Source organism: uncultured Roseibium sp., assembly GCF_963675095.2.
Lineage (GTDB): Bacteria > Pseudomonadota > Alphaproteobacteria > Rhizobiales > Stappiaceae > Roseibium.
The window spans coordinates 1-54,318 of record NZ_CAXXSJ010000013.1 but is presented as its reverse complement, the minus strand read 5'-3'; the positions used below and the strand labels follow the sequence as shown (position 1 = coordinate 54,318).

The window sequence follows — 54,318 nt, the reverse complement described above, 5'->3', positions numbered from 1 at the left end:
AGTCATGGGATGACGGCAGCGAGAGGCGAAGACCTGCCTCCGGCACAGTTGTCGTCCCGGACGGAGCGCAAGCAGAGATCCGGGACCCAGTACGCCGTGTGGCTTGCGAGTGGAAAGAAAAGCGAATTCAGTAGTTTACTGGATCCCGCCTTCGCAGGGATGACGAAGGAGAGGTCCGGTCAGGACTCCATCTCCTCCTTCAGCATCTCCAGTTCCAGCCACTGTTCTTCCGCGGAGTCCTTTTCCGCAGTCAGTTCGGTGATTTGTGCCGAAAGCTTCGCGAATTTGTCCGGGTTCTTCGTGTAGAGCGCCGGGTCGTTCATCTCCTGCTGCAACTGGCCAAGTTTTGACTCAAGGGCCTCAATGGTTTGCGGCAGGGTCTTCAATAGGTGCTGCTGGGTGAAGCTGAGCTTCGACTTTCCGGCGGGCTTGGCCGCCTTTTCCGCTGGTGCGGGCTCTTCCCTGGTCTTCTTCGGCGCCGCCTTTTCCACCTTGCGCGCGGTCACGCCTTCGCCGCGCTGGGCCAGCATGTCGGAGTAGCCGCCGGCATATTCCTGCCATTTGCCGCCTCCTTCCGAAACGATGACGGAGGTCGCCACCCGGTCGAGGAAGTCACGGTCGTGGGAGACGATCAGCGCGGTGCCCTCATAGTCGGAGAGCAGTTCCTGCAGCAGGTCGAGGGTTTCCAGGTCGAGGGTCGTTGGTCGGCTCGTCGAGCACCATCAGGTTGGATTTTGCCGCCAGCGCGCGGGCAAGCATGGCCCGTGCCCGTTCACCGCCGGAGAGCACGCCGACGGGCGTGCGCGCCTGTTCCGGCGAGAACAGGAAGTCCTTCATGTAGCCGATGACGTGCTTGGTCTCGTTGCCGACGACCACCGTGTCGCCGCGCCCGCCGGTCAGAACGGAGGAGAGCGTGTCGTTCGGGTTCAGATGTTCCCGCTTCTGGTCGAGGGTGACCATCTCCAGGTTGGTGCCGAGACGGACGGAGCCGGTGTCGGGTGTGAGTTCCCCGGTAAGCATCTTCAAAAGCGTCGTCTTGCCGGCGCCGTTCGGGGCCGACGAAGCCGATCCGGTCGCCGCGCTGGATGCGGGTGGAGAAGTCCGTGACGATCGCCCGGTCGCCGTAGCTCTTGGAAATCGCCTTCGCCTCGATCACCAGCTTGCCGGAGACTTCGGCGTCCGTGGCGGCGAGCTTGGCGGTGCCCTGCGGCCCGCGATGATCGCGCTTCTGCTGGCGCAGGTCGGCGAGTTCGCGCACCCGGCGCATGTTGCGCTTGCGCCGGGCGGTGACGCCATAGGTCATCCAGTGCTCTTCGCGCTTGATCTTCTGGGCAAGCTTCTGCTGGTCGATCTCTTCCTGTTCGAACACCTCTTCGCGCCAGGCCTCGAAATGGGCAAAGCCCTTGTCGAGTCGGCGGGACGTGCCCCGGTCGATCCACACGGTGGCCCGCGACAGGTTTTCCAGGAAGCGCCGGTCGTGGGAAATCAGCACGATGGCTGATTTCAGACCTTTGAGTTCCTCTTCCAGCCATTCGATGGCCGGCAGGTCCAGGTGGTTGGTCGGCTCGTCAAGCAGGAGCACGTCCGGCTCAGGCGCCAGCGTGCGCGCAAGCGCTGCCCGGCGGGCTTCGCCCCCGGAGAGCGCTTTGGGGTCTTCCTTGCCCGTGAGGCCGAGCACGTCGAGCAGATACTGGCCGCGATAGGGATCGTCGCCGGGTGCCAACCCTTCGTTCACATAGTCGAGCACGGACTTGTAGGCGGAAAGGTCCGGTTCCTGCGGCAGGTAGCGGATGGTGCGACCCGGCTGGAAGAAGCGCTCGCCGCCATCCGCCTCGATCTGGCCGGCGGCGATCTTCAGCAGCGTCGACTTGCCCGAGCCGTTGCGCCCGACCAGGCAGATCCGGTCGCCTTCGGAAACGGAAAGCTCCGCGCCGGTCAGGAGCGGCGTGCCGCCGAAGGTCAGGTGAATGTCGCGCAGGGTGAGGAGAGGAGGGGCCATGAAAATCGATTGCGTGTCTGGAGGGGTGTCCGGAAGACCGGTTGCCGTCAGGAATACGATCCGCGCGAGAGTTTCAAGTGAATTCCTTATTCGCGCCCTGATTTCGGTGTCTTGTGGTAACCTTCGGAATGTGGGTCGGGGCTTTGGAAGTGTCCATGCTGTGGAGGATGGAGATGATACCGTCTGTGTTTTCTCTCAAGGCCAATCGACGGGTTGGCAATGTCTGCCTGGCCGCGATCGCCACGATCGGTCTTGTCGCCGTTACTCTTTCCTCGGCCGAGGCGGGTGGCCGCCATCATGGCCACTACTATCGCGGCGGAAACTACTGGGGTGGCGCGGCAGCGGCCGGTGTCATCGGTCTGGCGACAGGAGCCATCATCGGCTCGGCCTTGTCCAGCCCGGGTTATTATGCCGGACCAAGCTATTATGGCGGGCCGATCTACTACGATCCGCCGCCCTACCGGTATCTTCCGCCCGCGCCTTATCCCTACCGGTCCCGGGCCTATGTCAACCCGCCGCGCTATTATCAGCCGCCGGCCTATCGCCCTGTCCAGTGGTCGCCGGAATGGGTCGCCTACTGCGCGCGCAAATACAAGTCCTTCAATCCGCGCACAGGAACCTACCGCACTTACAGCGGCCGGGTCCGGATGTGCCGTTGAAGCGAAAGATCAGAGTGCATTCGACACGGAAAGCGCCGGATTCCAAAGTTGTTTCGGTGTCATCTGCGGCTCGCCCTCCGGGTCTTTCTCGAAAACGATCGCGTAGATCTCTGGTGCGAGATTGTGGACCGACTGGGCGATATGACGCTTCATCCGCCGTTTGGCGGAGGCTGCGTCGCGGCGTTCGAAAGCGTCCAGGATGTCGATGTGCCGCGACCCCTCGTTTCGGTTCCACACAATATTACCCTGATGGCCGGAGACCATGTAGCGGTGCAGCTGTAAATGCGCCCGGTTCAGGAACGGTTCGAGCATGGGCATGTCCGCCAGATCGAAAATGAAGCAATGCAGGCGCCGGTCGATTTCCGAGCAGGCAAAGACGTCGCGCTTCTCCCGGCTTTCTTCGTAGAGGTCAATAAGCTCCCTGAGGTCGGCGATCTTGGCATCATCAGCTGCCGCAACCGCGCGTTCGACGCCGGTGCATTCCAGATGCACGCGCATGCGGGTCAGGATGACGGCTTCGTCCTGGGTCGTTCGGGTGACGAAGGTTCCCTGGTAGCCGCGCCGGTCGACGAGCCCGCATTCCTGCAGCCGGAGAAGCGCTTCACGCACAGTGCCCTGCGAACAGCAAAACTCCTGCGCCAGAGCCTGTTCGGTAATTGGTGAATCGTCCGTGAGATACCCCAGCAAGATCCGGCGTTTCAGGATTTGATGCACCGTCTCGGACTTGCTTGTGTTTTTCCCGGCAAACAGCGGATTGGCGGCTATGTCGGCCAATGTCATTGGTCGGTCTGTCTCCCTCTAGATCCAGACTGCCATCCCCAAAACCGCACAAGCCGTACTTCCGGTCGAATGCCGGATTTTATTCGGTCGCTTCGGTTTAATCCGGTCGATAATTCCTGATCGACGGATCGATGGGGCCGTGCAGATCCTTTTAAACGTCCGGTGCACTCAGGTTCCGAAGGCTATTGTTTTGGTGAGCTCCATTCCGGCTTTTGTCCGGTAACGCAGCTTCTTGTTGAAATCGTTTGCCCACGACACTTGACTGCACCCGCCCGGAACGGACCTTCCAGAAGGTCTGATCCCGGCATTTGTTGCATGTTTTATCCATTGTTATTTTGGCTGAGAATTCGGACAATTACTATATTTGACTATTCGATCACAAATTCGCGACTTTTTGAACGATCAGTCAATTCTGCGTGTGAGATAATACGCGCAGCCAGTTTTTGTAGGACAGTTTTTCAATGAGCTTTTCATCGAAACCGGCATCCCGAAACGCATGAACCAGCTTTTGCAGGCCGGAAGAATCACCAAGCTCCGCCGGCACCATGCAGCCGTCGAAGTCTGATCCAAAGCCGACACGATCCTCGCCGAGCCGTTCCACGAGATAGGCAAAGTGGCGAACGATGGTCTCCAGCGGTGTGCTTCGGTCGTAGCGTCCGTCCTCGCGCAGGAACGCAATATGAAAATTGACACCTACAAGGCCATCGCTCTCCCGAATGGCGTCGAGCTGGCGGTCGGTCAGATTGCGGGCGCTCTGACACAGCGCATGGGCATTGGAGTGGCTCGCGACGAGGGGATGGCGGCTCGTTTCGGCCACGTCCCAAAACCCTTTTTCCGTCAAATGCGACAGGTCGATCAGGATCTTGAGGTCGTTGCAGGCGGTCACCAGGGCCCGGCCGGCATCGGTCAGCCCCGGCCCGGTGTCCGGAGATGAGGGAAAGGCCATCGGCACCCCGTCGGCAAAGGCGTTCTTGCGGCTCCAGACCGGACCGAGCGAGCGCAGGCCGGCCGCGTGCAGAACTTCCAGCGCGTTGAAATCGGTATCGATCGCCTCCGCGCCCTCGATATGCAAAACGGCGGCGATGCTGTCTTCCGCCATGGCCTTTTCGATGTCGGCAACACTGCGGCAAAGGGTGAAGCCGCCTTCGGAGTCCCGCTCCAACCGTCGCGCGCGGGCCGCCATACGCATCGTGAAACCCAGAGCTTCCGGCTGGGATATCTCGGCGTAATTGGCCGGATCTCTCGGATTGAAGGGCTTGGTGAAGTCCTGGTGGATGTTCGAAGGCACGAACATGGCGAACAGCCCGCCGGCAAATCCGCCTTCACGCGCGCGCGGCAGGTCGATATGTCCCTGTTGGGTACGGTCGAAAAAGCTGCGCTCCTTCGCCGTGCCCGCCTCGATTTCCAGTTTCAAAAGGGTGTCGTTGTGACCGTCGAAGACGGGGATCTTGTTCGAAGACAAAAGCGGAAACCTCGGGCTGACGGGAGGAGGGGAGGGAGAGACAAAATTAAAGCCTGTCTCATATTTGTCGATACCTGTCCGAAATTTCCAGTGCCGACCGGGTCCGCCCCAGAAAGCGCTTGCCAATGGACGTCAAACTGCGCATGAAAATGCGAGGAAAACAGCGGAGCCATCATGCCGAGCGAATTTGACCCGACGAAAACGTCCCCTGCGGAATCTGTGAGCAATTCGTTCAGCCGTCGCGCCCTATTGGGTGGCGGGCTGGTGATGATGGCAGTCCCGCTTTCGGGCGGCTACTCGGTCGGTCTGCACGACCAGCCGGACCTGCCTGACGAAACCTTCGATTACGCCTCCGCCTATGCGGCATGGCCGGATGGCGACTACACCTGGCCGGCGATCAACTACAAGTCGTTCGACCAGAAGTTCTGGCGCCAGGTGGTGGACTACAAGTCTCATGAACAGCCGGGCACGATCATCGTCGACCCGTACAACAATTTCCTCTACTGGACCCTGTCCCGCAAGAAGGCCCTGCGCTACGGCATCGGCGTCGGCCGCTCCGGCTTCGCGTGGTCCGGCGAGGCTCTGATCCGCGTCAAGCGCGAACACCCGCTCTGGCGGCCTCCGCAGGAAATGATCGCGCGCAAGCCGTCGCTCGGTCGTTACTGGGAAAAGGGCATGGAGCCGGGGCTGAAAAATCCGCTCGGCGCCCGCGCGATGGATCTCTGGCAAGGCTCCACGGACACGCTGTTCCGCATCCACGGCACCAACAAGCCCTCCAGCATCGGGACGAAAGCGTCCTCCGGCTGCATCCGCATGTGGCAGCAGGACGTGATCGACCTGTTCAGCCGCGTTCCCCTGCGTACCAAGGTCATCGTTCTGACCAAGGAACAGGCGGAACAGCATCAGGTCGTCTGACCGGGTTTCGGAATATCGACGAGACAGAGCGGCCTCCAAGAGGGCCGCTCTTTTCGTTTTAACTCGCCGTCACCGGCATAAGCGCCACGTCATAAAGCACTGCGCTGAAATGGCAGATGGCGGCCGCCAGCACGAAGGCGTGCCAGATGGCGTTCTGAAACGGCAGTCGTTTCCAGGCATAAAACGCCGTGCCGACCGTATAAAGCAGGCCCCCCAGAAGGATCATGCTGAAGCCGAAGCCCGAAGCCTTGTCGAGCAGGGGCTTGAAGGCAAAGACCACCACCCAGCCCAGAGCCAGGCACAGGGGCACGGTGATCCGTTCAACGCCCTTCAGATTGACGAGTTTCAGCATCGCGCCGGCGAGTGCCCCCGTCCAGACGACGGCAAGCAGGATGCCGCCGGTCCAGCCGCCGATGATCATCGAGGCCAGCGGGGTGTAGGTGCCCGCGATCATCAGGAAGATCGCCGCGTGATCGAGCTTGCGCAGCAGTCCCTGCTTCTTTTCCTTGGCAAAGATGTTGTACAGCGCGGAGCAGATCAGCATGGCCATCAGGCAGCCGGTATAGACGAACACGCTCACCTGCCGTCCGGTGTCGGGCGAATTCCACAAGATCGCGATCAGGGTGATGGTCGCCGCAAGGCCGAGGCCGATGCCGATCACATGGACGGTTCCGTCGGCGATCTTTTCCGCAAGCGTTTCAATGCGCATGGCTGCTCCCGCTGTGTGCGTTCAAGACACGGGTGAGCGTGATGGAAACTCAGGGCGCTTTCAAGGCGGGATATTGGGCAGACGGGACAATTATCCGGCAGCACTGCGGAGCGGCTGCTCGGCTTCCGCCTCTTCCTGGTGCGAGGCGACCGAGGCGACGAAATCGTTGAAGCGCTCGCCCTGGATCAGGACATGCTGGCGCAGGAGGTCACCGGCTGCTTCCGCATCGCCGCGGGCGATGGCATCGACGATCTTCTGGTGTTCGGCCAGAGACATCTCGACACGATTGCGCACGCGCAATTGCAGGCGCCGGTAGACCTTGAGCCGGTTCTGCAGGGTCCGGGCCTGATCGGCCAGGAAGCCGTTGTGGCTTGCCTTGTAGATCGCCTCGTGAAAGGTCTGGTTCGCGTGGTAATAGGCGTCCGGGTCCCCGTCCTCGCAGGCGAGATTGCAGGCCTCGTGGGCCGCCTGGAGACTGGCGAGTTCCTTGGAGGAAATCCGCCGTGCGGCAAGTCGGCCACACATGGCCTCCAGCTCCGCCATCACCTCGAACATCTCGATCAGCCGGGGAATGCCGATTTCCCGCACGAAAGCGCCCCGCCGCGGCCGGATTTCGACCAGGCCGGAGACGGAAAGTTCGATCAGGGCTTCCCGGATCGGCGTGCGCGAGACGTTGAAACGGGTGGCAAGCGTGACTTCGTCGAGGCGGGTACCCGCGGGATAGCGTCCGGTCGCGATGTCGCCTTCGAGGGCTTCGCGTAGGGTTTCGGCACGCCGGGCTTTGCTGCGGGATTTGGTCATGGGCTCAATTTATGCAAAAAGCCAATTCTTGTATACAAAAAAGATTGACTCGCATGCGAGAGCTATGTTTGCCTTGGACTTGGCGGGTAACCGCCCGCGCGCAGACTTCCGTAAAAATTGGATGGCGCGCTAACGGGAGGAAATTATGAAGACATTTATCAAGACGGCGCTCGTCCTGAGCGCTGCCGTATGTGCCGCCATGCCTGTGGCGAATGCTGCCGATGTTACCTTGAAGGCGTCGCACCAGTGGCCGGGCGGCAAAGGTGACGTTCGCGACGAAATGGTCCAGATCCTGGCGCGCGAAATGGAAAAGGCTAATGTCGGCGTCAAGATCCAGGTCTACCCGGGTGGTTCGCTGTTCAAGCCCAAGGAACAGTGGGGCGCCATGGTCAAGGGTCAGCTCGATGTTTCGGCCTTCCCACTGGACTACGCCTCCGGCCGCCATCCGGAATTCTCCGCCACCCTGATGCCGGGTCTGGTGCGCAACCACGAGCGTGCGGCGCGCCTGAACACGTCGCCGTTCATGGACGACATCAAGCAGGTCATCACTGACGCCGGCGTCGTGGTTCTGGCGGATGCATGGCTCGCCGGCGCATTTGCGTCCAAGAAGCAGTGCATCACCAGCCCGGACTCCATGAAGGGGCAGGTAACTCGCGCGGCCGGTCCGGCCTTCGAGCAGATGCTCGTCGGCGCCGGCGGTTCGATTGCCTCCATGCCGTCTTCGGAAATCTACACCGGCCTGCAGACCGGCGTTCTGGACGCTGCCAACACCTCGTCCGGTTCGTTCGTGTCCTATCGCCTCTATGAGCAGGTGACCTGCCTGACCAAGCCGGGCGCCAATGCGCTTTGGTTCATGTATGAGCCGATCCTGATGTCCAAGCGCAGCTGGGACAAGCTCTCCAAGGAGCAGCAGGACGCCCTGATGGCGGCGGCCAAGGTGGCCGAAGACTATTTCGCCGGTCAGGCCAAGGGGCTCGATGACAAGCTGGTCAAGGCCTATGAGGATGCCGGTGTCGAGGTCGTCGAAATGTCCGCCGACGATTACAACGCATGGCTCGCGATCGCAAAGGAGACCTCCTACAAGAACTTCGCCGAAAAGGTCGAGGGCGGTCAGCAGCTGATCGACAAGGCTCTGGCGGTCGAATAAGCCGGTAGATACTTTCCTCCGGCCCGGCGCGCATCAGCGCCGGGCCGGCAGACCTTCATGACAACCAGTAACTGGCAGCTTGCTGCGTGCGGATGACGTGCGCGCAAGGTTGGCTGCCGCGACCTCGGACGTCTCGCATGACCGCCTATATCCGTTGGGTTTCAGCTCTCTCGCGTGGGGCCGCCGTCATCTCGCTTCTGCTTCTGGCAGCGGCCATTCTGGTTGTGACCCAGATGGTGGTGATCCGGTATTTCCTGAACGCCTCGACCGTCTGGCAGACGGAATTCGTCATTTATGCCCTGGTCGCCATGACCTTTCTCGCAAGCCCTTATGTCCTCATGGAAAAAGGGCATGTGAATGTCGACCTGCTGCAAATGGCGCTGAAGCGGCCCTGGAAGGAATTCATGCAGTCACTTGCCGGCCTGATCGGCCTGGCGTTCGCGGCCATGCTTGCCTGGTCCGGATGGACCTATTTCGAGGAAGCCTGGAGCTATGACTGGACGACGGATACGGTCTGGGCGCTGCCGCTTTGGATCCCGCTCCTGCCGTTGCCGGTGGGCATCGGACTGATGACGCTGCAATACATCGCCGAACTGGCCAAGATCTGGGGAGCGCACGAATGAGCCCGCTTGTTTCCGGCCTGCTGGTGCTGATTGCGCTCCTGGCGCTGCTCGGTATCGGAACACCGATCGCCTTCGCTCTGGGGTTTGTCTCGGTCATGGCGCTCCTGATCGTCGACGGCCCCGGCAGCCTGTCCATTCTGGGCGAGACCTTTTTCGGCGGACTGGCGTCCTTCGGTCTCGTCTCGATCCCCATGTTCATCCTGATGGGGGCGGCGGTCGCGTCCTCGCCCGCGGGCAAGGATCTTTACGAGGCGCTTGACCGCTGGCTGAACCGGGTCCCGGGTGGGCTGGTCCTGTCGAACCTCGGCGCCTGTTCGATCTTCGCCGCCCTTTCCGGATCGTCCCCGGCGACCTGCGCGGCCATCGGCAAGATGGGCATTCCGGAAATGACCAAGCGCGGCTATCCGAACGGGATCGCCGCCGGGTCCATTGCCGCGGGCGGGACGCTCGGCATCCTGATTCCGCCGTCGATCACCATGATCGTCTATGGCATCGCCACGGAAAGCTCGATCGGCCGCCTGTTCATTGCGGGCCTCCTGCCGGGGTTCATGCTGACCGCACTTTTCATGGCGTGGACGGTATACGACTGCAAACGCCGGGGCGTTGGGCTATCCGACCTGACGGAAAGCTTCACCATGAAGGAACGCTTCGCGGCATTGCCGCGGGTGCTGCCGTTCCTGACCATCATCGTGGCCATTCTCTACGTGCTTTATGGCGGGGTGGCCACGCCGTCGGAGGCGGCCGGCGTCGGCGCGCTCTTCTGTATCGTGCTCGTGGTGGTGATCTACAGGATGTGGGATTTTTCCAAGGTGACGCGCATGTTCCGCGACACCTTGAAGGAAAGCGTGATGATCATGATGATCATCGGCGCGTCGGAACTGTTTTCCTACACCTTGTCGTCCATGTTCGTCACCCAGTCGATCGCCAGCTGGATTGCGGATCTCGACGTCAATCGCTGGGTCCTGATGGCGATCATCAACCTGTTTCTGCTGGTCGCGGGCTTCTTTCTGCCGCCGGTCGCCGTCATCCTGATGACCGCGCCGATCCTGCTGCCGATCATCCTCCAGGCAGGTTTCGATCCCTACTGGTTCGCGGTAATTCTCACGATCAACATGGAAATAGGTTTGATTACACCTCCGGTGGGTTTGAACCTATATGTGATTAACGGGATCGCTCCGAACATCACGCTGGCCGAAATCCTGCGTGGGTCGATCCCTTACGTGCTGTGTATGGTGGTCGGGATCGTGATCCTCTGTCTCTTCCCGGGGATCGCCACATGGCTGCCGGAACTCATGCTGGGCAGGGCCTTATGAACACAAGTTTCTTCGGAGAATTGCTGTCTTCCATAACCGAACAGGGACGCGCGCTGCTCGATTCCCGGCGGAACCGGAATTCCGGTATCCCCGTGGTCGAATTGTGCGAACAGCTGTTGTCAGGGCGCGGCGAAGCCTCCGGAGTTGCCATCGCCCAGGATGTCCTGTCGACCTACGCCGGACTTGGCAGGGAAGACAAACAGGCGTTTTTCCTTGCTCTGCTGGAGCGCTTCGGCCCCGATCTTGACCTTGTCCAGCAGGCGGCCGCGAAGCTTCAGGAGGCGCCGGACGATCCTGCGGTGCTGAGGCAGCTGCACGCGGTTTCCGAGCCGCGCCGGCAGGAGTTGATCCGTCGTCTGAACCTGTCACCGGGCGGAACCCGCGCCCTTGTCGATATGCGTGCCGAACTCCTGAACTACCTGGCGGACCACCCGGAATTACGGGAGGTGGACCGGGATTTCGAGCACCTGTTTTCGTCCTGGTTCAACCGGGGCTTCCTGGTGATGCGCCGGATCGACTGGTCGACCCCGGCCTCGATCCTGGAAAAGATCATCGAGTACGAAGCCGTGCACGAGATCTCTGGCTGGGACGATCTGCGTCGGCGCATCGGTCTGGAGGACCGAAGGCTCTACGCCTTCTTCCATCCCGCGCTGGTCGATGATCTTCTGATCTTTGTTGAAGTCGCGCTCACCCGGGAAATCCCGGGCGCGATCGCCCCGATCCTGGCCGAGGAGCGGGCGGAGATCGGAGCGGAAGAGGCGAATACCGCCGTCTTCTATTCCATTTCCAACTGCCAGAAGGGCCTGCGCGGCATTTCCTTCGGCAACTTCCTGATCAAGCAGGTCGTCGAGGAACTGCGCCGGGAGCTTCCCGGCCTGAAGTCCTTCGTCACCCTGTCGCCGGTGCCGGGCTTTGCCCGCTGGCTCGCCCGGGATCTGAAGGACGAGGCGGGACGTGCCCGGTCGGCCCTTGGGGACGACCTGTACGAGGAATTACAGACGGGCGACTGGTATCTCAACCAGGAGACCTGCAAACGCCTGGAGCCGGCCCTGACGGGCCTTTGCGCGCATTATCTGACCCGCGAAAAGGACCGGAAGGGCAGGCCGCTCGATCCGGTCGCCCGGTTCCATATCGGTAACGGCGCGCGCCTGGAAAAGGTCAACTGGCTCGGAGACGTTTCCCCCAACGGTCTCGCCCAGGCACACGGCTTCATGGTGAATTACCTCTATGATCTGAGATATATAGAGCGGAATCACGAATCCTACGCCGAAACCGGGGCGGTCGCCTCCAGTTCCCAGGTCCAGAAACTGATCAAAGCCGTTCCCCAAAACAAATCCTTGACGCCGGTGAGTTAAGCCCATGAACCATCTCTTTTCCGAAATCCGCGCCAACATGCCGGACACCGGCAAGGTTTTTCTGGAAACCCATGACGGGCGTCAGATCACCTACGGAGATGTGCTGACCCTGTCGGCGCGTTATGCCAATGCGTTGACCGATATCGGTGTCGCGCCAGGCGACCGGGTCGCGGTGCAGGTGGAAAAGACGGCGGAAGCCTTGATGCTTTACCTGGCGACGGTCCGCGCGGGCGGTGTCTTCCTGCCGCTGAACACCGCCTATACGCCGGCCGAGATCGATTATTTCGTCACCGACGCGGAACCGGCCGTTCTCGTCTGCGATCCGGCGAAGGCCGAAGCGCTCGCGGCGACGGCGAAGAAGGTCGGCGCCAGCCTGCAGACGCTCGATGCGAACGGCGAGGGGACCTTGCGCACGCTCGCGGACGGCGCCGCCGAACAATTCGAGGATGTGGCGCGTGAGGACAGCGATCTCGCCGCGATCCTTTACACCTCCGGCACCACGGGCCGTTCAAAGGGCGCCATGCTGTCCCATGAGAACCTGGCGTCCAACGCGCGCACGCTGGTGAACTACTGGCAGTTTACCGGCGACGATGTCCTGCTGCATGCTTTGCCGATCTTCCATACCCACGGCCTGTTTGTCGCCACCAACACCCTGCTTCTGGCCGGGGGCTCCATGCTGTTCCTGCCGAAGTTCGATCTGGACACGGTCCTGAAGCTTTTGCCCAAGGCGACTTCGATGATGGGCGTGCCGACGTTCTACATCCGCCTTCTGGGATCGCAGGCGTTCACGAAAGAACTGGTGTCCCACATGCGGCTCTTCATTTCCGGGTCCGCGCCGCTTTCGGCCGAAGTGCACAAGGAGTTCAGCGAGCGCACGGGTCTTGCGATCCTGGAGCGCTACGGCATGACCGAAACCAATATGAACACCTCCAATCCTTACGACGGCGAGCGCCGGGCCGGGACCGTCGGCTTCCCGCTGCCGGGCGTGGGGTTGCGGATCTCCGACCCGACGACGGGCAGGGAACTGCCCCAGGGCGAGGTCGGTGTGATCGAGGTCAAGGGACCGAACGTGTTCCAGGGCTACTGGCGCATGCCGGAAAAGACTGCGGAAGAATTCCGCACCGACGGCTTTTTCGTCACCGGCGACATGGGCCGGATCGATGAGCGCGGCTATGTCTCCATCGTCGGCCGGTCCAAGGATCTGATCATTTCCGGAGGTTTCAACGTCTATCCGGCCGAGGTCGAGGCGCTGCTCGACGAAATCCCGGGCGTCGCCGAAAGCGCCGTCATCGGCGTGCCCCATCCGGATTTCGGCGAGGGCGTGGTCGCGGTCGTCGCCGCCCGTCCGGGCGCCAATCTCGATGCCACTGGTATCACCGCCGCCCTGTCCGACAAGCTCGCCCGCTTCAAGCAGCCCAAGGAAGTCCACATCGTGGAGGCGCTTCCGCGCAACACCATGGGCAAGATCCAGAAAAACGTTTTGCGGGACACCTATAAAGGCGATTTCGGATAGGCGATTTCTGCCGTCGCCACCCGCACCTTAACCTGCCGCTACGCCTCATTCCGAAGGTCCGGATGAATGCTTAGAACTCTGGATCCGGGCTGATAATTACCTATGTCCGGACAGGTCGTTCTCTGTCGCCAGTCTCTGTCTGAAAACGGAGGCTTTGACGGAATGCCCGAAAATGGCCGTTTTTTGGTGTTCTTCGGTCAAACATGGTGATTTCGTAATCTTCGATTGCGATCGTTTTCGTAAACGTCTTGGTTACCAAGTTTCTTCATAGTCGGAGATTGCTGGGGACCTCGACAGGCAGGGGCAGGGTTGCTGCCTTTAAGTGTCGATTTGTCGAACACGCGGTTCGTAATCCGCGGGTAAAGCAACGTTTGGGCGCATATGTATCGTAGTAAACAGCCTTCCGAACCTCAGGGTCAGGCAGCGACGAAGTCTGGTGTCCGCGCAACACGCGTGGCATTTTTCGGCGGGGCCATCGCTCTTTCCGCTCTGGTTCTATCCGTAACCCTTTCGCAATCTTCCGTTGGGCCGATTGAAGAGACCCTGTCGCGGATCTTTTCGGACCCGGAAACCCAGGCCTTTGTTCCTCCTTTGCCGGAGAACAAGCCAGACAACATCATTACCGGCAGCATTCCGCCGGCGCATGCCAGCGCTGTGGCGGGAACCGTTGATCGCCTGACGACGACCGGGCAGGAGCTGACTTCCGAGCCGTCTCGCCCGCGTGCCTATTCGTCCGAAGAAACGCTCGCGCTGGTTCTGGCCAAGCGGCAGCAGGAAAAGGACGAGGCGGCGGCGAAGGTAGTTCTTGTGGCCGAACTGGCCAAGGGCCTGCTGCGGCGCAGGCTGATTGCCGCTCGGGAAACCGGCAACGAGGCCGGTTCCGGAGTTGAGGAAACCATCACGGTCGCGGCGCTGGAACCCGACACGAATGAGACGGAAACCGGCGAAGTGATCGCCGAAACCGAAGTCGCGGTTGCGGAAACGCTGTCCGAAGCGCCTCCGGTGCCCTCCAAGCGACCGGAAGTGCCCGAGTGGGCGCGGTCCAAGGCTGCCGAGAAGGCCAAGGAACGTAAAAGCTATCCCCAACTTGCCTATGCGGCGCCGGAAGACCCCACGACCACCGACGACAGCGGCCGGGGCGGTCTCTTCAGCGGCCTGTCCAAGGTGTTCAGCGGTGGCAGCGCCAAGGGCGGGCTTCCCGGGCATGGCAGCGGTATCGCGGTCTATGACATCAAGTCCGCCACGGTCTACATGCCTGACGGCCAGAAGCTCGAAGCCCATTCGGGTCTGGGACATATGAAGGACAATCCCGATTACGTTCATCGGAAAAACCGGGGTCCGACGCCGCCGAATGTCTACAATCTCGTCATGCGGGAACGCCGCTACCACGGGGTCGAGGCCGTGCGCATGCTGCCGACCGATCGGGCGGCAATGAAAGGCCGTGACGGCATGCTTGCCCACACGTCGCTGGTTCGCGGCACCAACGGATCCCATGGCTGCGTTGCCTTCAAGAACTATTCCCGCTTCCTGAAAGCCTTCAAGGAAGGCAAGGTGAAGAAGATGATCGTCGTGCCGGACCTGAGCGAACTGCCGGTCTATATGGCGTCGCTGTAATCGCTCCGGCTGGCGGACAAGTGCCGCCAGCCTGTCGGATGGGTTTTCGAGACACGGGGGACAAAGCAAGTCTCCCGTTGTCCAGACCGCTTCAGGCCGGGAGACGCCGGTCATATTCCTCTTTCAGTCGCAGCCAACCCTCCCAGAACGGATCCGGTTTCCGGCCGCGGGCCTTGGCGACCAGAATATCGAGATGCATGTGCCAGCCGGCGCCGACCATGAGCATGTTGGCGCGGTCGGAAATACGCCGGTGGATCACCGTCAGCAGCACCTCGTCGCCCTCAGGTTCCAGCTCAAAGGTAACTTCGCCGCTGTCTCCCCAGGCGAAGGACAACTTGTAGGGCGCGTGCAACTCCGTGATCCGGCTTTCCATGCTGTGTTCCTCGGAAAAGCCTTCGGGTCGGTTGCCTGGAGGTTCGCTCAGCTCATCGTTGCGCCAGGTGAAGGTGAACGGTGCGCCGACCTTCAACTCCATCTCGCCGGATGCAAGCCATTGGCGGCGTTGATCGCTTTCGGTGAGATAGGCCCAGATGCGCTCGACAGGGCCGGGTAAGCGGCGCTGGATCTTCAAGGTGGCTGGTTCGGTCAGGACGCCATAGGCATCGACGGTGTCTACATCGGTCATTTGTCCTCTCCTTTGTTTGGGTCCCCACTGTTCGGGGTCTTTTCCGGCTCCCCTTGCCGGAGAATGTGTTCGAGCGCATCCAGACGGCCGGTCCAGAACTGCCGGTAGAAGCCGAGCCATTCGTCGGCGCTGGCAAGCGGTCCGGGGTCGAGGCGGCAGTAGTGGGTGCGGCCGCGCACCTCGCGGCGGATCAGCCCCGCGTTCTCCAGGGCCTTGATGTGTTTGGAGGCGGCCGCCAGCGAAATGTCGAAAGGTTCGGCAAGCTGGCTCACGGTTCTTTCGCCGTGGGTCAGGTCACGCAGCATCTGCCGCCGTGTGGCGTCGCCGAGAGCGTGAAAGACAGTGTCGAGCTGGGATGTATTTAATTCAACCATGTGGTTGAATATATCGGCATGCCGATCAATAGTCAACCAAGTGGTTGAATGAGGCGCTGCCGATCCGATTGGAACCTGGTGGCCTTACACCCGCTCAAGCTTCGGCAGAAACACCGTCAGAATGCCGAAAAAGGGCAGGAAGGCGCACAGGTGATAGACATAGTCGATCCCCTTCACGTCGGCGACTTCGCCGAGGACCGCAGCGCCGAGCCCTGCAATCCCGAAGGCAAAGCCGAAGAACAGGCCCGCGATCAGCCCGACCTTGCCCGGCACCAGTTCCTGGGCGAAGACGATGATCGCCGAGAAGGCCGAGGCCAGCACCACGCCGATGATCACGCTCAGCACTCCCGTCCAGAACAGGTTGGCATAGGGCAGCATCAGGGTGAACGGCAGCACGCCGAGGATGGAAATCCAGATCACCACCTTGCGGCCGATCCGGTCGCCGACCGGGCCTCCTATGACGGTGCCGGCCGCGACAGCTCCCAGAAACAGGAACAAGAGCAACTGGGACTCGCGGATGCTGACGTCGAATTTATGCATCAGGTAGAACGTGTAGTAGTTCGTCAGGCTGGTCATGTAGATGTATTTGGAAAAGACCAACATTCCGAGAATGGCAATTGCCAGGATGATCCGTGACCGGGGCAGATCCGGGCGGGCATGGGCGATCGCATGTCTCGCTGTGGACCTTCTCTTTCCCGCGTACCAGCTGCCGACCTGCCACAGCACGAGCATGGCCAAAAGGGCTGCGGCTGAGAACCAGGCAACGCTTTTCTGGCCGTGGGGCAGGACGATGAAGGCGGCGAGCAATGGCCCGAGTGCCGTACCGAAATTGCCGCCGACCTGGAACAGCGACTGGGCAAGACCATGCCGCCCGCCCGAGGCCATGCGGGCAATGCGCGAGGATTCGGGGTGAAACACAGCCGAGCCCAGGCCGATCAGCGCACAGGCGATCAGCATCAGTTCAAACCGATGGGCATTGGCAAGTAGGATCAGCCCGGCAAAGGTCGAACCCATGCCCACGGTCAGGGAATAGGGTTGCGGGCGCTTGTCGGTATAGATCCCGATCAGCGGCTGCAGCAGGGATGCGGTGACCTGGAACGTGAGTGTCATCAGGCCGATCTGTCCGAAATCGAGCGCATAGCCGTCCTTCAGGATCGGATAAATCCCGGCCAGCAGCGATTGCATCATGTCGTTCAGCATGTGGCAGAAGCTGAGCGCGGCGATGATCGCAAAAGCCGTCGTTGGGGCTGATGGTTGGTCGGCGGTCGTTGTGGCGGTTGTCACGAAAATCTCCATCGAGCGCCCGCTGACACGAGGCCGGACAGGCAGATTAGCAGGTGTGGATGGACACCTCCATCGCCTTGCCGCCAGCGAGTGCAGCTTGGAAACGGGAGACTTCCTTTGCTACCATTGCCGTCTGTCGCACGCATCAATCGGGTGATGCTGGTAGTTATATTATTCCGCTCACCGTGCGAATGATGGCGGATGAAGATTTATTATAAAAATAACGAATTAATACTTATCGACACTTGCGTCGCATCTATGCAAAAATATTACGTTAATAGCTATTAATCGCGCTATCTAAAATAGATTCAATTTCGAATGTATCGATATCGATGGGAAATATTCGGGAGGCGTCGATGAAAACGCGTATTGCCGCCAGTGATAGGGTTTTGGCACATTATGTTCCCGTGATTGCATTCTGTCGGGTGGGATAGCCCCGCCCCGGGACATCCGGACGTAGAGGGATAGCGCTTACACGCCCCGCATCACCTGCCGTAGGGCCGAAGTGAAAGGGGCATTCAGAGGAGACGCATCGAAATGACGAATAGACGCAACTTCGCACCTACGATCATCGCATCCCTGATTGCCTCCCTTTGTGTCGCCAGCCCAGCGACGGCGCAAATCATCCCGTCCAAGGAATCCCTCTCCGGGCTTTATCCGGGGAAGGCCTATTCGCCCTATGCGCAGCGCAGCTTCCCGTCCCAGGTGTTCTGGGGCGACACCCATCTGCATACCCGCCTGTCGGCCGACGCCGGGCTCTTCGGCAACACGCTGGGCCTCGAGGAGGCCTATCGTTTTGCACGCGGCGAAGAGGTCACCGCGTCGACGAACCAGCCTGCGAAACTTTCGCGGCCGCTGGACTGGCTGGTGATCGCCGATCATTCGGATGCCATGGGCTTTGCGGAAGACATCGCCAGGGGCGCACCCAATATCCTCAAATACCCGGACGGAAAGTTCTGGTACGAAGGCATGCAGGCCGGCGGCCAGAAAGCCGCCGACGCGGCGGTCGATCTGATCACCAAATTCTCGCAGCAGAAACTGCCGGACGGACTGCTGGATGACTATTCGCCGGGCGCGAAAATCTACGCCTCGGTCTGGGAGCGGGTCGTTAACGCAGCGGAAAAATACAACGATCCGGGCCGGTTCACGACGATCATCGGTTATGAATGGACTTCGCTGGTCAAGGGCAACAATCTCCATCGCAATGTTCTGCTGCGCGACGGCGCCCAGAAGGCCTTGCAGGTGGAGCCGATGATCACCCAGCCTCCGATCGGGTCCACCGATCCGCTGGACCTTTATAAATGGCTGGAGCAGTACGAGGCAAAGACCGGCGGGGCAGCGCTCGCGATCGCCCATAACGGCAATCTCTCAAACGGGCTGATGTTCCCGGTCGATGTCCAGTACACCGGGCACAAGATCGACAAGTCCTACGTGGAAAAGCGCAGCAAATGGGAACCGCTCTACGAGTGGACCCAGATCAAGGGCGACGGCGAGACCCATCCGAAGCTCTCGCCCAACGACGAATTCGCCGACTACGAAACCTGGGATGTCGGCAATCTCGACCTGACCGAGAAGAAGACCGATGCCATGCTGCCGTATGAATATGCGCGCGAGGCGCTGAAGAACGGCCTCCTGCTGGAATCCAGGCTCGGCACCAATCCCTACAAGTTCGGCTCCATTGGCTCGACGGATTCCCACACCTCCCTCAGCACCGCCGAGGAAGACAACTACTTCGGCAAGGCCACCAGCGCGGAACCGTCGCCGAAACGCATGGCCCATCCGTTCGTCAAGACCGAACTGGGCGAGTATCGGGGCGACCAGCTCGTCGCGTCGGGCTGGACCGGCGTCTGGGCGACGGAGAACACCCGCGAGGCGATCTGGGATGCCCTGGCGCGCAAGGAAGTCTACGCGACCACCGGTCCGCGCATGGCGGTGCGTTTCTTCGGTGGCTGGGACTATACCGACCAGGACCTGAACAGCCGGCAGCCGGCGTTCCGCGGCTACGAAAAGGGAGTGCCCATGGGGGGCGATCTTCCCGGACGGGACGGTAACGGCGCACCGACCTTCATGGTCTACGCCCTGCGCGACCCGATCGGCGCCAATCTCGACCGCATCCAGATCGTCAAGGGCTGGCTGGATGCTGAGGGCAAAACCCACGAAAAGGTCTACGATGTCACATGGTCCGGCGACCGCACGCCCGGCGCGAACGGTAAGTTGCCGTCGGTCGGCAATACGGTCGACATCAAGAACGCCAACTGGACAAACACCATCGGCGCCTCGGAACTGGGGACGGTCTGGACCGACCCGGAGTTCGATCCCGGCCAGAGTGCATTCTACTACGCGCGCGTCATAGAAATCCCGACACCGCGCTGGGTTGTCTACGATGCCTTCCGCTATGGCATCGAGATCCCCAAGCAAGCGCAAACGATCCACCAGGAACGCGCCTATACCTCGCCGATCTGGTACGCGCCCAAAGGGTGAGGCAAATGGTCAGACTGATCCCGCAGGCAACTGAAAACTGGTGAGCCTCTCTCGAAAGATTTGGCATGTCTTTAGGGGTGATCGAAACATGCCTTCCGAAGGGAACACGCTCCGCCGGTTGCTCTTTGATGACCTTTCTTCACGACATCGTTTAAGGTGAGGATCTTGGGCCTTTTCCGCGAACCTCACTCGACAGTTCACAGTGTGCCGTTGCCCGGAGTTCGATGAAGTCCTCATGTCCATCCGAACCATCCTGAAGTCGCCGCTTCTGCATTTCTTTGCGCTCGCAGGTCTTATCTTCGCGCTCTACGCGGTGCTCGATGACACTGTGCCGGCTCCCCCGCCTGACGCGATCACGCTGAACCCGGAAGAGGCCGGACGGCTCATCACCCGGTTCACGAAGACTTGGAGCCGCCCGCCGTCAAAGGAGGAGGTGAACGGATTGATCCGCTCCTGGGCTCTGGAAGAGGCCTACGTACGCGATGCGCTGGCGCTCGGTCTGGACCGGGACGACCCGGTGATCCGGCAGCGGCTGATGCTGAAGATGCAGTTTCTGGCGGAATCCGGTGCTGCGGGCGAACAGCCCGGCGATGCCACCCTTCAGGCCTATCTTGACGAAAATCCCGAACCGTTCCGCCAGCCCGCGCGTCTGGCCTTCTCCCAGGTGCTTCTGCCGCCGGACCGGGCGGAGGAAACGACGGAGATACGCGCCCAGTTGGAGAACGGAGCCGACCCGGCGACGCTCGGAAAGGCGAGCCTGTTGCCGGTCGCTGTTCCAATGATGCCGGTTCCGGCCATTGACCGGACTTTCGGTGCCGGTTTCGGCGAGAGCCTCGCTGAACTTCCCGAAGGCCAGTGGGGCGGACCGGTTAAGAGCAGTTACGGCCTGCATCTGGTGCAGGTGAGCGGGCGGACCGAGGCCAGTCTGCCGCCGCTTTCGGAGATCCGCGACCGGGTCGAAGCCGAGTGGCGCTCGGGCAGGGCGCGGGACATGCGCGCGGCATTCGAGGACGCGCTGCTCGCACGCTATACCGTTACCTTGCCCACCGCGGAGGAGGTTCTGGCGCAATGAGGCGGATCCTTCTGGCGTTGGCGATGATCTGCGTAGCCTTTCTGCCGTCGGCCTCCTTCGGCCATGCACTTGATCCCGGCTACCTGGACCTGACATCACTCGGGTCGGATCGCTGGCGCGTGACCTGGCGTGTGCCCGACGTCGGAGGTCGGCCCATGCCGCTCGCAGTTCGGCTGCCGCAGACCTGTTCGCAGGAGACGTCCCCGCCGCCGCACTTCGATGGCCGGGGCTGGACCACGGGCTGGATTGCAGACTGTCCGGACGGCCTTGCCGGCGGCGAGATCCGGATAGAAGGCCTTGAGCAGACCAATACGGACACGCTGGTGCGCTTCGAACTTCAACCGGGGAGGACACAGGTCAAGCGCCTGACCGCTGCGGAGACCGCCTTCACGGTACCCGCCGACGCCAGTGTGATGGAGATCCTCGGCAGTTACATCGGTCTCGGCGTCACGCATATCCTGGAGGGTGTCGATCACCTGCTCTTCGTGTTCGCCCTGTTATTGCTCGTGCCCGACCGGCGGCGCCTGATTTGGACGGTCACGGCCTTTACACTGGCCCATAGCATCACGCTGGCGGCTGCCACGACCGGCCTGCTGAAAATTCCCTCGCCACCCGTCGAGGCCGTCATCGCGCTTTCCATCGTTTTCCTAGCCTATGAACTGACCCTGCCGCCCGAACGCCGGGATTCGCTGACCCTGCGTTTTCCCTGGCTCGTGTCCTTCGGTTTCGGCCTGGTCCACGGGCTGGGCTTTGCCGGAGCGCTGCGGGAGATCGGCCTGCCCGACGGCGATATTCCCCTGGCCATGTTCTCCTTCAATGTCGGGGTGGAACTCGGCCAGCTCCTGTTCATCGCGGCCGTGCTGATAATCGGCGGAGCCGTGAAGCTGCTTTACCCGCGGATCAAACTGCACACGGTCCTGATGTCGCGCGTCGCGAGCTACGGCATCGGCAGCGTGGCGGCGTTCTGGGTCATCGAGCGCATAGCCGCGTTTTGATCGTAATGCGGGGCGCGTGCTGCGAGGAGACTTTAATGGCTCCTCGCATGCCGCGTATGCGGGCTCAGCAGCCTGTTCCAGTGCTGTTTTTCAGTCCAGGACCAGCCTTGTCTTCAATGAACAAGACCAGGTCAGCGTTCTTGACCCAGGTCATTTCAGTTTTTCGAAAGCTTTAATACCCTCCAGGCATTGCGCAGTGAGGAGGGGGCATGCATTACCGGATTTTCGTGAGCGTATTGGTCCTTTTGGCCGGTCTGGTAGCGGTCTCGGCCCAAGCAATCGATCCGGGCGAGATCGGGGGGCGCTGTCTGTCCGAAGACCGGTGTCTCACGGGGATATGCAACGACCGGGGAATGTGCGTTGCCTGTGGACAGATCGGCCAACCGGCTTGTCTCGACGCGGACCGGCGACCCGTCTGCACATCGCCTTCGGCCAGCCCGGCACCGGCTGGTCGCGGTGGCTCCGTCTGTGTCAGCGACAGCGGTAGCGACTGCGGTCACATCGGTGAGCCGGCTTGCGCCTACGAGAACGGGCCGTTTTGTTACTATGGCGTTGCCAGTTCCCTGCGCGGCGGTGGCAGCGTTTGTCTCGACTGCGGCGATTACGGCCAGCCCTGTTGCCCGGGAACGGACAAGCCTTGCGATTATGGCACTTGCCAGAACGGAACCTGCCTTCCGAAGGCCGTGTCACTGAAATCGCAGATCCTGAAGGCGATTGCCGACTGCCGAGGCAAGGACGCGCGCGCCCTGATCGCCCAGTTGCCACAAGGCAGCGCGGTGCAAAAGGAAATGCAGGCGGCCTATGACAGGGCCGATCGGCGCGAGGACGAGGTTCGCGCCCTGTTCGAACAGGCGCGTAGCCTGTCGCGCGAAGCGCGGGTCGCCTTCAATCGGGGCAATGTCACCGGCGCCCAGCCGAAGCTTCGTCAGGCACGGCAACTGCTGGAGCAGGCCAGAGCGAAGACGGCCTGTCCGAAGACGGCCTCCGCGCTGGACAAGGGTATCGCGCTGGTGAAGTCCAATCTGGACAAGACACGGGCGGGCGATGCCGTGCGGAAGGTGGTCGACGCCATCAAGGCCTGTGATTTTACTGCTGCCAGGGAGGCGCTGGCCAAGGTCAGCAAACAGGACCCGGACTATGCGGACATCCGCAAACGCTATGAGGACGCCCGGTCCTGGGAGGAGCGCCTGCGCAAGAGCTACGATGAGGGCTACGACCTCTACAAACGCGGCAACCAGCTCTTGAAGGCTAACCGGGATCAGGAGGCACTTCGGACGTTCAAACGGGCGCATGAGCTGTTTACGAGGGTGCGCAAGGAAACCAACTGCCAACGGGCACGCGACGTTGCGACTGCCGCTCTGCATGAGGTCAGCACGCGGATAGAGAGGGCGGAGGCATTTCTGAAGGCGGCAAAAAAGAAAGGCGCAAGCCCGCCGAAAACCAGCAGCAATATGCCGGGCCGTTACCAACCGGCAGGCGGCGCGCATCCCTGCCTGGATCCGTCCGTAAAGCCAACGCATACGGCGGCGGGCTATTCCCCCTTGGGTGGCGGCCAGACCACCATCTACATCAAGGGAAAGTACATCTGCGACTATCAAGGCAGTTTCAGCATTCTGACCGGATCCGAATTGGTCAACTACCATTGCAAACGTGAAGGCAACCGCTTTGTCGAGTGCAAGGAAACCGACCGGGACACGCTGACCAATAGAATCCAGCGTAAAGGGTTCACGACCTACGAGTTCGATAAAAGGAAGTTCTGGCTGGACGTTTATCCGGTGAAGAAGTGACAGCAGGCAGGGAAAGATTGGGCATGAAACGGAAACGCGCGGGAATTCTGGTCTTTGCAGCATTCAGCCTGCCGGTCATGTTGGGGACGGGCTGTGCCTTTGCGGCGGAGGTCTGCGCAACGCTTGGCACGACCCAATTCGTCGACGGTATGCGCTACTGCGTCACTTCTGTTTTGCGCGGGCAAGGCCGGAACAGCTATACGCCGGACAATCTTTTCGACGGCGATCCCGCGACGGCCTGGTGCGAAGGCGTTCGCGGCGACGGTACGGGCGAGAGCGTGACCGTTACCATTCAGGGCGGCGCCCCGTTCCGCCGGGTGATCGTTCGCAACGGATACGGAAAATCGCAGGCGGCCTACCTCGACAATTCCCGTCCGCGTACGGTTGAAATCGCCACCGATACCGGGGTGCGGTTCCAGGAGGTTCTGCCCGACAGCCCGTCCGACCACTATTTGATGTTGCCCGGACCGGCGGTCTACGGGCAGGTCCGCATGACGATCCTGGATGTCTATCCTGGCCGGAAATATGCCGACACCTGTATCGGCGACATCCTTCCCGACTTCGAGTACGAGGAACTCCTGCTGCAGCGAGAGCAGTTCGCTCAGCCGGAAACACCGGCACCCGTCGCGCAGCCGGACGCAGGCAACGGCGACCTGGAAGAACTTCCGGAGCTTCCGTCCCTGGACCGTTTCTAGAAAGACCGAAGCCGGATTTCGAAAGCCTGGGAGGTTGCGGCGTGTATTCGCCCTTCCTTCGCTGTGCCGCCCGTCACAGGTCTCCGGCGGTGATTTCTTCTATTCCGTTCTGGTGCGCTTCCCTTTTCAGGACGCGGCACAGTCAAACAGACGGAAAGAGAGAAACTTATGAAACCTGTCTTCTTGAAAATGCGGATGGTCTTAGCCGCAGCGATCACGGCGCTGCCGTTGATCGGAATGGCCGGTGTGTCGTCGGCAAACGCGACAACGGTCGCCGAAACGGTCACGGCCCTGAACATGAGGGCGGGCCCGGCCACGTCCTATCCCATCGTCACGACACTGCCGGCCTATGCGGGTGTCACGCTTCACGGCTGCAACGAGGGCACGACCTGGTGCGATGTCAGCTGGGGTGCGGATCGTGGCTGGGTCTCGGCCAGCTACATCACCATTGCCTATAACGGCGGGTACACGGTGGTGCGCCCCTGGGTTGCGCCGGCCGCCGGGATCGTGGTTGTCGCCTACGGTCCGGCCTACTGGCACACCCATTATGCCGGCCAGCCCTGGTACAAGCAGTGGAATACCTTTCATGCCGGACACAGCGGTCCGAAGGGCGCCTATGGTGTTGCGGGCGGGAAGGGTCCCAACGGCGGTGCCTTCGGAGCGGCCGGTGTGAAGGGCCCGAACGGCAACGGGATCGGTGTTGTCGGCGTCAAAGGCCCGAACGGGGGCAAAGGCGTTGGCGCGGTGGTGTGCGGTCCCAACAAATGCGGACATTTTGCCACCGGCAACAAGCCCGGAGCCGGAAAGCGGCCTGTCATTTCAGGCTCGAATCCTCGGCCCAAGGCGGTTTCGAACGGCGGCTTCGGCGGCGGCAAGCGGCTGAGCGGAGGCGCGTTCGGCAAATCGGGTGGCGGCTTCCGCAACCGTTGAGACGGGATTAGAACCTGAACTGCCACAGCACGGTCAGACCTGACCGATCTTCCGATACCGGCCCGCGCTCTCGCAAGCGCCGGCCGGTACGCGGAGTCTACGATTTCTTTATTTGAACCAGAGGCTCAGAACATGTCTTCCGCTACGGTGAGCCCCAGCACGGCCCAGTCCTGCATGCCGCCCCGGTAGTAGAAAATCTTCTCCACCGGATAGCCTTCACGGGCCATGGCCTTGATCGCGGTCGGGCTCTGCGGGCAGGCCGGACCATTGCAGAAGGCGATCATGTTGTCGGCATTGGAGCAGTCCCAGGACCCCTGGCCGCCGGTGCAGCCCAGTTCGTTCAGCCGCATGGCGACTTCCGTGTAAGGGATGTGAATGCTGCCGGGAATGGTGGACTTGGTACGCCATTCCAGCGTGCGCATATCGACCACCTTGGCGCTTTTCGTCTTCAGCGCGTCGAGCACCTCCAGCTCGCCGACCGGTGTGACGCCGGGAACCGGGACCATCGGCTGCAGGACACCGCCGATCAGGGCGGCTTCCGTCTTCTGGCGGGTGATGTCGACCGCACCGTCATCGGTCTCGATGGTGACGACCGTCTCGTCGCCGGTGATTTTCAGGTCGCCGTCGGCCGCAGCCGCCGGTACTGCAAAGGTCAGGCCCAGAGCCAGTAGTCCGATTAGTCCAGTACGCATGAAATCCTCCCTTTGCGCCCGGAGTTGATATTGCTCCGGGTCGCGTTTATCGAATTCAAAAATTCATATCATTGAATATGATATAGGCGGGCAAGTTCGGCAAGATACGGATGTCATGCAAGAGGGGGATAGCTCACGCGAGATGACCCGTCTTCCGATAGACCCGGGCGTCGGTCTTGCTGGTAATCGTCTGCGTGGAACCGGCCGGCAGCCGCAGCCAGCAGCCTTCCCCATAGGTGCCGTTTTCGTCGGTAAAACTGCCCGAAAGGACGAAATACTCCGCGCCGCCGGGCAGGGAAACGGTCTCGAAGGCAGCCCCTTTCTCCCAGTCGAGCATCACGACCTCCTCATGGGTGTTGGAAAAAAGCGGCAGAAGCCGTTCGCCCCTACGACCTGGCTGCCAGGCGGTTTCGTCATGGGTGTCGATGCGAACAAAGGCACCGTCCTCCGGATCCATCTGGCGCAGCTTGACCAGGATCGTGGCGCCCGGCGCACTGGAAGGCACGTGGCGGGAGCCGGGAGGATTGCGCACATACATGCCCTCGGCGAAATCGCCGGTCTCGTCGGAAAAGACCCCGTCGAGTACCAGGAATTCCTCTCCGAGCGCATGGGTATGGGCGGAAAAGGCCGAGCCCGGCGCATAGCGCACCAGCGAGGTGGCCCGGGCGACCTCTGCGCCGTCGCGCTCCAGCATGCGGCGCTCGACGCCGGCCATGGGGGAGGGGACCCAATCCAGTGAATTGCTGTCCACCGTTGCGCGCTTGGTCAGATCTGCATGGATCTGCATATCTTTCTCCCTTCCTGTTATAGATCAGAAATAGGGCCTACGGATTTCGGGGAAAAGTCCGGATGGGTCACGAAGCTGTTGACTTGTTGGCGAGGATTGGGGAAATCGGCTGCCTGACGCACCTGCGGTTTTGCACTGCGCCGGGAATCATGCAGATTTCTGACTGCATCTGAAAAAGAGTTCCGGAGTTCTTGCGATTTGAGCGCCGTCAGGCCGGAGAAGTGGCTCGACGCCAGGAAGACGTATGACAGTTAGCATCGATATCGGGGAAATGACCAACGGCCAGCAGGCCGGCATGGATCTTGAGGAATTGCTGGCAACGCGCCTGCTGGTTCAGGGCAATTCCGGCTCGGGCAAGTCGCACCTGCTGCGACGTCTGCTGGAACAGTCGGCGGAATGGGTGCAACAGGCGATCATCGATCCGGAAGGCGACTTCGTTTCGCTGGCCGACAAATACGGTCACGTGGTCGTCGATGCGGTCGGAACCGAGAAAGACCTGCAGATGATTGCCGGCCGGGTGCGGGCGCACAGGGTATCGGTCATCCTCAACCTGGAAGGGCTCGACGCCGACCGCCAGATGAAGGCGGCCGCCACCTTCCTGGACGGACTGTTCGATGCGGACCGGGACCTCTGGTACCCGATGCTGGTGGTGGTGGACGAGGCGCAGCTGTTCGCGCCCGCCGCCGCCGGTGAAGTCTCCGAGGAAGCCCGCCGCCGTTCGCTCGGTGCCATGACCAACCTCATGTGCCGCGGCCGAAAGCGCGGGCTGGCCGGCATCATCGCCACCCAGCGTCTGGCCAAGCTTGCCAAGAACGTGGCGGCGGAAGCCTCCAACTTCCTGATGGGCCGGACCTTTCTCGACATCGACATGGCGCGCGCCGCCGATCTGCTCGGCATGGAACGGCGCCAGGCTGAGACCTTCCGCAATCTCGACCGCGGCCACTTCGTCGCCCTCGGTCCGGCCCTGTCGCGCCGGCCCATTCCGGTGAAGATCGGCCCGGTGGAGACCGCCGGCCGTGGTGGTAGCCCGAAACTGATGCCGCTGCCCGAGCAGCCGGCCGAAGATGCCAAGGACCTGATCTTCACCCCGTCTCCCGGCGAGGCGGTGCCGGTGCGCGTGCGCCAGCCCGAGCCGGTCGCCACGACTTCCGACGTGCTCGATCAGCTGACGGGCGCCGAGCGGGCCAATGAAGGCGCACCGGCGGAAAATCTGCTCGACTACGGCGCGCGTGAGGAGGGGATTGCCGAGATCATCGGCCAAATCCTGTCGGAGCCGGAGGCGGCCTTCCAGCCGATCGCGACCCTTTACCAGGATTTCCAGGTCCGCTGCCGGATCGCCAAGCTGCCGGGCGGTATCCCTGACCTTCAGGTGTTCCGTGAAAAGCTCTCCGTCGCGCGCGCCGGCGTGGACAAGGGCGAGGTGGACGACAGCGCCTGGGCCCAGGCGGAACTGGTCGCCGCCGAACTTCCCGAAGACATGCGCGGGGTCTACCTGCTGCTCGCCAAGGCGGCCAACGCCAAGGCGCCGTGTCCAGGCAACATCGAGATCGCAACCGCCTACGGCACCCGCTCTCCAGGCCGGGCACGCTGGCTGCTGAGCCATATGGAAGAGCGCGGCTTCATCCTCTGTGCGACAGACCTCAGAGGCAACCGCATCGTCACCCTGACGGATCTCGGTTGGCAGACGGCGCCGGGCGACGAGGCCGCTGCCTGAGCGATCTGCTTATAATGTGGGCGTGACTGGCCTAATTCGCCAAGCGTTTCGGCCCGATCAGCAGGACGATCAGAATTGAGACTGGCCAGATCCCCGCGCAGCCAAGCGTTGCCAGGACGACGACCGGCTTGAGCTTGCGATGTCTGGCAAGTTCGGAAAGGCTTAAAAGAAAAAAGACGGATGCTCCTATCGCATAGGCCATCAAAAGCGGGACCCCGACCGCTGACGTAATCATGCTTCTACCCCGATTTATGCAGTTAATGACTGCTTTTCCGAAGGGTAAACTATCAAAAGTTGCGGGCTTCGGGAGGAAAACCGGACAATCGGGCTCCAGAAGTTTAACTGTTGGTTAACCTGTGGAGCTGGTTCACATCGCCGGCTGCATGCGGCCGGTCGGGGCAGCGGATGTGGAAACGAACAGGCCGGCCAGGCCTGGCGGCACGGGATAGTCCGGGTGGGCAAGGAGATAGCGAAGCTGGGTCATCTCCACGGCGATGCTTTCCATGGTCTTTGCCAGCACCTTGTCCAGGTAACTGCCCACAGTCGTGCGCTCGCGAATCTGTTCCGCCTTCGACAAGGTCTTCTGGAGATAGACCAGCATGGTCTCCACGTCCGTCGCGGTGACGTCGATAATGCGGACTTCTGCCGGCCCGGTTTCCTGTTTTCCGGCGTTGTGTGCCGCGTATCCGGTTGCAAAAACCTCTTCGGTGACGGGATCGGCCAGCATGAGGGTCTCCATTAATGTTCCTGTTTTGTTCTAATAACAGATAGAGGTGGAGCTGACAAGATGCGCGAGGGCTGGGGGGCTGTGCGAGGTCGTTCCGGGAACGCCTTTTGAATGTCCGCGGCAGTGAACCATCCGCATTCTCCCTTGACCCCCGAAATCAAAATGGTTACAAGTGAAACTAAATTATGTCAGCCCCTCTCGGGGCCCCTTTCAGGGAGGATATGGACATGGACCAGATCGACAGCGACATCGTCGGAAAAGGTGCTGCGCAACACGGCCAGAACGAGTTGCAGTACATGCCGGGCTTCGGCAACGACTTCGAGACCGAGGCGCTGCCCGGTGCTTTGCCCCAGGGCATGAACAGCCCGCAGAAATGCGCCTACGGCCTTTATGGCGAGCAGCTTTCCGGCACCGCCTTCACTGCGCCTTCCCATCAGAACGAGCGCACCTGGTGTTACCGCATTCGCCCGTCGGTGAAGCATTCCAGCCGCTACACCAAGATCGACCTGCCGTACTGGAAGTCGGCGCCGAATGTCGTCGACGATGTGGTATCGCTCGGCCAGTACCGCTGGGATCCGGTGCCGCACACGGATCAGAAGCTGACCTGGCTGACCGGCATGCGCACCATGACCACCGCCGGTGACGTCAACACCCAGGTCGGCATGGCAAGCCACATCTATCTCGTCACCGAATCCATGGTGGACGAATATTTCTACTCCGCCGATTCCGAACTCCTGATCGTACCCCAGGAAGGCAAGCTGCGATTTGCCACCGAACTCGGCATCATCGATCTGGAGCCCAAGGAAATCGCCATCATTCCGCGCGGTCTCGTCTACCGGGTGGAAGTGCTGGAAGGACCGGCACGCGGTTTCGTCTGCGAAAACTACGGCCAGAAGTTCGAGCTGCCCGGCCGCGGCCCGATCGGCGCGAATTGCATGGCCAACCGGCGTGACTTCAAGACGCCGGTAGCGGCTTACGAGGACCGCGAAGTCCCCTCGACCCTGACCATCAAGTGGTGCGGCCAGTTCCACACTTGCAAGATCGGCCATTCGCCGCTCGACGTGGTCGCCTGGCACGGCAACTACGCACCGGTGAAATACGATCTCAGAACCTATTGCCCGGTCGGCGCGATCCTGTTCGACCATCCGGACCCGTCGATCTTCACGGTCCTGACCGCGCCGTCCGGCGTGCCCGGCACGGCGAACATCGATTTCGTGCTCTTCCGCGAGCGCTGGATGGTGGCTGAAAACACCTTCCGCCCGCCATGGTATCACAAGAACATCATGTCGGAACTGATGGGCAACATCTACGGCCAGTACGATGCCAAGCCGAAGGGCTTTATCCCCGGGGGCATGAGCCTGCACAACATGATGCTGCCCCATGGGCCGGACAACAATGCCTTCGAGGGCGCGTCCAATGCCGATCTCAAGGCGGAAAAGCTCGACAACACCATGTCGTTCATGTTCGAAACCCGTTTCCCGCAGCACCTGACGGCGTTTGCCGGCAAGGAGGCCCCGTTGCAGGACGATTATGTCGACTGCTGGGACGGTATCGAGAAGAAGTTCGACGGCACCCCGGAAGGCACCTGGGACAAATAACAACACACACCTGCGGTTCACGACGCCGGTCCGTCGTTTTAAGACGGGCCGGTCCAATCCGGTTCGGGCCGGTTCGCACCGCAGAAGACGAAATGAATTTGAAAGGTCAATCATGCCTCTGATGCGCAGCTGGGTCGCCAGCGCCAATTCCGCGGAGACCGCGTTTCCGCTGAACAACCTGCCTTACGGCGTTTTCGCCATCGGTGATGAAGCCCCCCGCTGCGGTGTGGCGCTGGGCGACCGGATCGTCGATGTCGCCGGCATGGAAGCCGCCGGTCTTCTCAAGCCGGGCGGCGACGCCAAGGTTTTGAATGTTCCTTACTGGAATGATTTCATGGCGCTGGGCCAGGCGGTCTGGGCCTCTTTCCGTTCCGAGCTGACCGCGCTTCTTGCCGAAGGCTCGGCGAAGCAGGCCGAAGTGGAACCATTCCTGGTGGCGATGGCCGATGCCACGCTCTCCCTGCCGTTCAAGGTCGCCGAATACACCGACTTCTATGCCGGCCGGAACCACGCTTTCAACGTCGGCACCATGTTCCGCGGACCGGAAAACGCCCTGCCGCCGAACTGGCTGCATATCCCGATCGGCTATAACGGCCGTGCGTCGTCCGTCGTTGTCTCCGGCACTGACGTTCGCCGCCCCTGGGGCCAGTTGAAGTCGCCCGACAAGGATATGCCGGCCTTCATGCCCTCGCGCCGGTTCGACATCGAGCTGGAAATGGGCGCCATCGTCGGTCAGCGCTCCGAAGGCCCGGTCACCGTCCAGGAAGCCGATGACATGATCTTCGGCTACGTTCTCCTGAACGACTGGTCCGCGCGCGACATCCAGGCCTGGGAATACCAGCCGCTTGGGCCGTTCCAGGCCAAGGCGACGGCCAATACGATCAGCCCCTGGATCATCACCAAGGCTGCACTTGAGCCGTTCCGCACCTCCACGCCACCGCGCGAGAAGGAGCTTCTGCCCTATCTCGCCGAGCCGGGCCCGATGCTCTATGACATTCCTCTTTCCGTCTCCATCCAGCCGGAAGGCGCGAATGAGGCTTATGTGCTGTCGCGGACGAACTACAAGGAAATGTATTATTCCGCGGCCCAGCAGCTTGCCCATCACACCACCGCCGGGTCTCCGATGAATGTCGGCGATCTGCTTGGTTCCGGTACCATTTCCGGCCCGACCAAGCCGGAGCGCGGCTCGCTTCTGGAACTGAGCTGGGGCGGCAAGGAGCCGATCGAGCTGCCGGATGGCTCTACCCGGACCTTCATCGAGGACGGCGACACGCTGACCCTGTCGGGCGCCGCCGAGGGCGACGGCTACCGCATCGGCTTCGGCGATTGCGTCGGCAAGCTTCTGCCGGCACTGGAGGACCCGTACGCCCGGAACAAGTAAGTTTTGAACCGGTCGTTCCATATTTTGAGCCATCGAACAGGCGGTTGAAAAGGACGATGTAGCTAAACACCTTTCCCAGCAGTGCAGTCTGACTAATCTGAGTGGACTGTGTTCTTCAAAGGGGTTGGCGAAAATGGATACGACCGAAAGGCTGCCTGACCAAATAGACATCGATGGCTTGGAAAACGTGACCCGCTTGGAGGTCATTGGTGAGTATCGGGAGTTGGTTCGCTACGGCATAAGCATTCGCTTTATGTTGCTCCAGGACGAGGGGCGGACGCTCAAGATCTTCATCGAGCAATCGAATTCCGGAACTGACGACACAGCAGACAACGAGAAAGTACCGAGATGAGCAAGAAATTCGCATCCCAGGGCGACATGGCGGAAAAGAAGATCTCCTTCACCGAGATCGGCAAGGACCTTTGGGCGTTCACCGCCGAGGGCGATCCGAATACGGGCGTCATCATCGGCGACGACAGCGTCATGATCGTCGAGGCACAGGCAACCCCTGAACTCGCCAACAAGGTGATCGAGAAGGTGCGCTCCGTCACCGACAAGCCGATCAGCCATCTGGTGCTGACCCACTATCACGCCGTGCGCGTGCTGGGGGCTGCCGCCTACAAGGCGCCGACCGTCATCATGAGCCAGAAGGCCCGCTCCATGGTCGTCGAGCGTGGTGCGGAAGATCGGGAATCTGAATTCATGCGCTTCCCGCGCCTGTTCATGGGCTATGACGATATCGCCAAGGTGCCGCCGCTCACCTGGCCGACCACCACCTTCAACGACCGCATGACCGTCTATCTCGGCAAGCGCCGCGTCGACCTGCGCTTCGTCGGTCGGGCCCATACGGCAGGTGACATCGTCATTCACGTTCCGGACGCGAACGTCATGTTCACCGGCGACATCGTCGAGTATCACTCCGCCTGCTATTGCGGCGACGGCCACTTCAACGACTGGCCGGGAACGCTGGAAGCGATCCGCTCCTTCGATGTCGAAGCGATCGCACCCGGCCGGGGCGATGCTCTCGTCGGCAAGGACATGGTCAACAAGGCCCTGACCGCCACCGCTGACTTCGTCTCCTCCACCTACAAGCCCGTGGCGCGCATCGCCCAGGGTGGTGGCTCGCTCAAGGAAGCCTGGGACGCCTGCCGCGCCGAGTGCGATCCCAAGTTCGCCGACTACGCGATCTACGAGCACTGCCTGCCGTTCAACGTGGCACGCGCCTATGACGAGGCGCTGGGCATCGACACCCCGCGCATCTGGACCGCGCAGCGCGATGCGGACATGTGGGCCGATTTGCAAGGCTGATTCGCGATTGAAATGGCATGCCGTCAGAGATTGGTGTCAAAATCGGATTTTGGCATCAACTCGGACGCCGGGATTGGCAAGTCTCATGCCCCCCCTTGCGCCAGTCTCCCCCCTTGAGGGGGAGATGTCCGCGCCAGCGGACAGAGGGGGGTGTTCTGCCTCGCCGAAACAAAAGCGGTCCGGTGGAATGACGCCAGTGCCGTTACCCCCCTCTGTCACCTTTGGTGATGTGCAACCCGGATGATGGGTAACAGTTCTATCCGGGAGGATGGGTAACAGTTTTTGTTTTTCTGCCTCGTGTGGGCCACCGCAGTTTTAGGTCTTCTGTGATGTAGCCGATGAATACCGGTCCGTAACGGAGTTCAAGCTGCCCGGTGTCGGCTTCTTCAATGCTGACCGGCTCTCCGACGAGGGCCATGGAGACATAAACGGTGCCGCCGCGCCACTTGATTTCGCCGTTCTGGCGCACCCTGCGCACGCATGTTCCTTGATCATAGTCGGGTGATCTCAGCCTGCCGCTCCAGGGTCTTGATGAGTCTGTATAGGCGGCTGCCGGGGTTGCCATGCCGAGTGCCTCATGCGGACGCTCTTCATTGTAGGTCTGCCGAAAGCGGACAAATCGGTCGGCCTGGGCCTTCAGGTTGGCCGCCGGTGGATTGGCGGTTTCATCCTTCAAGGTTCTGTGCAAGCGCTCCAGCCGGCCGTTCTGCTGCGGCGAGGCCGGGGCAATGCGTTCAGGACGAACGCCAGCCTTGATGAGCCGGACTGCCAGCCCCGACAGGCCGGCAGCTCCGGTCGAGGCAAAGGGCGCCCCATTGTCGGAACGGATAGCCCGTGGCAGGCCGAACTCGCGGAAGGCTGCATCCAGAACGGACCAGACATGGGTCGTGTCGGGACGGGGGACGGCAACCACCCGCAAGAGATAGCGGCTCGCCTGGTCCTGCAACGTGAAGGGATCGCAGCGGCGACCGTCACCGGTCCGGAACCAGCCCTTGAAGTCCATGCTCCACACGTCGTTGGGCAAGGCCTGGTCAAAGGGGGACACGGAGCAGGGCGGCGCGCGGCGGCGGCGTTTGCGCGCAACGCTCAAGCCTTCCCGGCGCAGCAACTCGCCGATCGTCGAAGCAGCCGGAACCACAATCACCGGATCGGCATGCGCCTGAAGAAAGGCGCGCAGTTTTTTCGGACCCCAGCTTGGATATCGCCGGCGCAACGCAAGCACCGCCTCCCGGGATGTCTCCGCAAGCGCATGCGGACTATGATGCGGGGCGTGACTGCGCGGTGCCAAAGCTGCCGCGCCACCCGAACGCCAGCGCCTCAGTACCTCATAACCGGTCTTCCGGCTAATCCCGAACTGACGGCAAAGCTCCGACATCGACACCTCTCCGCTTTCAACCGAAACGCAGAACCGGACACGCTCTTCCATCGCACAGGTCTCCCGAAATCCCATACCCCGAACCTCCCTCGTTCGGCGTAAGTCTGACCTGTTACCCATCCTCCCGGATAGAACTGTTACCCATCATACCGGTTCATACCGTGACATCTCCCCCTCAAGGGGGGGAGAATGGAGCAAGCGGGCATGGTCCGGCCTGCTTCATTCGCCGGTCCCGGATCTTCGCTGGCGCGGCGTCCGGGATGATCAAATAGGGTTTGTTATGGACCTTAGATGGCGCGCCATTTTTGCTGACCGGTCCGGAAACGCCGAAAAAACCTCAAAATTACGCAGTATTCCGGACCAGAAAAGACTTGCATCAAATTAGTTACGAACGTAACTAATTGCCGGAACACAGGGAGGCCAAGGGAGGCCATATGTCTAAAATCTTCGAAACGCCGCTCTATCCCTATCAGCGGTCCGCCGACCAGGACACGAGCAAACCTGTCCGCCATCCCGTCATCGTCATCGGTGCCGGTCCGATCGGCCTGGGCGCTGCGATCGACCTGGCCCAGCAGGACGTGCCGGTTCTGGTGCTCGACGACAACGACAAGGTGAGCTGGGGCTCACGCGCCATCTGCTTCGCCAAGCGTCCGCTGGAAATCCTCGACCGCCTCGGCTGCGGCGACCCCATGGTCGACAAGGGCGTCGTCTGGAACACCGGCAAGGTCTTCTTCGACGAGCGTCAGGTCTATGGCTTCAACCTGCTGCCCGAAGAGGGCCACCGCCGCCCGGCCTTCATCAACCTGCAGCAATACTATTTCGAGCTCTATCTCTATGAGCGCCTGCGGGAACTGGAAGCCGAGGGCAAGCCGGTCCAGATCCGCGGCGGCAACAAGGTCGTCAGCGTCACGCCCAAGGACGACTACGTCGCGCTCACCATCGATACCCCGGACGGGCCGTACCAGCTCGAAACCGACTGGCTGATCGCCTGTGACGGCGCCGGTTCGCCGACCCGCGCCATGATGGGCCTCGACTTCGTCGGCCGGGTGTTTGAGGACAACTTCCTGATCGCCGACGTGGTGATGAAGGCGGACTTCCCGACCGAACGCTGGTTCTGGTTCGATCCGCCGTTCAACCGCAACCAGTCGGCACTGCTGCACAAGCAGCCGGACGATGTCTGGCGCATCGACCTGCAGCTCGGCTGGGACATCGACAAGGACGAAGAGAAGAAGCCGGAAAACGTCATTCCGCGCCTGAAGGCCATGCTCGGCCCGGATGTGGAATTCGATCTGGAATGGGTGTCGATCTACACCTTCCAATGCCGGCGCATGGAACAGTTCCGCCACGGCCGGGTGATCTTTGCAGGAGACGCCGCCCACCAGGTGTCCCCGTTCGGCGCCCGCGGCGCCAACTCCGGCCTGCAGGATACGGACAACCTGATCTGGAAGCTGAAGCTGGTCATGGACGGCAAGGCGCCGGACAGTCTGCTCGACACCTATGACCTGGAGCGGGTCTACGGTGCGGACGAGAACATTCTGAACTCGTCCCGCTCGACCGACTTCATCACGCCGAAGTCTGAGGTCAGCCGTCAGTTCCGCGATGCGGTTCTGGATCTGTCGGAAACGTATGAATTCGCCCGCCCGTTCGTAAACTCCGGCCGTCTGTCGGTACCCTGTACCTATGACGGCTCGCCGCTCAACGGCCCGGATGCAGCCGGCCTGCCTGTGCGCACCCGTCCCGGATCTCCGGCTGTGGATGCCCCGGTCTCCGGCGGCTGGCTGCTCGACCGTCTGGGCGACCGGTTCCAGCTGCTGGCGATCAACGCGGAGGTTCCGACGTCGCTGGAAGAGGGCGGCATCGCCATCGAGGGCCTGTCGCTGACCACGAACGACGATCCGAGCGGTGCACTGAAGGACCGCTATCTCGGCGAGGCGGCATCCGCCGTCTACCTGATGCGTCCGGACCAGCACGTGGCTGCCCGCTGGACCGCCTATGACGAAAAGGCCGTTCGGGCCGCACTCAACACCGCCACCGGCCGCGCCTGAGGAGAAAGATCATGGCAACTCTGAACACCAGCGTGAACATTGCCGGAGCGGACGATTTCTACGCCGAACTGCTTGCCACGCATGAGGGCCTTTCCAAGGCGGAAAGCGATGCCCTCAACGCCCGGCTGATCCTGATCCTCGCCAATCACATCGGCGACCGGGCGGTACTGACTGAAGCGCTCGCCGCAGCCGCGAACGCATCTGCAGGGGACTAAGGCCTGATCGGCGCCGCAGCGCCGGATTCACTGGAGGAGCAATTCCATGAAGATCGAGAAAATTCACCACGTCGCCTATCGCTGCAAGGATGCGAAGGAAACGGTCGAATGGTACGGCAAGAACCTGAACATGGACTTCATTCTGGCGATTGCCGAGAACCATGTACCCTCGACCCACGAGCCGGACCCTTACATGCACATCTTCCTCGATGCGGGGAACGGCAACGTGCTGGCCTTCTTCGAACTGCCGACCAAGCCGGAAATGGGCCGCGACCCGAACACTCCGGCCTGGGTCCAGCACATCGCCTTCAAGGTCAAGGACCGCGACGAGCTGGTGGCGTTCAAGGAGAACCTGGAAAAGAACGGCATCGAGGTGCTCGGGGTCACCGATCACTCGATCTTCCATTCCATCTACTTCTTCGACCCGAATGGCCACCGCATTGAACTGGCCTGCCCGGATCCGGAGGAAGAAAAGATGCTGGAGAAGCTCGACGCCGTGAAATGGGACATGCTGGAGGAATGGTCGAAGACCAAGAAAGCCCCCAAGCATGCCGCCTGGATGCACGAAAAGGAATTGTCGGAAGTCTGACGATCCGATCCCTTTGAATGAAAACAGCTCGGACATCCGTGTCCGGGCTGTTTTGCTTTGGTTGGGTGTACCGGAAGTCCACACGCGGAAATTTTGTGCATCGCGGTAACTAGGTCGTTGATCCCGTTGCGTCAGGCTGCTGCACAGTTTTTCAACTGTCTGAAATGACAGTGTTTTTTCACCATTTGTTTATGGCTGTCGCCCTGTAGTGCCTTCGATTTTCCGTTCTGGAGGGGTGCTCGTGAACTGGTTGTTGAAGCCACTTGGCCATCTGCGGTTTTCCATAAAGGTCGGCGGCGGGTTTGCCGCAACCACCATTCTGACCGCGGCTGTCGGGCTGGTCGGAACGCTGGCCATTGTCCAGTTGCGCAATCAGTCGGACATGAACGCCAAAGCCACCGCGGTCATGGCAAGCCTGCAGGAAGCTTCCGCCGACCAGAAAGCCTATCTGACCGACAGGACACCGGAACGGGCGGACGCCGCTCTGGCACAGATAGACCGGCTGCGCGCAGACCTTTCTGCCGTCGGCAATGGCATCGAAGACAGTTCCTCGGAAAAGGCAACTGTCAGCGCCGCTGTCGACAAGGTCGACAACCTGACGACGGAGTTCCGGAAACTGGTCGGCAGCAGCACGGCCCAGTCGGAGCAGGCAGACCGGCTGACGCAGTCCGCGAGCCGCCTGGAAGCGATCGCAAAGCAGATCGCCGACGAGATGGACAAGGCAAAGACCGCAGCCTCCAACAAGGAAGCGGCGGCCCTTGCCAATCTGACCGCCGCCGATGAACTCGGCCGGACCATGTCGTCGATCCGCGAGGGGGCGATCCTGCTCGAGGGGATGTTCCTGAGCGAGGCGGCTCAGGCGGCGTCTGACGAGGCGGTGACCGCGCAAGAAACAATGGCGCGGAAGACCCTCTACAAGGAAGCCCTGAAGAAGGTCGAGGAACTGACGGAGGAGGTCCGCTGGGCGGCCGGAATGACGGTCGAGGGCGTGAACGCCAGCATGCTGGACGGTCTGGTAAAAATGCTCGGCGACTTTGAAGCCGCCCTGAAGGACGCAATCGCAAAGGCCAACCCCTTTACGATCAACAAGCCGGACGCCAGCCTTGCGGGCAAGGCCAAGACGGTCAACAACCGCGCGAACATGGTTCGTGGCCTGATCTATGGCGTCATCGATTCCGCTCAAGGAGCCTCGGTTTCTGCCCGGAACCAGCTGGCACGCGTCGAAGCGGTTGCAAAAAGCGGCAACAGCCTGTTGCAGGCAACGCTCGAGACGCGTTCGGCCACCATGGAGTTGCTGTCCGACTTCGGCGAGACGACCCCGGATACCGTGAACGCCAATATCGAGAACCTGCGCGCGACCCTGGCGACGCTTGAAAAGAAAGCCAAGGGCTTTTCCCAGATGCGGGACATCCTGGGCCAGATCGCGTCCGAGGTGGACGGGTATGAGGCGGAATTCGCCTCGATGCTGACGGCGCGCGATCATTTTCAGGTCGCATCGAACGAGCTGACGGCCCTGTCCGATCAGGTGCGTGCACAGATTACGGATTTGGCCGAACAGCAATCAGTGGCTACCGCCAGACAAGCAGATACGGCGTTGGTGCTGATCGGGGCTGCCATTGTAGCGGCCATTGCCGTGAGCATTCTGCTGGCCTTTGCCCTGACCATCGTAATCGCCGGCCCGATCCGCCGGTTGACGGACGTCATGGCACGGCTCGCCGGCGGTGATACGGACGTGGAGATCCCCGCGACCGCTCAGCGCGACGAGATCGGTGCTATGAGCCGGACCGTTCAGGTGTTCCGCGACAACGACCTGGAACGCAAGCGCCTCGAAGAGCGGACGGAAGAGGCCCAGGCCCTTCAGGTCAACCGTCAGGCCCAGGTGGATGCGCTGATAACCGGGTTCCGCGACAGTGTTCAGGGGCTGCTCGGTTCGCTCGACGAAACCGCGCATGACATGGACACGACCGCGAAGGCCTTGAGCGACATTGCCGCGCACAGTGCCGAACAGGCTTCCAACACGGCAAGCGCAAGCGAAGGCGCCAGCATGAGCGTGGAGAACGTGGCCGGCGCGGCCGAAGAACTGTCCGCCTCCATCGGCGAAATCGGCAGCCAGGTTCAGCGTACGACCGATATCGTCTCGTCCGCGACCGATGCGGTGCGCGACACCAACGGCAAGGTGCAGGATCTGGCGGAGGCCGCCAATCGGATCGGCGAAGTCGTCACCCTGATCCAGGCCATTGCCGAACAGACCAATCTCCTGGCCCTGAACGCGACCATCGAGGCCGCGCGTGCCGGCGAAGCGGGCAGGGGCTTTGCGGTCGTGGCCGCGGAAGTCAAGGAACTCGCGACCCAGACCTCCAAGGCGACGGAGGAAATCTCCTCCCAGATCGCAGCGATCCAGGGCTCGACCACCGACGCTGTCAACGCGATTTCGGCCATTTCCAGCACCATGGAAGAAGTGGACGGCTACACCCAGTCGATCGCCTCGGCGGTCACTCAGCAGGGCGCGGCCACCAGCGAGATTTCCGGCAACGTCCAGCGCGCCTCGGAGGGCACCCGCGCCGTGCAGGACAACATGCACGATCTCGCCGAAACGGTGGAGCAGACCCAGGCGGCGTCTGGTACCGTCCTGACCGCGGCAGGACATCTGGGCCAACGCAGCGACGCGCTGAAGAGCGAAATCGAAACCTTCCTGGCGCGGGTTGCCGCCGCCTGATGGCGCTACGCCACATCTAGAATGAAAAGCCCCCGGAACAGACTTCCGGGGGCTTTTGTATGGATTGCGAAAATAGGCTGCAGGCTTAGAACGCGACCTTGTCGCCGCCCTTCAGGGACAGGATTTCGCGCGCTTCGTCCGGCGTGGCGACCTCCAGGCCGAGGCCCTCGATGATCTTTTTCGCCATCTTCACCTGATCCGCGTTGGATTCGGCAAGCTTGCCCCGTCCGGCCCAGAGGCTGTCCTCCAGACCGACACGGACGTTACCGCCAAGGGCTGCGGCCTGGGCTGCGATCCGGAGCTGGCTGGAGCCGGCGCCCAGAACCGACCAGCGGTAGTCGGAGCCGAACAGCCGGTCGGCGGTGCGTTTCATATGCTGGATGTCTTCCGGATGGGTGCCGATGCCGCCGAGCAGGCCGAACACGGACTGCACGAAGAACGGCGGTTTGACCAGGCCGCGGTCCACGAAATGCGCCAGGTTATAGAGGTGCGAGATGTCGTAGCACTCGAACTCGAACCGGGTTTCGTTCTCGTAGCAGGTCGTAAGGATATACTCGATGTCCTTGAAGGAGTTGCGGAACACCAGATCCTTCGAGCCTTCCAGATAGGGCTTTTCCCAGTCGTATTTGAAGGTCTCGAATTTCTCCGCCATGTGGAAGAGGCCGAAGTTCATCGAGCCCATGTTGAGCGAGGCGACTTCCGGCTTGAAGGTCGCCGCCGGCAGGGCGCGCTCCTCCACCTTCATGAACGGGCTGCCGCCGGTGGTGATGTTCAGCGCGGCGTTACAGGACTGCTTGATGCGCGGCAGGAAGCGGGCGAAGCCTTCCGGGCTCTGATCCGGCTTGCCGTTTTCCGGGTCGCGCGCATGCAGATGCAGGATCGCGGCGCCGGCCTCGGCCGCGGCGAGCGCTTCCGAGACGATCTCGTCGGGCGTGATCGGCAGGTGGGGCGACATCGTCGGCGTATGGATCGACCCGGTGATGGCGCAGGTGATGATGACCTTGCCCTTGTTAGCAGTACTCATTTGCCGATGTCCTCCTCAGCCTTGCGTTTGTGGGCCGCGAGCGCCATCAGGCGGCGGTCGCGCCATTTCTGTCTGTCTGCCAGACCCTCGGCGGGCAGATGTTCCCGCCGCTCGGCCTCGATCGCGTCGAGGACCGGTCCGGCCCAGTCGACGCGGTATTTCATCTGTTCGAACATGTTCGCGAACATGCCCTGGTAACGGGTGGCATAGTCCCTGACACCTGCCGGGGCATTCAGGTCGATGGTCTCGAACGGGCCCATGAAGGCCCATCTGGCGGCAAGGCCCTCGCGGATGCCGATGTCGACGTCCTCCGCGCTGGCATAGCCGTTCGCCACCAAGCGGAAGGCTTCTTCCAGGAGCGCGCCCTGCATGCGGTTCATGATGAAGCCGTCGATCTCCTGCTTCATCATGATCGGCGACTGGCCGGCATCGAGCATGAGTTCGCGCGTCTTCTCCATCGCCTCCGGCGAGGTCCAAGGCGCCGGGACGACTTCCACCGCCTTGATCAGATACGGCGGGTTGATCGGATGGGCGACGAGGCACCGGTCCCGGTGTTTGATGTGCGCGGTGAATGTCGACGGCAGCAGGGCCGACGTGGAACTTGCCAGAATGGCGTCAGGGGGCGCCAGTTCGTCGAGGCGGGTGAAGATCTCCCGCTTTACATCGACCTGTTCCGGCGTGTTCTCCTGAACGTAATCGACGCCCTCTAGACATCTTGCCAGGTCGTCTTCCGCGCTGATGCGGGCAAGAACAACGTCCGGGGTCTGGCCGTCGAGAAGGTCATTAGCCTGAAGGTCCTCCAGCACATCGGCGATATAGGCGATTGCCTTTTCCGGCTGGGCCGGATCCTTGTCCCACAGGACTACGTCGTGCTGCGCGCGCGCAAAACTGATGGCCCAGGCCCGGCCGATAAAGCCCGAGCCCACGATCGCGATTTTCGCCAAGTTAAGTCCTCCCGGTGCGACCGGATTTCAAGGCGACATCATTCGCCGGAATCCGTTTTGAGGCCTAAGCAAAGCAAACCGGCGACAGGAAGAAAAGCCATCAAAAAGACAAATCGGTTCGCCGTCGGTTTTTGTCCTGCGGAAACCTTGAACGGTTTGCACGTTAAAGGGTAGCGCCGGTCAGCCTGTCGGCAAATCCATGACGCCACCTGACATTTTTGCTCCCGATGCCCCGCAGTTTCTGAGTTGCAGCAGTATGTCGGTCACGGTTGCGCCGATCTGCTTGATGGCGGCGTCGGCAACCGCCGGCTGGGCATCGCCGAGTTTGACGACGGCGGCCTTCAATTCGCTCAACGTCGTATCGAGCCCCGCGATCTGCGCCCGCAGCGGGCCGTCGTCATTCTGCTTCGCCTGGGCGAGACCGGCCTTGAGGGCCTCCATCTTCTCTTCAAGAGAAGCGAGCTTCATTTTCAAGGCGTCCGGTGTCACGCCGAGTTCGGCAACGGCCTTTACGGTGAGGTCGGCAGCGAGATTTGCGCCGGCGGTTTCGAACCGGTTGAATGCGATGATCGCCAGGATGGCGGCAACAATTACCAGAATTGCCGTCGCATTGATAAGGGCGAGCAGCAATTGTCCGGGAAGCCGCATGATCCGGCGGCCAAGTGTCTGTTCCTGCGCGCTCATCCGGTCGCTCCTGCATATCGATGGGATTTGAAAATCTTCGCACAGCTCGGCGAGTCGAAAAACCGGAATATGCAGGGATTGGGACCAGCGCTTGCAGGGTGTCTTGCCGCTTCAGGCCGCGTCCACCGCCGCGTTGAGCATGTCGCGGACCTGGGAGGCAACCGCCTTGAGCTCCGCATTGTCGATCGCAGCCATGGAAGCCTCCGGATCGATGGCGCTGACTTCCACGCCGCCGTCGACGGTCCGCAGGATCACATTACACGGCAGCATGGCGCCGACACGTGGTTCCAGTTCGATCGCCTTGTGGGCCATCATGGGATTGCAGGCGCCGAGAATGAGATAGTGCTCCATATCCACGTCGAGCTTCTTCTTCATGGTCGCCTTGACGTCGATCTCCGTCAGCACGCCGAAGCCGTTTTCGGCGAGCGCTGCGCGAACCCTCTTGTCGGCGTCCTCGAAGCTCACGCCGGAAAGAATGCGGTTGTAGGTGTAGCTCATCTCAGGCCTCCTAAGCCTTGTGACCTGTGCGGTCGGTACGATCTACAATGACGTCCGGCTGATTTTCTTACCGGGCAGCATCTGTTTGCGCGTCTTCAAGTGGAACCATCCGAAAGAGGCAAGAACGCGACACCGAACGGTTTCACCTTTTCAACCCCTGCCGGTTTTCGCGTTGATCGACGTCAATGGCAGCAGGTTGCATCGGTGGGAGGATGAAGCCTTAAGGACGGGAAAAGACGGCAATGGCTGACGACAGAATGCAGGCGGCTGTGACTGCGGCCGAATTCACGATCCCTTTCACGCGTTATCTGTCCGTTGACGGCAAATTGGCTGCTTCAGCACCCGGATTTGCCGCCGACAGAACCGAACTGGTCCGGCTCTACGAGGGGATGCTCAAAACGCGCGCCTTCGATACGGAGGCGATTGCCCTTCAGAGAACCGGCCGGCTCGGCACTTATGCTTCTTCCCTCGGTCAGGAAGCGGTCGCCATCGGCATCGCCGCGGCCATGCGCCCCGATGACGTGCTGGTGCCGTCGTTCCGCGAGCACGGCGCGCAGATGTGGCGCGGTGTGCGCATGGAAGAGCTGCTTCTCTACTGGGGCGGCGATGAGCGAGGCTCGGACTTTTCCGGGCCAAGGGAGGACTTCCCGGTCTGTGTTCCGGTCGGTACCCAATATTGCCACGGCGTCGGTGTCGGTCTGGCTTTCTCCCTCCGACAGGAGGACCGCTGCTCCGTCGTCGTCGGCGGCGACGGCTCCACGTCGCGGGGCGACTTCTACGAAGCGATGAATATGGCGGGTGTCTGGAAAGTGCCCGCCGTTTTTGTGGTCAACAACAACCAGTGGGCCATCTCCGTGCCCCGCGCCGCCCAGACGGCGGCAAAGACCCTGGCGCAGAAGGCCATCGGCGCCGGTATGCCCGGCGAACAGGTCGATGGTTGCGACGTGATCGCCGTACGAGACGCGGTCGAGCGTGCACTCGAGCGCGGGCGGATAGGCGAGGGGCCGACGCTGATTGAATGCCTGACCTATCGTCTGTCCGATCACACCACCTCCGATGATGCCACCCGCTACCGGGAGGATGCCGAGGTCAGCAGCCATTGGCCCGAGGAACCGATCGCGCGCCTGCGGACGCACCTGACCGAGGCGCACGGCTGGAGCCGGGACGAGGAGGAGGCGTTGCGCAAGGAGATCAACAGCGCGGTCAAGGCGGCCTCTGAAAGCTATCTCGGAATTGACCCGCAACCGGCCACGGCCATTGTCGACTACACCTATTGCGAACTGCCCGCGGACCTGAGGGCCGCGCGCGACCTGCTGGCGGAGCGCTGAGATGGCCGAGCTCACTCTTGTCGAAGCGGTCAGGTCCGCGCTTTCCAAGGCGCTGGAGGAGGACCCGGCGGTCATCATCCTCGGCGAGGATGTCGGCATCGACGGCGGTGTGTTCCGGGCAACGGACGGGCTGTGGCAGCATTTCGGGTCGGGCCGGGTGCTGGATACGCCCCTGTCGGAAGGGGCCATTGCCGGGGTCTCGGTCGGGCTGGCGGCCCAGGGCATGAAGCCGGTCGCCGAAATCCAGTTCCAGGGCTTCATTCATGCGACCCTGGACCAGATGGCCAACCATGCCGCCCGGCTGCGCAACAGGACCAGGGGGCGCCTGACCTGTCCGATGGTCCTGCGCGCGCCCTATGGCGGCGGCGTCCACGCGCCCGAGCACCATTCGGAAAGCATCGAGGCGATCTTCGCTCATATCCCCGGCCTGCGGGTGGTCATTCCCTCGTCGCCTGCGCGCGCCTATGGCCTGCTGCTCTCGGCGATCCGCGATCCGGACCCGGTGGTGTTTTTCGAGCCCAAACGGATCTACCGGGCCTTCAAGGAAGAGGTGGCGCCAGACGGCGCCGGTTTGCCGCTCGACAAGGCCTTCGTTCTGCGCGAGGGCCGGGACGTCAGCGTGATTTCCTGGGGCGCCATCACCCGTGACTGCCTGGAGGCAGCCGAAGCGATGGCGGAGGAGGGCGTCGATGTCGAGGTCATCGATGTCGCGACCCTGAAACCCTATGACGCCGAAACGCTGCTTGCCTCCGTCAGGAAGACCGGACGCTGCGTGATCGTCCATGAGGCGCCGCGAACCGCAGGCTTCGGCGCAGAAATCGCGGCGAGGGTCGCCGAAGAGGCACTCGATGCACTGGTCGCGCCGGTCCGCCGGGTGACGCCGCCGGATATCGTGCCGCCGCTGCCGCGCCAGGAACAGCTTTATCTGCCGTCGAAGGACGACGTCTGTGCTGCAATTCGGAAGGTCATGGCATGGCAGTGATCCCGTTCAATCTGCCGGATCTCGGCGAGGGGCTGACCGAAGCCGAAATCGTCGAATGGCATGTCTCGCCCGGTGACCGGGTGGTCTCCGGCCAGCCGCTGGTTTCCGTGGAGACCGACAAGGCGGTGGTCGAAATTCCGTCTCCCTGGTCGGGAACGGTGAAGGCCCTGAACGCCGAAACCGGTGAACAGATTGCCGTCGGCGCACCGCTGGTCGATCTGGAAACCGACCAGCGGGTCGATCAGGGCCAGATCGTCGGGGACCTTGAGGGAAGCAAACCGGAAGTGCCGAAAACAGCGCAAAGCCTATCGGTAGACCGCTCCTCGAAGCCGACGACAGGACCTGTCCGGGCGGCGCCGGCAGCCCGGGCGCTGGCGCGCGAGAAGGGCATTGACCTTGAAACGGTGACCGGGAGCGGACCGGACGGCACCATCACCCGGGCCGATGTCGTGTCTTTGGCCGGGACGGAAACGCGGGCGGGGTGGGAGCCCTTTTCCGCCGCGCGCAAGGCAATGGCGCGCAACATGGCCGAAGCCGGGGCGCAGGTCGTGCCGGCGACGGTCCAGGACTGGGCCGATGTCTCGTCGTGGATCTCGCCTGAGGCGGATGTGCTGGTGCGGCTGGTCAGGGCCATGGCTAAGGCTGCCGAGGCGGAACCCGCACTGAACGCCTGGTTCGACCCCAAGGCAATAACCCGAAGGATCCACGAGACGGTCAATCTCGGCGTTGCCGTGGACACGGACACGGGTCTCTATGTGCCGGTCCTGCAGGACGTCGGATCGCAGGAAGCCAACCAGATCCGGACCGAACTGGACCGCCTGATTGCCGTCGCACGGGCCCAAAGGCTGGGCCGGCAGGACCAGCTCGGGGCGACAGTCAGCCTGTCCGACTTCGGTCCGCTGGGCGGCGCCTTCGCCGCGCTGGTGATCCGCCCGCCGCAGGTGGCGATCCTCGGTGCCGGCAGGGTGAGCGAAAAGGTGGTGTGGGGTGAAAACGGCCCGGAACCGCGGCAGTACCTGCCCTTGTCGCTGACCTTCGATCATCGGGCTGTTACCGGCGGCGAGGCGGCACGGTTTCTGAACGCGGTCTTGCACGACCTGGAGCACCCGGGTTGAGAGGGAGGGATTTTCATGGCAGGCAGATTTGAGTTCGCGGATACTCTGGGGCCGGAAAAGGTCATCGAGATCACCGATCCGAAACGCGGGTTGCGCGGGCTTCTGGTGGTCGACAACACCGCTGCCGGCCCGGCGATCGGCGGTTGCCGCATGGTTCCCGATGCGACGGCCGAGGAATGTTTTCGCCTTGCCCGCGCCATGACGCTGAAAAACGCCTCCGCGGGCCTGCCCCATGGCGGCGCCAAGTCGATCGTCCTCGAGGATCCTAACATGCCGCTGGAGGCCAAGGAGGATCTCCTGCGTGCCTTCGCCAGGGCGATCGGCGAGATCAAGAGCTATATCGTCGGGCCGGACATGGGCACCAATGAGACCGTGATGGCCTGGATGCGCGACGAGATCGGCCGCTCAGTCGGCCTACCGCGGGAAATCGGCGGCATCCCGCTCGACCAGATCGGCGCGACCGGTCTTGGGCTGGCCGCGGCCGCCCAGGCAGCCGAGGAGGTTCTGGGGATCCGGGTCGAAGGCGCGCGCGTGGCGGTGCAGGGCTTCGGCGCCGTCGGCCGCTGGGCCGCGCGCTTCCTGGCGGACCGCGGCGCGGTCATTGTCGCCGCCTCCGATTCCCGCGGCGGGATTTACAATCCGGACGGACTGGATATGGGCCGGCTACTGGCCCTCAAGGCGGAAGGCAAAAGCGTTTCCGCCTATGAGGGCGGTACGGTCATCGGCCCGGAAGGACCCATTACCAGCGATTGCGATATCATGATCCCGGCGGCACGCCCGGATGTCATCCGCATGGACAATGTCGATGCGATCAAGGCGCGCCTTGTCCTCCAGGGCGCGAATATCCCGGCAGCGTCCGGAACCGAAGAGCACCTCCATGCCCGCGGCGTGCATGTGGTGCCCGATTTCATCGCCAATGCCGGCGGGGTGATCTGTGCCGCCGTCGAATATCGCGGCGGCTCGCAAAGCGATGCCCTGACGTCGATCAGGGATCTGGTCTACGGCAACACCATGGAAGTGCTGAAACGAGCGAAGGCGGAACAGATCCTGCCGCGCACCGTCGCGCTTGCTATCGCCGAGGAACGGGTCCGCAAGGCGATGGCTTTGCGGCGATAACCTGCTCTATTTTATAAGCCGGACGGGCAGGGACTGCAGGCCGCGCTGATTGGTTCGGTCCGTCCACCAGACGGGCTCGCCGGCCAGCTCGATCCGGGAAAACCGGTCCAGCAGGGCGGTGAAGGCGGCCTGGACTTCGAGCCGCGCCAGCGGCGCGCCGATACAGACATGCGGCCCACCGCCGAAGATATACTGGGCATTGGGCCGGCGGGTGATGTCGAACGCATCCGCGTCGTCGAACCGCGCCGGGTCCCGGTTGATCGCGCCGATCAGGCCGAGCGCCAGCGATCCGGCGGGAATGACCATGTCGCCGTATTTGAAATCCTCGATCGCCACCCGGAGGATGAAGTTGATGCTCGGTTCGAAGCGCAGCATTTCCTCAATGGCGGTGCGCATGTGCTCCGGTTCGGAGCGCAGCTTGTCGAATTGATCCAGATTGCGGAGCATCGACAGCAATCCGTTGCCGAGGACGTTGACCGTCGTCTCATTGCCGGAGATCAGGCCCTTCATGTTGTTCAGGGTCTCGTCCTCGTCCATCGTGCCGTTGTCGAGCGCTTCCAGCGTCGCATCGACAAAGCCGTTTCCCGGATGCGCCCGACGGTCGGCCAGATGGCCGCGCAGATAGGCCTTGTAGGCGCGCAAGGAATCCAGCGCCTCCTGCTTCTGATCCTGGGTCATCATGATGTCCCCGATCTTGATCAGCGCCTGGTTCCAGCGGGCCATTTCGCTGTCCATCTCGGCCGGAATATCGAACAGGTTCCGGGAAACGCGCAGCGGCAGGTGATTGGCGAAGCCGGTCATGAAGTCGACCGGTTCACCGACCGGCAGCGCATCGAGCAGTTGCGCGCATTCGCGCTCGATCATCGGAAGCAGCGGCGGGATCTCGGCCGGGCGGAACGCTTTCTCATAGACGTCCCGCATTCGGCGGTGATCGGGCGGGTTGGAATTGACCATCTGGCGCTGGAACTCGCTGAAGAGTTCATAGCTCAGCGGGTCCCGGTCCTTGCTTTCCGGCCGGCTCCAGCCGTCGGTCCAGAGCCGGGTGTCGCGCCCCATTTCCGAGGCGCGGACCATGGCGTTGAAGGCGTCATGACCGAGCACGAAATAGATGCCCGAGGCCGGGTCCAGGTGGATCGGCGCGATCTCGCGGATCCGCTTGAGATGCGGATGCGGGTTGGTGAGATAGTCCGGATCGGTGAGCAGGGTCCACCAATCGATGTCCGCAGATGTCGCTGTGTTCATGTCCCGTTTCCCAGCCGCAGGGCCCCCAACCTCAGGGGCAGTGTGTGGAGGCCGTGCTGATCGCTGCGGTGTCCCCACCAGACCGGATCGCCGGCGAGTTCGATGTGATCATACCGGTCCATAAGGGCGGTAAAGGCGGCTTTGGCCGTCAGGCGGACTTGCGCCTTGCCAAGACAGATATGCGCCCCGGCGCCGAAGACGTTGTGCGGATTAGGCTGCCGCTCGATATCGAAGACGTCCGGGTCCGCAAAACGCTCCGGATCGCGGTTGGTCGCCCCCATCAGTCCGATGGCGAGCGATCCTGCGGGGATATTGACCTCTCCGCATTGGAAGTCCTTGATGGCGACGCGAAGGATAAAGCTGCAGCCCGGTTCAAAGCGCAGCATCTCTTCGATCGCCGGATTGAGAAGATCCCGGTTCGCCCGCAACCGGGCGAACTGGTCCGGATGCCTCAACAGGGTCAGCAGCCCGTTGCCGAGAAGGGTGGCCGTTGCCGTTCCGCCGGCGATCAACGTGATCAGGTTGTTCAGCGTCTCGTCTTCATCCATCGTGCCGTTGGCGAAAGCGGCAATCGCCAGGCCGACAAAACCTTCGCCCGGCCTGTCGATGCCCGAAGCCAGACGATCTCTCAGATAGACCTTGAATTCGCGCAACGCTGTTTGCGCGTTCTGCTTCTGCTCCGGCGACATGATGATGTTGCCGATTAGGCCGAGCGCTGCGATCCACTCCGCAACCTGATCCTCCATATCCGGCGGTATCTGAAAGGCAATGCGGGCGAGGCTGCGCGACAGGGGATGGGCGAACCCGTCCATGAAGTCGACCGGCTCGCCCGGAGGGAGTGCATCCAGAAGCCGGGCGCATTCCGCCTCGATCATCGGGAGAAAAGACTGCAGATCCGAGGTCCGATAGGCTTTCTCGTAGACCCCACGCTGGCGCCGGTGATCCGGCGCATTCGCGTTGGTCATCTGCGGCTGGAATTCGCTGAACAGGTTATAGGTCAACGGATCGTTCTGCCTGACCTCGTCCCGGTTCCAGCCGTTGGACCACAGCCGCGTGTCACGGCCCATTTCGGGCGCGGTGGCCATCTGGCGGAATTCGTTGTAGCCGAGTACGAAATAGACGCCGGTCACCGGATCCTGATGGACCGGCTTCTGTTCCCGGATCCGTTTCAGGTCCGCGTAGGGGCTTTTGAGATATTCCGGATCGGTCAGCATCGTCCACCAGTCGATCTCCGGACCGGCAGGGCCGGATTGCTCGAAACGGTGCTCAGCCATCGCGGTTTGCCTCTCTTTCCGGCTCTCCCTCAGGCTGCCGTCAGCTTCAGGGGCAGGGACCACAGACCCCGCTGATCGCTTCGGTCCGTCCACCACTCGGCATCTCCGGCCAGCTCGATCTTGTCGAACCGGTCCATCAGCGCATTGAAGGCCACCTCGGTGGTCATGCGGGCGAGCGCCTTGCCGATGCAGATATGGGCGCCGCCGCCGAAGGAGGAGTGATGGTTCGGCTTGCGGGTGATGTCGAACCTGTCCGGGTCTTCGAACCGTGCCGGGTCCCGGTTGATCGAGCCGACCAGACCGATGGCCAGCGCGCCTGCCGGAATGACGATGTCGCCCAGCTGGAAATCCTCGACGCCGGCGCGCGGAATGATGCTGCTGCCCGGCTCGTAGCGCAGCATTTCCTCAATCGCCCGGGGCATCAGGCTGCGGTCGGCGCGCAACTTGTCGAATTCCGCCGGGTTCTTCAAAAGGGTGACCAGGCCATTGCCGAGCAGCGTCAGCGTCGTTTTGCTGCCTGCAATCAGCATCACCACGTTGTTGAGGGTTTCCTCCTCGTCCATGGTGCCGTCCTCGGCGGCCGCCAGCGCCAGGCTGATCAGGCCGTCGCCCGGATTTTTCCGCAGCCTGTCCAGATGCCCGCGCACGTAGTCCTTGAACTCGTGGTTGGACTTCTTGACGTTGCGCTTTTGCTCCGGCGTCATCACGATGTTGCCGAGCCAGCTCAGGTCGGAAATCCAGCCGGCAATCGTTTCTTCCATGTCTTCGGGAATTTCGAACAGCTTCAGCGATATGCGATGCGGTAGCGGGTTGCCAAAGGCGGCCATGAAGTCGAACGGTTCGCCGACCGGCAACTGGTTCAGAAGCTTGTCGCACTCCTGCCTGATCATCGGCAGATAGCGCGCCATGTCCTTCGGGCGGAACGCCCTGTCATAGACGCCGCGCATGCGCCGGTGATCGGGCGGATTGGCATTGATCATCTGAGGCTGGAAGTCGATGAACAGCTCGTAGGTGTCCGGGTCGTTTTTCCGGTTTTCCGGGCTGCTCCAGCCATTGGCCCAGTAAAGCGTGTCGCGCCCCATCGCCTCCGTCTTGGCCATCGAGGTGAATTCCTTGTGGCCCATAACGAAATAGATGCCGGAGCCGGCGTCGTAGTGGATCGGCGCAAGGTCGCGGATCCGCTTCAGCTCGGGATAGGGGTTCTTGAGATAGTCCGGATCCGTCAGCATCGTCCACCAGTCGATGTCGAAGGACGGCGGCAGGGCGGAACCTGCGCCTTGAACGGATTCCTGGGTTCCTTGCTGGGTACTGGGCATAGAGGCGCTCCGGAGCCGAATTGAGGAAAATAAAACGGCTTACGACACACTGCCGCTCGTATGCGCCGTCGATACAGAACACGTCGGATCAGATATTGCCCACCCCATGGCCGCTGTGCAAGACCGACACCTGACGCATGGTCAACTCAATCCAGATATTTTTTCAGGTCGTCCCGAAAACGGGATGTCACAACCTGTGATATTTAGCCGATTCCGGGCGATGGGCATAAATGTGGAACACCGGCGCACCGCCCTGGGCCATCGGATGGTCTTCAACGACGGTGCTGTAACCGTGTTCCTCAAATTCGGCGCGGATTTCCTGCAATTCTTCCGGACCCTGGTGTACTTCTACCAGGAGTTGCCGGATGCGCGGCCAAAGGGTCGGGCTGATCCCGTCCAGAACCGCGCGCTCCTGTCCTTCCGTGTCGATCTTCAAGAGGTCGATGGTGTCGATGCCGAAACGCTCCACCACATTGTCGAGCGTATCTACATCCGCGGTCACCTCTTCGCTTTGAAACAGGTGCTCGATGAACTCCTCGTCGCCGAGCCGCTCATAGGTGCCGGTGCTGTCGATGACCGCGCGGATATCCGCGCTGGCCCCGCCCTGACCGAACAAGAGCTTCTTCAGTCCTTCGGAAAGGGTTTTGCCAACAGCCGAATCGCCGGTGGAAAGGGCGGAGAGGGCCGGATAGTGATCGAATTTGGCCTGACCGGGGGCAGCTCCGAGCGCCAGGTGGTTGGCCTTGACGTTTTCGCCCATGGTAGCGGCATTGTCCTTCAGGGCCTCGAAGGCGGCCGGCATCGGCTCAAAAGCGAAGATCCGCCCGTTCGGGCAGAGGTCGTGCAGGCGCAGGCAGAACAGGCCGATATTGGCGCCGACGTCGAGATAGGTGCCGTCGGAGGGCAGGTCCAGGCCGCGCTCCGTGAGGTCGTCGGAGACGACTTCGTGCCAGCCGTATCCCACTTCATAGGCATTCACACAGTGTACGGTCCGTCCGTCCGGAAGCGTCGTCGTCTGGCTCATTGTCTAAAGCTCTCCCTGCAATGAGCCTCACGGCTCCCGTCCATCCGATTGAATTTGTCTAGCATGATCCTACTGGTACGGGAACCAAGCTGCGGCACTTGCGCCACTCCAATACCCAGCCAAATGAAGAGCGGTGAAAACTCCGGGTCGGAGGGCTATAGTCGCCGGGCGGCGCCCGACACGGGGCGGCGCGCAATCGCAATGGCAACAGCGGAGACGACGTGGAAAACGCCGCGCAGAAAGACACTTTATTCGACCGGCTTGGCGGATCTGCCGCGATCGACCGGCTGGTGGATCTGTTTTACGACCGGATGGATACCCTGGACGAGGCCAAGGGCATTCGCGCGCTGCATCCGGCTGATCTCGGCCGGACCCGGACTGACCTGAAGCGGTATCTCACCGAGTGGACCGGCGGCCCGAGGCTCTACACGCCCGAAAAGGGCCATCCCCGGATGCGCCAGCGGCATATGCATGTCGCGATCGGCGAAGGGGAGCGGGACGCCTGGCTCATGTGCATGCGTGGCGCCCTTGAGGAGGTTGTCAGCGACGCGCAAGCCCGCGCCGTGCTCTATGAAAACATGGCGAAGCTTGCCGACTGGATGCGCAACCAGCCGGAAAAGCCTTAAAATCCGCGGAGCGCTTTACGGCGCCGGAAAGAATTCCGTGCCGCGTCCGGTTAGCCAATAGGCCGCCAGACCGATCCACTCCCGGAAAGCGATATCGAACCGTTTCAGCCCTTCGGAGGCTCCGGCAAAGCCAAGATATTTGCCGTCCGGACCTCGTGTGCGGTAATCGACGGGCCAGGCCGTCAGTCCGCTCCAGCCAGCGGCTCGGAACACGCTGATGGCGCGCGGCATGTGATAGGCGGAGGTCACCAGCAGCCAGGTCTGGCCGGGTTTGGGCTTGACCAGGTCCCGGGTGAAGACCGCGTTCTCCCAGGTATTCCGCGATTTGTCCTCCAGAACGATCCGCTCCGGATCGATCCCGAAATCTGTGAACAGTTCAACGGCCACGGCCGATTCCGTCGTCTGGCCAGGCACGAGAAGGCCTTGACCGCCCGTGTGGATGATCTTCGCGTCGGGAAGCTTTCGTGCGAGACCGGCGACGGTCGTCAGCCGTTCGGCCGATGACGTCAGCGCGGGCTCACCCCGCGCGCCGGACGTCACCGTGTCCACGGCCCCGCCGAGAACGATGATCCCGTAGACTTGCGGAAGGCTGGCCGGCTGCGGGAAGCGGTCTTCGAGCGGTTGAAGCAGAAGATTGGCCGCAGGCGAAAAGCCGAGGATCACGAGCCCTAGAAAAGAGGCGACGATCGCGGTCATGCCGGTCCGCGGCCAGCGGCCAAGTCTCAACAGAAGGCCAAGGCCCAAAAGGATGATCAGGAAGTTCGTCGGCCGGATCAGGAAAAACAGGATCTTGGAAAGGTAGAAAAACATGCACGGGTCCGGGAATCAGAGGGTCCGGCAATTAAACCATATCCTTTGGCGACTT

At 61.9% G+C, this 54,318-nt stretch carries 50 protein-coding genes and 1 pseudogene; 29 read left to right on the top strand and 22 right to left on the bottom strand.

What is annotated here, in order from left to right; genetic code table 11:
• Positions 1-179: 179 nt before the first annotated feature.
• Positions 180-1,999 (bottom strand): annotated as a pseudogene (locus ABIN98_RS05210) (ABC-F family ATP-binding cassette domain-containing protein).
• Positions 2,000-2,172: 173 nt separating this feature from the next.
• Between ABIN98_RS05210 and ABIN98_RS05205 the strand changes: the two are divergent.
• On the top strand, positions 2,173-2,658 hold the full coding sequence (locus ABIN98_RS05205) for a BA14K family protein (RefSeq protein ID WP_346908021.1): 486 nt from the start codon (positions 2,173-2,175) through the stop codon (positions 2,656-2,658).
• Positions 2,659-2,667: 9 nt separating this feature from the next.
• Here the strand turns inward: ABIN98_RS05205 and ABIN98_RS05200 are convergent, their stop codons facing one another.
• Together ABIN98_RS05200 and ABIN98_RS05195 are read right to left on the bottom strand one after the other, a co-directional pair.
• Positions 2,668-3,438 carry a GntR family transcriptional regulator gene (locus tag ABIN98_RS05200; protein ID WP_346908019.1) on the bottom strand — a complete coding sequence of 257 codons (771 nt, stop codon included), beginning with the start codon at positions 3,436-3,438 and terminating at the stop codon, positions 2,668-2,670.
• 406 nt (positions 3,439-3,844) lie between these two features.
• Entirely contained in the window at positions 3,845-4,900 is a 1,056-nt protein-coding gene (locus ABIN98_RS05195; RefSeq protein ID WP_346908017.1) for a dipeptidase, read from the bottom strand.
• Positions 4,901-5,074: 174 nt separating this feature from the next.
• Between ABIN98_RS05195 and ABIN98_RS05190 the strand changes: the two genes are divergently transcribed.
• Entirely contained in the window at positions 5,075-5,815 is a 741-nt protein-coding gene (locus tag ABIN98_RS05190) for a L,D-transpeptidase (RefSeq protein ID WP_346908015.1), read from the top strand.
• 58 nt (positions 5,816-5,873) lie between these two features.
• Here the strand turns inward: ABIN98_RS05190 and ABIN98_RS05185 are convergent, their stop codons facing one another.
• A complete protein-coding gene (locus ABIN98_RS05185) occupies positions 5,874-6,524 on the bottom strand; it encodes a hemolysin III family protein (protein ID WP_346908013.1) in 651 nt (216 codons plus the stop codon).
• A 90-nt stretch (positions 6,525-6,614) separates the two neighbouring features.
• Positions 6,615-7,325: a GntR family transcriptional regulator gene (locus ABIN98_RS05180; protein ID WP_346908011.1), complete on the bottom strand. Its 711-nt coding sequence runs from the start codon at positions 7,323-7,325 to the stop codon at positions 6,615-6,617.
• 199 nt (positions 7,326-7,524) lie between these two features.
• On the opposite strand from ABIN98_RS05180, the gene dctP reads away from it, so the two are divergent.
• From dctP to ABIN98_RS05150, 6 genes are all read left to right on the top strand, one after another.
• Positions 7,525-8,472, top strand: coding sequence for a TRAP transporter substrate-binding protein DctP (gene dctP / locus ABIN98_RS05175; protein ID WP_346908025.1), 948 nt, complete (start codon positions 7,525-7,527; stop codon positions 8,470-8,472).
• 137 nt (positions 8,473-8,609) lie between these two features.
• Positions 8,610-9,095, top strand: coding sequence for a TRAP transporter small permease subunit (locus tag ABIN98_RS05170; RefSeq protein ID WP_346908010.1), 486 nt, complete (start codon positions 8,610-8,612; stop codon positions 9,093-9,095).
• Positions 9,092-10,408, top strand: coding sequence for a TRAP transporter large permease (locus ABIN98_RS05165; RefSeq protein WP_346908008.1), 1,317 nt, complete (start codon positions 9,092-9,094; stop codon positions 10,406-10,408). Before ABIN98_RS05170 ends, ABIN98_RS05165 begins: the two co-directional genes overlap by 4 nt.
• Positions 10,405-11,763, top strand: a complete 1,359-nt coding sequence (locus ABIN98_RS05160; protein WP_346908007.1) for a malonyl-CoA decarboxylase — start codon at positions 10,405-10,407, stop codon at positions 11,761-11,763. Before ABIN98_RS05165 ends, ABIN98_RS05160 begins: the two co-directional genes overlap by 4 nt.
• Positions 11,764-11,767: 4 nt before the next feature.
• Complete coding sequence (locus tag ABIN98_RS05155; RefSeq protein WP_346908005.1) at positions 11,768-13,276, top strand: malonyl-CoA synthase; 1,509 nt, start codon at positions 11,768-11,770, stop codon at positions 13,274-13,276.
• Between the two features lie 453 nt (positions 13,277-13,729).
• Positions 13,730-14,890 carry a DUF2778 domain-containing protein gene (locus tag ABIN98_RS05150; protein WP_346908004.1) on the top strand — a complete coding sequence of 387 codons (1,161 nt, stop codon included), beginning with the start codon at positions 13,730-13,732 and terminating at the stop codon, positions 14,888-14,890.
• A 91-nt stretch (positions 14,891-14,981) separates the two neighbouring features.
• Here ABIN98_RS05150 and ABIN98_RS05145 read toward each other — a convergent pair whose 3' ends face one another.
• From ABIN98_RS05145 to ABIN98_RS05135, 3 genes are all read right to left on the bottom strand, one after another.
• Entirely contained in the window at positions 14,982-15,515 is a 534-nt protein-coding gene (locus ABIN98_RS05145; RefSeq protein ID WP_346908002.1) for an SRPBCC family protein, read from the bottom strand.
• The gene (locus tag ABIN98_RS05140) at positions 15,512-15,889 is read right to left on the bottom strand and encodes a metalloregulator ArsR/SmtB family transcription factor (protein ID WP_346908000.1); all 378 of its coding nucleotides are present in this window, start codon (positions 15,887-15,889) and stop codon (positions 15,512-15,514) included. Before ABIN98_RS05140 ends, ABIN98_RS05145 begins: the two co-directional genes overlap by 4 nt.
• Before the next feature lie 84 nt (positions 15,890-15,973).
• Positions 15,974-17,173 carry an MFS transporter gene (locus ABIN98_RS05135; protein ID WP_346907998.1) on the bottom strand — a complete coding sequence of 400 codons (1,200 nt, stop codon included), beginning with the start codon at positions 17,171-17,173 and terminating at the stop codon, positions 15,974-15,976.
• Positions 17,174-17,232: 59 nt separating this feature from the next.
• Between ABIN98_RS05135 and ABIN98_RS05130 the strand changes: the two genes are divergently transcribed.
• The 7 genes from ABIN98_RS05130 (at position 17,233) to ABIN98_RS05100 (ending at position 25,133) form a co-directional block, all read left to right on the top strand.
• Entirely contained in the window at positions 17,233-17,391 is a 159-nt protein-coding gene (locus tag ABIN98_RS05130) for a hypothetical protein (RefSeq protein ID WP_346907997.1), read from the top strand.
• Between the two features lie 319 nt (positions 17,392-17,710).
• Positions 17,711-19,654, top strand: coding sequence for a DUF3604 domain-containing protein (locus tag ABIN98_RS05125; protein WP_346907995.1), 1,944 nt, complete (start codon positions 17,711-17,713; stop codon positions 19,652-19,654).
• Between the two features lie 235 nt (positions 19,655-19,889).
• Positions 19,890-20,726, top strand: coding sequence for a peptidylprolyl isomerase (locus ABIN98_RS05120; RefSeq protein WP_346907993.1), 837 nt, complete (start codon positions 19,890-19,892; stop codon positions 20,724-20,726).
• Positions 20,723-21,721: a HupE/UreJ family protein gene (locus ABIN98_RS05115; RefSeq protein ID WP_346907991.1), complete on the top strand. Its 999-nt coding sequence runs from the start codon at positions 20,723-20,725 to the stop codon at positions 21,719-21,721. Before ABIN98_RS05120 ends, ABIN98_RS05115 begins: the two co-directional genes overlap by 4 nt.
• A gap of 209 nt (positions 21,722-21,930) precedes the next feature.
• Positions 21,931-23,508, top strand: coding sequence for a hypothetical protein (locus tag ABIN98_RS05110; protein ID WP_346907990.1), 1,578 nt, complete (start codon positions 21,931-21,933; stop codon positions 23,506-23,508).
• Between the two features lie 23 nt (positions 23,509-23,531).
• Complete coding sequence (locus tag ABIN98_RS05105; protein WP_346907988.1) at positions 23,532-24,203, top strand: discoidin domain-containing protein; 672 nt, start codon at positions 23,532-23,534, stop codon at positions 24,201-24,203.
• Positions 24,204-24,398: 195 nt separating this feature from the next.
• Positions 24,399-25,133 (top strand): SH3 domain-containing protein, encoded by a 735-nt coding sequence (locus ABIN98_RS05100; RefSeq protein ID WP_346907986.1) that lies wholly within the window; start codon positions 24,399-24,401, stop codon positions 25,131-25,133.
• Positions 25,134-25,258: 125 nt separating this feature from the next.
• Here the strand turns inward: ABIN98_RS05100 and ABIN98_RS05095 are convergent, their stop codons facing one another.
• Both ABIN98_RS05095 and ABIN98_RS05090 read right to left on the bottom strand, forming a co-directional pair.
• The gene (locus ABIN98_RS05095; RefSeq protein WP_346907984.1) at positions 25,259-25,825 is read right to left on the bottom strand and encodes a rhodanese-like domain-containing protein; all 567 of its coding nucleotides are present in this window, start codon (positions 25,823-25,825) and stop codon (positions 25,259-25,261) included.
• Between the two features lie 133 nt (positions 25,826-25,958).
• Positions 25,959-26,612: a cupin domain-containing protein gene (locus tag ABIN98_RS05090; RefSeq protein WP_346907982.1), complete on the bottom strand. Its 654-nt coding sequence runs from the start codon at positions 26,610-26,612 to the stop codon at positions 25,959-25,961.
• 244 nt (positions 26,613-26,856) lie between these two features.
• On the opposite strand from ABIN98_RS05090, the gene ABIN98_RS05085 reads away from it, so the two are divergent.
• Positions 26,857-28,326, top strand: a complete 1,470-nt coding sequence (locus ABIN98_RS05085) for an ATP-binding protein (RefSeq protein WP_346907980.1) — start codon at positions 26,857-26,859, stop codon at positions 28,324-28,326.
• A 31-nt stretch (positions 28,327-28,357) separates the two neighbouring features.
• Here the strand turns inward: ABIN98_RS05085 and ABIN98_RS05080 are convergent, their stop codons facing one another.
• Both ABIN98_RS05080 and ABIN98_RS05075 read right to left on the bottom strand, forming a co-directional pair.
• Positions 28,358-28,561, bottom strand: a complete 204-nt coding sequence (locus ABIN98_RS05080) for a hypothetical protein (RefSeq protein ID WP_346907979.1) — start codon at positions 28,559-28,561, stop codon at positions 28,358-28,360.
• A 132-nt stretch (positions 28,562-28,693) separates the two neighbouring features.
• Entirely contained in the window at positions 28,694-29,053 is a 360-nt protein-coding gene (locus ABIN98_RS05075; protein WP_346907977.1) for a hypothetical protein, read from the bottom strand.
• Between the two features lie 296 nt (positions 29,054-29,349).
• On the opposite strand from ABIN98_RS05075, the gene hmgA reads away from it, so the two are divergent.
• The 4 genes from hmgA to ABIN98_RS05055 all read left to right on the top strand — a co-directional run bounded on the left by hmgA (position 29,350) and on the right by ABIN98_RS05055 (position 33,340).
• Entirely contained in the window at positions 29,350-30,651 is a 1,302-nt protein-coding gene (hmgA, locus tag ABIN98_RS05070) for a homogentisate 1,2-dioxygenase (protein WP_346908023.1), read from the top strand.
• A 112-nt stretch (positions 30,652-30,763) separates the two neighbouring features.
• Positions 30,764-32,032, top strand: a complete 1,269-nt coding sequence (gene fahA / locus ABIN98_RS05065) for a fumarylacetoacetase (protein WP_346907975.1) — start codon at positions 30,764-30,766, stop codon at positions 32,030-32,032.
• Between the two features lie 133 nt (positions 32,033-32,165).
• A complete protein-coding gene (locus ABIN98_RS05060; protein WP_346907973.1) occupies positions 32,166-32,384 on the top strand; it encodes a hypothetical protein in 219 nt (72 codons plus the stop codon).
• Positions 32,381-33,340, top strand: a complete 960-nt coding sequence (locus ABIN98_RS05055) for an MBL fold metallo-hydrolase (protein ID WP_346907972.1) — start codon at positions 32,381-32,383, stop codon at positions 33,338-33,340. The genes ABIN98_RS05060 and ABIN98_RS05055 overlap by 4 nt, the downstream gene beginning before the upstream one ends.
• A 256-nt stretch (positions 33,341-33,596) precedes the next feature.
• Here the strand turns inward: ABIN98_RS05055 and ABIN98_RS05050 are convergent, their stop codons facing one another.
• Complete coding sequence (locus ABIN98_RS05050) at positions 33,597-34,790, bottom strand: IS481 family transposase (RefSeq protein ID WP_346907970.1); 1,194 nt, start codon at positions 34,788-34,790, stop codon at positions 33,597-33,599.
• 359 nt (positions 34,791-35,149) lie between these two features.
• On the opposite strand from ABIN98_RS05050, the gene ABIN98_RS05045 reads away from it, so the two are divergent.
• The 4 genes from ABIN98_RS05045 to ABIN98_RS05030 all read left to right on the top strand — a co-directional run bounded on the left by ABIN98_RS05045 (position 35,150) and on the right by ABIN98_RS05030 (position 40,280).
• The gene (locus ABIN98_RS05045; protein WP_346907968.1) at positions 35,150-36,760 is read left to right on the top strand and encodes an FAD-dependent oxidoreductase; all 1,611 of its coding nucleotides are present in this window, start codon (positions 35,150-35,152) and stop codon (positions 36,758-36,760) included.
• A gap of 11 nt (positions 36,761-36,771) precedes the next feature.
• Complete coding sequence (locus ABIN98_RS05040; protein ID WP_346907966.1) at positions 36,772-36,975, top strand: DUF2783 domain-containing protein; 204 nt, start codon at positions 36,772-36,774, stop codon at positions 36,973-36,975.
• A gap of 46 nt (positions 36,976-37,021) precedes the next feature.
• Complete coding sequence (locus tag ABIN98_RS05035) at positions 37,022-37,564, top strand: VOC family protein (protein WP_346907965.1); 543 nt, start codon at positions 37,022-37,024, stop codon at positions 37,562-37,564.
• Between the two features lie 241 nt (positions 37,565-37,805).
• Positions 37,806-40,280: a HAMP domain-containing methyl-accepting chemotaxis protein gene (locus ABIN98_RS05030; protein WP_346907963.1), complete on the top strand. Its 2,475-nt coding sequence runs from the start codon at positions 37,806-37,808 to the stop codon at positions 40,278-40,280.
• Between the two features lie 85 nt (positions 40,281-40,365).
• Here the strand turns inward: ABIN98_RS05030 and ABIN98_RS05025 are convergent, their stop codons facing one another.
• From ABIN98_RS05025 to ABIN98_RS05010, 4 genes are all read right to left on the bottom strand, one after another.
• The gene (locus tag ABIN98_RS05025; RefSeq protein ID WP_346907962.1) at positions 40,366-41,304 is read right to left on the bottom strand and encodes a 3-keto-5-aminohexanoate cleavage protein; all 939 of its coding nucleotides are present in this window, start codon (positions 41,302-41,304) and stop codon (positions 40,366-40,368) included.
• Positions 41,301-42,248, bottom strand: coding sequence for a 3-hydroxyacyl-CoA dehydrogenase (locus tag ABIN98_RS05020; RefSeq protein ID WP_346907960.1), 948 nt, complete (start codon positions 42,246-42,248; stop codon positions 41,301-41,303). Before ABIN98_RS05020 ends, ABIN98_RS05025 begins: the two co-directional genes overlap by 4 nt.
• Positions 42,249-42,428: 180 nt before the next feature.
• Complete coding sequence (locus ABIN98_RS05015; RefSeq protein ID WP_346907958.1) at positions 42,429-42,932, bottom strand: hypothetical protein; 504 nt, start codon at positions 42,930-42,932, stop codon at positions 42,429-42,431.
• Between the two features lie 111 nt (positions 42,933-43,043).
• Positions 43,044-43,430 (bottom strand): DUF302 domain-containing protein, encoded by a 387-nt coding sequence (locus ABIN98_RS05010; protein ID WP_346907956.1) that lies wholly within the window; start codon positions 43,428-43,430, stop codon positions 43,044-43,046.
• 242 nt (positions 43,431-43,672) lie between these two features.
• On the opposite strand from ABIN98_RS05010, the gene pdhA reads away from it, so the two are divergent.
• Genes pdhA through ABIN98_RS04990 form a run of 4 tightly spaced genes read left to right on the top strand, consistent with a single transcriptional unit; the run spans position 43,673 to position 47,971 of the window.
• Positions 43,673-44,758 carry a pyruvate dehydrogenase (acetyl-transferring) E1 component subunit alpha gene (gene pdhA / locus ABIN98_RS05005; RefSeq protein ID WP_346907954.1) on the top strand — a complete coding sequence of 362 codons (1,086 nt, stop codon included), beginning with the start codon at positions 43,673-43,675 and terminating at the stop codon, positions 44,756-44,758.
• Between the two features lies 1 nt (position 44,759).
• Positions 44,760-45,740: an alpha-ketoacid dehydrogenase subunit beta gene (locus ABIN98_RS05000; protein WP_346907952.1), complete on the top strand. Its 981-nt coding sequence runs from the start codon at positions 44,760-44,762 to the stop codon at positions 45,738-45,740.
• Entirely contained in the window at positions 45,731-46,855 is a 1,125-nt protein-coding gene (locus ABIN98_RS04995) for a dihydrolipoamide acetyltransferase family protein (protein WP_346907950.1), read from the top strand. Before ABIN98_RS05000 ends, ABIN98_RS04995 begins: the two co-directional genes overlap by 10 nt.
• Before the next feature lie 15 nt (positions 46,856-46,870).
• Positions 46,871-47,971, top strand: a complete 1,101-nt coding sequence (locus ABIN98_RS04990; protein ID WP_346907948.1) for a Glu/Leu/Phe/Val dehydrogenase — start codon at positions 46,871-46,873, stop codon at positions 47,969-47,971.
• A gap of 6 nt (positions 47,972-47,977) precedes the next feature.
• Here the strand turns inward: ABIN98_RS04990 and ABIN98_RS04985 are convergent, their stop codons facing one another.
• From ABIN98_RS04985 to ABIN98_RS04970, 4 genes are all read right to left on the bottom strand, one after another.
• A complete protein-coding gene (locus tag ABIN98_RS04985; protein ID WP_346907946.1) occupies positions 47,978-49,213 on the bottom strand; it encodes a cytochrome P450 in 1,236 nt (411 codons plus the stop codon).
• A complete protein-coding gene (locus ABIN98_RS04980) occupies positions 49,210-50,487 on the bottom strand; it encodes a cytochrome P450 (protein WP_346907944.1) in 1,278 nt (425 codons plus the stop codon). The genes ABIN98_RS04985 and ABIN98_RS04980 overlap by 4 nt, the downstream gene beginning before the upstream one ends.
• A gap of 29 nt (positions 50,488-50,516) precedes the next feature.
• Positions 50,517-51,803: a cytochrome P450 gene (locus ABIN98_RS04975; protein WP_346907943.1), complete on the bottom strand. Its 1,287-nt coding sequence runs from the start codon at positions 51,801-51,803 to the stop codon at positions 50,517-50,519.
• Between the two features lie 187 nt (positions 51,804-51,990).
• Positions 51,991-52,827, bottom strand: a complete 837-nt coding sequence (locus ABIN98_RS04970; RefSeq protein WP_346907941.1) for an FkbM family methyltransferase — start codon at positions 52,825-52,827, stop codon at positions 51,991-51,993.
• Positions 52,828-53,048: 221 nt separating this feature from the next.
• On the opposite strand from ABIN98_RS04970, the gene ABIN98_RS04965 reads away from it, so the two are divergent.
• The gene (locus ABIN98_RS04965) at positions 53,049-53,453 is read left to right on the top strand and encodes a group II truncated hemoglobin (protein WP_346907939.1); all 405 of its coding nucleotides are present in this window, start codon (positions 53,049-53,051) and stop codon (positions 53,451-53,453) included.
• 15 nt (positions 53,454-53,468) lie between these two features.
• On the opposite strand, the gene ABIN98_RS04960 is transcribed toward ABIN98_RS04965, so the two are convergent.
• Positions 53,469-54,263: a YdcF family protein gene (locus ABIN98_RS04960; RefSeq protein ID WP_346907937.1), complete on the bottom strand. Its 795-nt coding sequence runs from the start codon at positions 54,261-54,263 to the stop codon at positions 53,469-53,471.
• Positions 54,264-54,318 lie beyond the last annotated feature (55 nt).

Excerpts from the sequence above, each read along its gene's own strand:
- ABIN98_RS05205 (WP_346908021.1), top strand. The coding sequence starts at position 2,173 with ATGATACCGTCTGTGTTTTCTCTCAAGGCCAATCGACGGGTTGGCAAT.
- ABIN98_RS05200 (WP_346908019.1), bottom strand. The coding sequence starts at position 3,438 with ATGACATTGGCCGACATAGCCGCCAATCCGCTGTTTGCCGGGAAAAAC.
- ABIN98_RS05190 (WP_346908015.1), top strand. The coding sequence starts at position 5,075 with ATGCCGAGCGAATTTGACCCGACGAAAACGTCCCCTGCGGAATCTGTG.
- ABIN98_RS05185 (WP_346908013.1), bottom strand. The coding sequence starts at position 6,524 with ATGCGCATTGAAACGCTTGCGGAAAAGATCGCCGACGGAACCGTCCAT.
- ABIN98_RS05180 (WP_346908011.1), bottom strand. The coding sequence starts at position 7,325 with ATGACCAAATCCCGCAGCAAAGCCCGGCGTGCCGAAACCCTACGCGAA.
- dctP (WP_346908025.1), top strand. The coding sequence starts at position 7,525 with ATGCCTGTGGCGAATGCTGCCGATGTTACCTTGAAGGCGTCGCACCAG.
- ABIN98_RS05170 (WP_346908010.1), top strand. The coding sequence starts at position 8,610 with ATGACCGCCTATATCCGTTGGGTTTCAGCTCTCTCGCGTGGGGCCGCC.
- ABIN98_RS05165 (WP_346908008.1), top strand. The coding sequence starts at position 9,092 with ATGAGCCCGCTTGTTTCCGGCCTGCTGGTGCTGATTGCGCTCCTGGCG.
- ABIN98_RS05160 (WP_346908007.1), top strand. The coding sequence starts at position 10,405 with ATGAACACAAGTTTCTTCGGAGAATTGCTGTCTTCCATAACCGAACAG.
- ABIN98_RS05155 (WP_346908005.1), top strand. The coding sequence starts at position 11,768 with ATGAACCATCTCTTTTCCGAAATCCGCGCCAACATGCCGGACACCGGC.
- ABIN98_RS05145 (WP_346908002.1), bottom strand. The coding sequence starts at position 15,515 with ATGACCGATGTAGACACCGTCGATGCCTATGGCGTCCTGACCGAACCA.
- ABIN98_RS05140 (WP_346908000.1), bottom strand. The coding sequence starts at position 15,889 with ATGGTTGAATTAAATACATCCCAGCTCGACACTGTCTTTCACGCTCTC.
- ABIN98_RS05130 (WP_346907997.1), top strand. The coding sequence starts at position 17,233 with ATGGACACCTCCATCGCCTTGCCGCCAGCGAGTGCAGCTTGGAAACGG.
- ABIN98_RS05125 (WP_346907995.1), top strand. The coding sequence starts at position 17,711 with ATGACGAATAGACGCAACTTCGCACCTACGATCATCGCATCCCTGATT.
- ABIN98_RS05120 (WP_346907993.1), top strand. The coding sequence starts at position 19,890 with ATGTCCATCCGAACCATCCTGAAGTCGCCGCTTCTGCATTTCTTTGCG.
- ABIN98_RS05115 (WP_346907991.1), top strand. The coding sequence starts at position 20,723 with ATGAGGCGGATCCTTCTGGCGTTGGCGATGATCTGCGTAGCCTTTCTG.
- ABIN98_RS05110 (WP_346907990.1), top strand. The coding sequence starts at position 21,931 with ATGCATTACCGGATTTTCGTGAGCGTATTGGTCCTTTTGGCCGGTCTG.
- ABIN98_RS05105 (WP_346907988.1), top strand. The coding sequence starts at position 23,532 with ATGAAACGGAAACGCGCGGGAATTCTGGTCTTTGCAGCATTCAGCCTG.
- ABIN98_RS05100 (WP_346907986.1), top strand. The coding sequence starts at position 24,399 with ATGGTCTTAGCCGCAGCGATCACGGCGCTGCCGTTGATCGGAATGGCC.
- ABIN98_RS05095 (WP_346907984.1), bottom strand. The coding sequence starts at position 25,825 with ATGCGTACTGGACTAATCGGACTACTGGCTCTGGGCCTGACCTTTGCA.
- ABIN98_RS05090 (WP_346907982.1), bottom strand. The coding sequence starts at position 26,612 with ATGCAGATCCATGCAGATCTGACCAAGCGCGCAACGGTGGACAGCAAT.
- ABIN98_RS05085 (WP_346907980.1), top strand. The coding sequence starts at position 26,857 with ATGACAGTTAGCATCGATATCGGGGAAATGACCAACGGCCAGCAGGCC.
- ABIN98_RS05080 (WP_346907979.1), bottom strand. The coding sequence starts at position 28,561 with ATGATTACGTCAGCGGTCGGGGTCCCGCTTTTGATGGCCTATGCGATA.
- ABIN98_RS05075 (WP_346907977.1), bottom strand. The coding sequence starts at position 29,053 with ATGCTGGCCGATCCCGTCACCGAAGAGGTTTTTGCAACCGGATACGCG.
- hmgA (WP_346908023.1), top strand. The coding sequence starts at position 29,350 with ATGCCGGGCTTCGGCAACGACTTCGAGACCGAGGCGCTGCCCGGTGCT.
- fahA (WP_346907975.1), top strand. The coding sequence starts at position 30,764 with ATGCCTCTGATGCGCAGCTGGGTCGCCAGCGCCAATTCCGCGGAGACC.
- ABIN98_RS05060 (WP_346907973.1), top strand. The coding sequence starts at position 32,166 with ATGGATACGACCGAAAGGCTGCCTGACCAAATAGACATCGATGGCTTG.
- ABIN98_RS05055 (WP_346907972.1), top strand. The coding sequence starts at position 32,381 with ATGAGCAAGAAATTCGCATCCCAGGGCGACATGGCGGAAAAGAAGATC.
- ABIN98_RS05050 (WP_346907970.1), bottom strand. The coding sequence starts at position 34,790 with ATGGGATTTCGGGAGACCTGTGCGATGGAAGAGCGTGTCCGGTTCTGC.
- ABIN98_RS05045 (WP_346907968.1), top strand. The coding sequence starts at position 35,150 with ATGTCTAAAATCTTCGAAACGCCGCTCTATCCCTATCAGCGGTCCGCC.
- ABIN98_RS05040 (WP_346907966.1), top strand. The coding sequence starts at position 36,772 with ATGGCAACTCTGAACACCAGCGTGAACATTGCCGGAGCGGACGATTTC.
- ABIN98_RS05035 (WP_346907965.1), top strand. The coding sequence starts at position 37,022 with ATGAAGATCGAGAAAATTCACCACGTCGCCTATCGCTGCAAGGATGCG.
- ABIN98_RS05025 (WP_346907962.1), bottom strand. The coding sequence starts at position 41,304 with ATGAGTACTGCTAACAAGGGCAAGGTCATCATCACCTGCGCCATCACC.
- ABIN98_RS05015 (WP_346907958.1), bottom strand. The coding sequence starts at position 42,932 with ATGAGCGCGCAGGAACAGACACTTGGCCGCCGGATCATGCGGCTTCCC.
- ABIN98_RS05010 (WP_346907956.1), bottom strand. The coding sequence starts at position 43,430 with ATGAGCTACACCTACAACCGCATTCTTTCCGGCGTGAGCTTCGAGGAC.
- pdhA (WP_346907954.1), top strand. The coding sequence starts at position 43,673 with ATGGCTGACGACAGAATGCAGGCGGCTGTGACTGCGGCCGAATTCACG.
- ABIN98_RS05000 (WP_346907952.1), top strand. The coding sequence starts at position 44,760 with ATGGCCGAGCTCACTCTTGTCGAAGCGGTCAGGTCCGCGCTTTCCAAG.
- ABIN98_RS04995 (WP_346907950.1), top strand. The coding sequence starts at position 45,731 with ATGGCAGTGATCCCGTTCAATCTGCCGGATCTCGGCGAGGGGCTGACC.
- ABIN98_RS04990 (WP_346907948.1), top strand. The coding sequence starts at position 46,871 with ATGGCAGGCAGATTTGAGTTCGCGGATACTCTGGGGCCGGAAAAGGTC.
- ABIN98_RS04985 (WP_346907946.1), bottom strand. The coding sequence starts at position 49,213 with ATGAACACAGCGACATCTGCGGACATCGATTGGTGGACCCTGCTCACC.
- ABIN98_RS04980 (WP_346907944.1), bottom strand. The coding sequence starts at position 50,487 with ATGGCTGAGCACCGTTTCGAGCAATCCGGCCCTGCCGGTCCGGAGATC.
- ABIN98_RS04975 (WP_346907943.1), bottom strand. The coding sequence starts at position 51,803 with ATGCCCAGTACCCAGCAAGGAACCCAGGAATCCGTTCAAGGCGCAGGT.
- ABIN98_RS04970 (WP_346907941.1), bottom strand. The coding sequence starts at position 52,827 with ATGAGCCAGACGACGACGCTTCCGGACGGACGGACCGTACACTGTGTG.
- ABIN98_RS04960 (WP_346907937.1), bottom strand. The coding sequence starts at position 54,263 with ATGTTTTTCTACCTTTCCAAGATCCTGTTTTTCCTGATCCGGCCGACG.